We start from the raw sequence: 57,671 nt of genomic DNA on the forward strand, positions 1-57,671 counted from the left end.
TTCCTTTCTATATTAGAATAGCGACCTGGAAGCCTGCACCAACCCTAGGCCACATGATCATTTACCGCTTTACTTTAACTGATGGCTGCAAGGGTCAGACATTGAATTTGGCAGCTCTAAAAGAGGTCCAAAAGCAAGACAGTCGTCTCTTTGACCGGGTCAAAGCGCTTTAGCCTGATTGGTGTCTTTTAATTACACTTGCCAAACGATGAGACCGGATCTCCGAAGAATCCGGCAGAGATGACCGTCGGGAACTTATCTCTTACTCAAGCAATGCTTCATGGTGGCATTATAAACAGATTTTGCATGATCGTATTAATAGCAATTGCCGCAAATGATGTCAACCTTTGTGGCACCATAGTGATGCTGACATGGTCATCGTTAACGTGTTGTTTGCTATCGACCGCTGTTTGAATGATCAGTTTGCCTCTTGACCACAGCCGGTTTTTCTTTTAAAAGTTGGCATCAATTAACAAATCGATGCAGCGGCCTTTGGGCAAGTAACGATCGTCTTATAGACCAGAGGCCGCCCCATTTAAGAGGATGATGGCAGTGAATTTATTGCAGCAAAGACAGGCCGATCGACCGTCAATTTATCTGCCAATGATCCATCCATTGTATGGAAATCCACCCTGATTGAAAACGCTGTACGCAGCGGGCGATTGACCCGCCTTATCGTCCTCTCTCATGTAACAGTGAACGGTGATCGTTGAGCAGTGAGCAGATAGAGTGTTGCATTGTTGCCACCGGCCTGGGCAATGAGGATCAAGGAAGGACTTTATCGGCAGCTCGCCTAAAAATCATTGATTCGAACCGGCGCCCTTCGGAAACACTGAAATTGGATATTGAATCAACTGACTAGATCTTTCATCCGGTATTCGATAGCCGGCATCTGGAAAATCGAAGTTCTCAACTATTTCTTAACTATTCATAACGGGCCGACAGCACGTTGAACCGGACTTATTTGAACACTTGCAGGAGGAGACGATGGAAGAAGAAGAAAGAAGAGCAGTCGGTGAATTGATCGCTAGTGGAATAGAGACGTTAAGAGAACGCATTGCCGAAATGGAGGATGCGGCCCGACCGGTCTCTCCCGACAACGCTATCGGCAGGCTCAGCCGGGTGGATGCCATGAGCAGCAGACAAATCAGCAAGTCCACCTTGTTTGCATTGAAATCCAAGCTGTCCAGGCTGGAGTATTTGTCGGAAAAGATAAATGAGCCCGATTTCGGAATGTGCGCAAGGTGTGGTCGGCAGATTCCGGTCAAGCGCTTGATGGCCATACCGGAAACCACCATGTGCGTGCAGTGTGCCGCCGGTTGATAGGAAGAGAAAAGAAAGGAAGGATTTTAAGTGGAAGTAGATCGATCGTTCTCAAACGAGGTGGCTCGGCGCCGCACCTTCGGGATTATCAGCCACCCTGATGCCGGCAAGACAACCCTTACTGAAAAATTGCTTCTGTTTGGCGGGGCTATCCAATTAGCGGGAACCGTCAAAGCGCGCAAAGCTACTCGTCACGCCACCAGCGATTGGATGGCCATCGAGCAGGCGCGCGGCATATCCGTCACCACGTCGGTGATGAAGTTCAACTATCGGGATTATGAAATCAATCTGCTCGACACTCCCGGCCACAAAGATTTCTCGGAAGACACTTACCGGGTTCTCACTGCCGTGGACAGCGCTCTCATGGTGATCGACAGCACCAAAGGAGTCGAGCACCAAACCGAGAAATTGATGGAAGTCTGCCGCATGCGCAACACCCCAATCATCACCTTTATCAACAAGTTGGACCGTGACGGAAAGGACCCCCTTGAGCTTCTGGATGAAATCGAGGATAAGCTTCAGATCGAGTGCACCCCTTTTTCCTGGCCGATCGGCATGGGCAAGAATTTCAGAGGAGTCTACAATCTTTATCACCTGCAGCTGCAACTGTTTGCGGCCGGAGCCGATAGGGGCAGAAGCGCGGAAACGGTGATCACCAGCCTGGATGATACCCGCCTTGATGAACTCCTGGGAGCGCAGGCCGACCTGTTGCGCGAAGACGTGGAGCTGCTTGAAGGGGCGGCGGAACCATTTGACCTCGAGCAGTATCTGAATGGGAATCAGACGCCGGTCTTTTTTGGCAGCGCCCTCAACAACTTCGGGGTGCAGGAACTGCTCGATGTCTTTGTCGAACTGGCGCCTGCACCCGGGCCCCGATCTACCGTTAGCCGACAGGTCAGTCCGCTTGAGCCGGAATTTTCCGGATTTGCCTTCAAAATTCAGGCGAACATGGACCCGGCCCATCGGGATCGGATTGCTTTTCTGCGGGTCTGCTCGGGCAAATTCACCCGCGGCATGAAGGTGGTCCATCACCGCACCGGCAAAGTGACGGCGCTCAACAATGCCATTATCTTCATGGCCCAGGACCGAACTAACGTGGAAGAAGCCTATCCGGGGGATATCATCGGCATTCACAATCACGGTACCATAAAAATCGGAGACACGTTCACCACCAAGGAGTCCCTTGAGTTCACCGGCATTCCCAGTTTTGCTCCGGAGCATTTCCGCCGGGTGCGCCTGAAGGACCCCCTGAAGGGCAAACTGCTCAAGAAAGGCTTGACCCAACTGGCCGAGGAGGGAGCCATCCAGGTTTTTCAACCTCTATCGGGCGGTAGCGCGATCCTGGGGGCGGTCGGAGAGCTCCAGTTCGATGTGACGGTGGCCCGTCTTCAGTCAGAATACGGAGTGGATGCCGACTATGAGCCTGCCGGCTACGCTGCGGCCCGCTGGGTGGCCTGCGAAGATAAGAAGAAGCTGCACGAGTTTGAGCGCAAACAATATTCCGATATGGCCTACGACGCCGAAGGCCATCTGACCTACCTGGCCCCCAACGAGTGGCGACTCGGATTTGTCATGGAAGACTGGCCACAGATCTCATTTCGCAAAGCCCGCGAACACCACTGAAGGTGTACTCAAAGTTTTGCACGAGCCATTTTAAAGGTGTCAACAGCCAAGAATCGGTGATGTGTTTCCAGGCTCATACAAGACCATCATTGCTAAAACGGACCCGCACCTGATAAATATTGATAGGCATGGGGCGTGTTTCATTAACAAGTTGCTTTTTCGGCAAAACGTGAATAGTAATAGTCCCACTATGGAATGGATATCTATTGGCATGAGCGACAGAAAGCTGATGACCGTTATAGCTCTTCTCCTGGTTCTAAGCATCGGGTTTGGCGGTACATGCACCGGCTATTCCCGGTATCTTGGCCAGGAACCGCAAAGAGAGAGCATAAGCTCGCAGACCGACGCGGGACCGGCTAATTCAGGACCTTGCAGGGCTCAAATGTGTAAGGCCGCCAACAAGACTCTGTATGTGATCACCGATTCTTACTCAGGGCGAATGGAAAGAGGCGCATCGCACTGGCTGGAAGGGGGCAGCGCCGGGCAGCTTTCGGAATCGCTCCGGGCTCTTTCTAATGGACGCCCCATATACGATCGTTGCAAAGACCCCTCCTCCTGTTTCCCACCCGTTTTCCTCATAACCTGCTCTTTTCTTTGTTAACTCCTGCCCGGTTTGGACCGGATATGCTTTCGGCCAGGTTGCGGTTTGCTTGCGGTTCCATCAGCGGCGGTTGCCCGATCATCCGACGACTTTTTCACAGACCTGTCAGTACGAGCTTTTGACCCTGCTTACAAAATTCAATTATTGGTTGAAAGGAGAAACATCTTGAATTCGATTGCTAAAAAAAGGACTCAAAACGCGATCATTCACCCTGAGGTAACGAAGGGTGAACTGCGAGTTGGCAATACTCATGCTTCGATACACAAGTCCGAACCTAGGGTGACCATGCCGCCCGTTTCTGAGACGTTGTTCGAACCTTTTCGAAACAGGCTGTTTGGTCTCTGCCTGTTTGTCCTTCTTCTCTTCTTGTGCTGCTTTGGTGCGGCGTGGGCCTCAGCTCCGCTGACCGTGGACGAGAAGTATCCGCACCTGGCTACGGGGATACTCAGATTTGCTGAGCTCGCACCTCTGGAGGATGAGACTCTGCTGGCAGCAGGCGATCTGAGCATCAGCCGCGAGGAGATAATGAAAGCGGTCAACAATGAAGATGCATCCCTGCGCCGACAGCTGGAATCAAATCTTTTTTTCGTTTTGGAGCAGGAGGCCGCCCGGCGGGTTTTGGTGAATGAGGCAAAAAAGAAGGGTATTTCGGCCGCGGGCGGGGATGATAATCGGGCAATTCAGGCATTGTTCGAGAGCGTTGCCGGAGATGTCTCGGTATCGGATGAAGAGGCCGAAAGCTTCTATCGCGCCAACAAGGAAATGGTCGGCGGAGCGCCGTTTGAACAGGTGAAAGACGGTATTCGGCAATATCTGCTGCAGGACAAAAGACAGCAGGCCGTCACTGCCTACGTTGAATCGTTGACCAAAACGCTGCACATACGTGTGAATCAAAAGTGGGTGGAGGCGCAGAACCGAATGGCCATGGACAATCCGGTGGACAAGGCGCGAAGCTCGGGAAAGGCCACCATGGTGGAATTCGGGGCCGCAGGTTGCGTCCCCTGCGATAAGATGCAACCGATACTGGATAAACTGCGCAAGGACTATCCTGAAAAATTGAATGTGGTGTTTGTCCATGTGCGGGAAGAGCAAATCTTGGCTGCCCGCTACGGCATCCGCTCCATTCCCGTGCAGGCGTTCTTTGATGCCGACGGCGAGGAAGTGTTTCGGCACGTGGGCTTTTTTCCGGAAGAAGAGGTGCTCAAGCAGCTTTCCCAAGTAGGCGTCGCAAAACAAGAATAGCAAATCGTTGCGATCAGGAGCGTTGATTAAGTAATGGCCATTGAATGGGAAGCACACCTGTAAAAACGTTTGACAAACTAAGTGTATTTTTTTATATGTGCATTCGTGCACAATATTTTACTCCGCGTTGATTCATGCCGCATCATGAAGATGTGAACGATAGAAGCTTGGAAGAGCGATCAAACTGCTTATTTTGGCCCGGGAGCTCGGCAATTTAAGTAGCTGGATTTAAGGCTGGCAGGCTGGTGAACGTTCCGGATTAAGATGAAATCACCCGCCGGCAGCTGGTTTTGGTAACATCCCCTGGCGCAATCAGTGATTTAAATAAGGCCACGAAGGTCTTTTGGGAAAAGTCCGAAAGATCTCGTGGCCTTTTTTTTGACCGCAACGGGTCAATCGGCGCTTCCCCGGATTATCCGCGGAGGCCGATTGCTCCATACCCATTATGCCACGAGTGACGCGGCAGGGTGATGACAGGGTCGGCACACTCCGCGAATGGTTGAGGAAGCATTGGGGAGTCGGGAAGAGGTGATTTGATCAGTGGCCGAAGGTTTTGATGGAGTCGCATTTCTGTATGTTGCCGTAGAGAGGTGAAGACAATGAGAAAGCAAGTATTGCTTCTTGTGTTTATGTGTTTTGCGGCGGGTGTTGCCGCGGCGGAGGAAAAACCCTTGAGTCTGGAAGAAATTGTCGTATCGTCCACACGGACGGAAACATCGACCTTTGATGCGACCCAAAGTGTGACGGTGATCACTGAAGAGGAGATCATGGCATCTCCTTTCGAAAGGGTCGAGGACATCGTGCGCAGCATGGCGGGCATGTACAACTTCAGGTATTACACGCAGCAGACGAATGGCATTCAGAGTCCGCTGATCCTTCGCGGGGCCGGCAAGAATAAGGTGCTGCTGATGGTGGACGGCGTTCCGCAAAATGACAATTTCAACAATGCCGTTGCCTGGGTGGCGTGGGGGCACATACCGAAGGAGGCCATCCAGAGGATCGAAGTCGTCCGCGGCCCGTCATCGGCGCTTTACGGGTCGGAGGGTCTCGGGGGCATCATTCACATCATTACCAAAAAGCCCGCAAAAGAACGCAAGACGCATGTGACGGGCATGACGGGGACAGGCGACACCTTCGGCGGCTCGATGTTCCATTCCCAAAGCGTCAAAGACTTCGGTCTTCTGGCTACCGGCGGCTACGAAGGAAGCAACGGCTTTTTCATGGATGATCCGCTTGAGGACTTCAATACCAGGCGCTATCGCAATGTGGGGCAGGTGCTCGCCAAGGCGACCTATGATGTCGATCCGCATTCTAACCTGGACGTTTCAGGCATATACTACGAACATGACATGGGCAAGGGACGGGAGTTTTTTTATGACGAACTGGAGCTGGACCAGTACTGGCTGACCTACACCCGGCAGTCCGGCAGCCTTGGGTTGAAAGGTCTCGTCTATCTCAACCGCTCCGATAAAACCGCCTATCAAGATACGGCCAGCGATGACTATTCGTCTCTGTCTCGGATAGAGAACTACCCATCCACCTACACTTGGGGCGCCGATCTGCAGTCGAATTTTCAGCTTGCAGAATGGTCAAGCTTGGTTGTCGGAGCAGCTTATAAGAAGGTCTCATGGGGGTACGACGAGGATTATACAACGAGCAGCCGCGATGCCGGCGCAGAAGGCCAACAGGACTTTGTATCACCCTTTGTGAGTGCCGATTTTCGGTTTTTCGACGATCGCCTGATTGCAAATATCGGAGCGCGCTACGACTGGATACAAAACTCCGATGGGAAGAATTGGGACACCAAGCCGGAGGGGGGCATCACTCCGTATGATAACAGCTATGATTCCAGTGTTTGGAACAACTTTTCGCCCAAAGCCGGCATCGCTTTTCACCCCGACCAGAAAACCACGCTGCGGGCCTCAGGTGGAACAGGGTTCCGCGCACCCAGCCTGTTCGAGCTTTACAAAGTGCATGTGCGCAGCGGCGGCACCTATTATCGATATGCAAATCCGGACCTCGATCCGGAAAAGATCATTTCCTACGACATAGGAGTGGAGCGGTTCCTGCTGAATAACCTGATGGCTAAGCTGACCTTTTATCAATCGTTTGCCAGTGATTACATCGGCGACAAACTGGTCAAATACTACGAGAAAAGCGGCAAGATCTACAATGAGTATAAAATCGAAAACATTGATAAGGTCGATATTTACGGCATTGAGCTCGAAACCGAATGGAGCCCCAGAAACGACCTGACCCTGTTCGGCAACTACACCTACAATATCTCCAAGATCAACGAAAACAAAGATGATGAAAATCTCGAAGGCAATTATCTGACCAATGACCCCAGGCACAAAGTGCACCTCGGAATCTGGTATAAGAATCCCAAAATCGTCAATGTCTACTTCCTGGCAAATTATTATGCCGACATCTTTTTTGACACTGAAAACACGCAGAAGGTCGGGAATTTTTGGACCCTTGATTTCTCGCTTTCAAGGAAGCTCTTCGAACGTTTTACTCTCGGTCTTGACGTGCAAAATCTTCTCGACAAAGAGTACCTTCTATCCACGGGGAGCAATCAGGACACCATTGCCCCGGGCAGGATCATCATCGGCAGGGTGAAGGTGGAATTCTGATCGGCTTACCGCGGGTCGGCGCCAACGTGTTGCTCCAAAGCCTTTCGCCCTTAGTTGCAGAAGGGTAGACGGCGTGAACAGCTTAAACCCAGGTAAAGGGAAAAGAAAAGATTGTGAATACACCTGGCAGATTCTCTTTGGGCGATCGCAACCGGATACCTTTTCGGATCATGCTTTATTCGCTTCTGACCGCGGCCGCCTTGGTGTTTGTGCTATTGCGGCCTGGGCTGAGCTGGTCCCAGGAGGTGCGAACTATCACCGATGCAGCGGGGAGGGTGCTGTCCATTCCGCAAAAAGTGACCCGGGTGATCTGCTCGGGGGCCGGGTGCTTGCGCCTGCTGACTTATTTACAGGTTCATGATCGCATCGTAGCGGTGGACAGCATCGAGCTGCGCGGCTCACCCATCGATGCCCGGCCTTATGCCATCGCCAACCCGCGGTTTAAAAACTATCCCTTGTTCGGCGAGTTCCGCGGGTTGGACAATCCCGAGCTGATCGCCGGCCTTGATCCGCAACCCCAAGTGATCTTTAAGACCTTTGTCGGCACGGGTCAGGACCCGGATCGGGTTCAGGTCAAAACGGGCATTCCCGTGGTCACCTTGGAATATGGCAACCTGACTTACGGCAGGCAAAAGTTGAACCAGTCGCTGCGCCTGATGGCTGCGGTCATGGGTGTGGAGCGACGTGCCGAGGAAGTGATTGCCTATTTCGACGCGTTGGAGGGGGATATCAGAAAACGGACCGGTGATGTTCCGTTGAGCAAACGACCCTCATGCTATATCGGCGGACTCGGGCAAAGCGGACCGCACGGGCTGCAGTCCACGGAGCCGTCCTTTGCCCCGTTTGTCTTCACTCACGCAACAAATGTGGCCGCCGATCTTTCTTCTCGACAAAAGCTTCTGTCCCATGCCACGGTGGCCAAAGAGCAGATTGTGGTCTGGGACCCGCAGGTGATCTTTGTAGACGTCTCCACCATGAGGCTCGATCCGAGCGCCAACGCCCTCGACCAGTTACGCAGCGATCCGGTCTACCATTCTCTGACGGCCGTTCGAGATGATCGGGTTTACGGCTTGTTTCCTTACAATTCCTACAACCAGAACTTCGAGGCAGTCTTTGCCAATGCCTATTTCGTGGGCAAAGTGCTTTACCCCGAGCGCTTTTCCGACCTTGATCCCATGGCCAAAGCCGAAGAAATCGCTGTCTTTCTCAACGGAGGGCAGGCGTTCGAACAATTAAACCGGGAGTTCGATGGTCTGGCCTTCAGCCGGATACAGATAGGGTATTAGTCATGTCGCATTTGGATCATGGCCGGCTTCCGGCTGGATATACGGCCTATGTGAACCGAAAAGTCTATTTTATTCTCGGGCTGCTGCTTTTTACCATCTTCCTCCTGGTCACAGCCATATCCGTGGGGGCGGTGCATGTACCGGTGGGCGAGGTGGTGCGGGCCTTGACGGGCATGCCGACGGAGGCTCGCGCCCAGGTCATCATTTACAATATTCGCCTGCCTCATGCGTTGGCGGCGCTGCTGGCAGGTTCGGGATTGGCGGCTGCCGGGGCGGCCATGCAGTCGATACTGCGCAACCCACTGGGCTCCCCTTTCACCCTCGGTCTGTCCCAGGCCGGGGCTTTCGGTGCTGCTTTTGCCGTCATGCTGCTGGACGCGGGCACGATGCAGTCCACCCAGGTGAGCGCGGTAACTATCGCCAATCCTTATCTCACCACCCTTTCCGCCTTTCTTGCGTGCGTGCTTACCTCGCTGATCATCGTCGCCATCGCTCGCATTCGCGGGGCCAGCCCCGAAGTCATGGTTTTGAGCGGGGTCGCTCTGGGGGCGCTTTTTTCCGCCGGCACCATGTTTTTGCAATATTTTGCCGATGACGTGCAGCTTGCGGCCATGGTTTTCTGGACCTTTGGCGATGTGGGCCGGGCGGGCTGGCGAGAAGTGGGATTTATGGCGGCGGCCGTGGCTGCCGCGGTGATTTATTTCGTGTTCAATCGCTGGAACTATAATGCCATCGATGCGGGTGATGAAACCGCCCGGAGTCTTGGAGTGCAGGTGGAAAGAGTGCGCATGGCGGGTATGATCATCGCCTCCCTGGTGACCGCTTTCATCGTCTCATTCTTGGGAGTCATCGGATTTGTGGGACTGATTTGCCCGCACATCGTGCGGCGCATCATCGGCGACGACCATCGTTTCGTGCTGCCGGCCTCCTGCCTGACCGGCGCTGTCCTGCTGCTGGCCTCCGATACGGCAGCCAGATTGATGCTCGCCCCACACGTTCTTCCCGTAGCCGTGCTCACTGCTTTTCTGGGCGCCCCTGCTTTCCTCTATCTGCTCATTCAAAGACGGAGCCGATGATGCTGGCGGTTAAGGATATCCGGATTGGGTATAAAGGTGGCGGTCTGGTCCTCGATGATTTGGAGTTTAATCTCGGTCGCGGCCAATTATTGGCAGTTCTGGGACCTAATGGTGTGGGCAAGACCACTCTGCTGCGCTGCATCAACGCCATGATCAAACCCTGGGCCGGCAGCGTGCTGGTGGAAGATGCCAGTGTTTTTCACATGACGGCGGCAGAAATTGCCAAATACCTGGGCTATGTGGCTCAGCGCAACGAAGCCGGACGCATGACGGCCTTCGATGCAGTACTCCTGGGGCGCAAGCCGCATCTTCGCTGGAGAGTGAGCCGGGAAGATCTGACAAAAGTGAGCGCGGTGCTGCACCATCTTGGACTGGAACATCTGGCGCTGCGGCACATCGATGAGATGAGCGGCGGCGAGTTGCAGAAAGTGTGCATTGCCCGCGCATTGGTGCAGGAGCCACAGGTGCTCCTTTTGGATGAACCCACCAGCAGCCTGGATTTGAAGAACCAGCTGGATATCCTCGGCACCATCCGCCGGGTGGCCAAACAGCACGGGATCGCCGCCGTGATGACCATGCACGATTTGAACCTGGCCTTGCGTTTTGCGGACCGTTTCCTTTTCCTGAAACACGGCAGAGTGTTCGCCTGCGGCCGACCGGACCAGGTCACGGCGGAAATGGTGCAAGCGGTATACGATGTGCAGGTAGACGTTCTGCATCATGATGGGCAGGTGGTCGTAGTGCCTGCCGCCAACGCATCGACTTCAGCTAAAAGATATTCTGACCGGCCCTGATTCAAATGCCGGTACCTTTAGGTGCTGCCGTCGCCGTCACAGCACCGGTTGGGTGAGGAGACTCTTGCGTATTTGTTTTGTGTCCCAAACAGCTTGTCTACTCGGCCGAAGGGTCAGCCAGCTTAACTACGATCTCTTCGATTACTTCTGTGATTTTCTTGTTATTGAGGCCCCGAAGTCCAAGCGTGACGAGAACTTGCCGAAGGTTCTTTCTATCCTCCCATTCCATGGATTCGAGCAACACACCAAAGGGGAGAGCTTGATAGAGCGCCTCTCGATCACCGGGTGAGTGCAACAGATGACCTGCAAGAGGGCTCCCAAGCCGAGCTTGCCGATAAAGGCATTGAACCAGTTCGGGAATGGGTGCAAAGTTGATGGCGCGCAAAGCCCTTTGCAGGTATTTTGCAGATTCCCCTCGAATCAGAAACCTCCTGCCGGCTTATGAATTGCCAGTTAGGTTAATCGCCCCTGAGCCGATATTCTATTTTTTTCAAGGGCACTCAGCAAGGCAGCCTTATGCACTTCCCCTGCAAAATGAACGGGGCTTTTACCGTAAAGCGGATCCCAGCCCGCCGGGTCGGCCGAACAGAAGTACTGAGTTTCCAGCCCGATGCGGGTGGCGGCTTCCTCCAACGGCCAGCCGACAATTCTCGCCGCAGCTTCTCTGGTTGCGCCGCAGGGAGCCCCCCGCAATACCTCCACACGATCAATTCCGCCATTGGAGACTTCCGCTGCAAGCTCCGGGGCGCCAAATCTTTCGCCGTAGGTTCCCAGGCAGACCTGCCTGGAGAGTCCACATCAAGTTGGCGGCTTGATGGCCCACTTGACTCGATGTTTCTTGCCCGAGGCGACTATGGCGATTTTCAGAGATTCACAGAGTTTTGCCAGGTCGAGGGAAAGGTCCGGGTGCTTGAGAAAATCCAGCACCAGGTCGGCCTTCAAATGCGTGGGTAGGTACTCATCGGATTCATCCAGGATCGGAGGCAAAGGAGAATCGATGGAGATGATCTCCAGTTTTATCAGCCCGTCTTTCTGTAACCTTAGTTCGTGGATCTTTTTTTCACCACTGCCATTCTGCTGAAAAACGACTATTTTTTGAGGCATTCGGTTCAACCTATCTTCCTGAGTAGTAAGCAGTGAGCGGTGAGCTCTTTTCATTGGTCTTCGTAATCAAACGGTTCGGCCGCGCTTTAAAGATTGACGATGTGCACTTTGATTTCCTCTTTCTCTCCAGGCACGTCGGTTTCCACCCGGATAATGGTTTCGGTCCTGGTGCCGGCAGAGATATTTTCCATTCTGGGTTTGATTTCCAGCACAAACCCAGCCTGCTCATACAAAGGTTTTTGCATGACTTCAAGCAGTCGCTCATCATAGCTGATGCGGGTGATCTGAAAGGATTCGCCGCGGTTGTTTACGATCACTACCTTGCCCGATCGCACCGGTTGCTGCGGGTTCGGTTTCCCCACCGCCACCGTCGGCGGTTTTACGGCAATTGTTCCCTCGATTCTGCCATTCACCCGAACGATAAGCTCCGGCTTTTCGGGGTGATCGGTAAGGACCTTGATGAACCCTGCATAATTCCCTTCTCTGGATTCATTTGCGATGATCAGCCGGTAGCGCCTGCCGTCCTCTAAAGTTTCCATCCGGTAGGAGACGTTTCCCTGCAAATTGTCTTCGGTTTTTTGCACATGAAACGGCTCCGGGTTGGCGATCAGCTCGACCGTTGCCGGCGCCAGTCGCTCTGCCGCCCCCTGGAACTGCACATAACGATTGGGGCGAACCGCAATGAGCGGCTTGACCGTTCCCTTCATGGTTAAAACGGTGCGCTGGTTGTGAGGATCATTGCACATCACGGTGGCTGTTTTGCTCACCGGACCCTCGTAGCCTTTGAGCTTCACCCGCAAAGTGATCTTTCCCTCGCCTCCGGGAGGGACGGCCCTGTCAAAATGGGCCACAGCGCAGCCTCACCCGGGGCGCACCTGCTGGATTTGCAGTACTTGGGTGCCGGTGTTCCTGACCACAAAGTCATGGGCGACTTCGCCCGTTTCGGAGGCTTCGCCGAAGTCGAACTGCGTTTCCGGCAACTGCAGGGTCGGACCTTGCCCCGTGTTTGCCGAACCGAGCTTGGTTTCGGGCTGGGCAGCCTGCACCTGTGCATCAGCCCAGAACCCTGTCGCCAATAACAGAAGGTACAAAGCAATACAGCTTTTGAAAGTGCGAAAAATCATTCCTTCCTCCAAATCTGTGAGTGAGCAGTGATAGCGAAAAAATCCGCAGGTTTCTGACCTATCTTCTGCTCACTCATCACTGTTCACCGCTCACTGTTTTCATGCAATTCCAAAGATCGGCCGCAGGATGAAATAAATCCCCAACAGCCCGATCACGGCCCCGGCGCATTTTCTAAACCACATTCCGCCCTCATTGAAGGAGCTGCTTTCCAGCAGCTTTTTCACCGTGGCGGTGGAGCTTCCGGCAATAACAATGGGAATGCAGTGGCCGATTCCGAACAGCACGATCAACAAGATACCCGTCACGATTTTTTGCTGAATGGTGATGATGGCAAGAATCGGCGCAATGAAACCGAATGTGCAGGAGCCTGAAAGCACCCCGTAGGCCAGTCCGAGGACAAAAGCGCCGATCCGTCCCTTGATTTTGATGCGGCCCAGCAGACTGCCCGACATGGAGCACTTGGCAAGTCCCAGCATGTCAACGGCCACCCAAATGAGGACCGCCCCCACCAGGATGGTAAAGTAAGGCCCCACATCGCCCAGCATGCGGCCAAGCAGTGCGCAGATGATGCCCACCAGGGCAATGGTGATGAACAATCCAATGGTGAAAGCCGCAGCATAGTGAACGGCGTGCTTTGCCTTGAGCGCCTTATCCTGCCCTGCCACATAGCCCACGATAAGCGGAATGGAGGCGAGATGACACGGGCTGAACACCACACTTACCATCCCCCACAGAAAACACCCCACTGCGGCAAGGATCGTACCGGCCATCATCCACGAGTTAATGGTCAACAAAAGCTGATCGAACATACATGACTCCTCGTTCAGTGAGCAGTGAACAGTGATGAGTGAACAGTTCACGGATCACCTCTTCACTGCTTAACCTTGAGATATTTGATGAGGCCCACGGTCATCTTTCTGACCCTCTCAATACTCGTTTCCAGGGCAATCAAAGCTTCAGTGAATTGGAGCTCTTTTGCCAGAATGTACTGAGTATCGAGCTCAGCTATGGAGCCCGAAGTGATGTGCAAGAAATGGATAAACTCCTTGTCCGTGGCCCTTGCCGCACCTTCTGCTATGTTGCTCGCGATCGATACCGCCGACCGCCTCATCTGGGAAGTCAGCCCGTACAGTTCAAATGGGGGGAAGGTTGCTGTCAACTCATAGACGAATTTGGCCGGCTCAATCGCCTGCTTCCAAACTTCCAGCTCTTTATGAGTCGGCATTTCCCACACCCTCACCTGACTGGCATTACTTATTCACCATCACTGCTCACCGTTCACTGCTCACTCCACTCCCAATTTTCGCAGCTCTGCAACAATGCTTTCTTTATCCATAAAGCCTTCATGGCGATAGACTTCTTTCCCCTCCTTATCATAGAAAATTTGCGTCGGGATTGCCCGGATGCCATATTTCGGACCCTGCTCCCGATGCTTCCAGACATCGATAAAGACAATGGCCGCCTTGCCGTGGTACTCTTTTTCCAGCTCTTCCATGATGGGCGCCATCATCTTGCAGGGGATGCACTCGGTGGCGCCGATATCCAGCATCGTGACCATGCCTTTGACCGGTACGTCCGGAATACCACCGGAAGAAACCGCCGCCGACGGGGCGCTTCGTGGTTCTTCGTTGCTGCAGGAGATGAGCGCACCGCCAAGCAGTGCGATCAGGAAAACAAGAACAAGTAAGGCATGAAAATCAAATTGCTTTCTCACCAATACCTCCGTCAAAGGGTTTTTGATTTCGACTTAGGCCGAGCCGCTTCTTGAAAAAGCCACATACAGGCACGGCATAAAAAACAAGGCAACCAGCAGCCCCATGCTCAGACCGCCGATGGCGGCAACCGCCATGGGCTGGAGCATATCGCCGCCTTCGCCGAGGTTCAAAGCCAGCGGGATGAACCCGACCACGGTGGTCAAGGTCACCATAAGGCGCGGGCGCAGGCGCACTTTTGCCGCCTCCAGAACCGCTTCAACCGAAGCGCTGCCCCGTTCGCGCAATTCTTCGGCAAGGACCATCAGCAGCACGCCGCCGTTGATGGCGGCGGCCACCACCACCAAGACTCCGATGATAACCGTGGCCCCGATCGGAAGGCCCGCAAAATATAAGGCATAAATCATACCCGCCAGGCAAAACGGGGCGCTCACAAGGATCAATGCGGGCAGTTTCAAGCTGTTGAACTGCACCGCCAGTACTACAAAGGCGAAAAACACGGCAAAGCCGAAAATCATCAGAATAGTTCGGGTCATCTCGGTCATCATCTGGGCCTGACCGCCGTAGGTTACTTCATAACCTACCGGAAACTCAATGGCTTGCATAGCGTTCTTGAGCTCGGAAAGTGCCTGTCCGACGCTCACCCCGGCGGCGTCGGTCCTTACGATCACTTCTTTCACCTGATTTTCCCGAATGATCTCCACCGGGCCCACGGCGGCACGAACCTCGGCCACATCGCTCAGCCGCAGGTAGCCGTCCTGAGCGCAGTTGAGGATTAACTGCTCGAGGTCATGCTGCGAGTTGATTTTTTCTTCGGGAATCATCACCCGCACGTTGTAGAATTCGTCGCCATCGCGATATCGCGTTGCCACAGCCCCAGATACCAGGGACTTGAGCGTCCCGGCCACATCGGCCATGGAGACCCCGAGCTCGGCGGCCCGCACCCGATCCGGGATCACTTTGAGCTCCGGCTTTGTCATGTCCAGGGACACATATACGTTGGCGAAGTGGTTTGAGTTTTTGATCGCATCCGCGGTCTGACGGGCCAGTTGAAACAGTTCATCCGTCCTTTGTCCCTTGATTTTGACTTCGATATCCGCTTCGCCCATCTTCCGCAACCCCTTGATTTTGGCCTGCATGACCATCACTTTGCCGCCGGCGGGGGCCGCGCCCGCCAGTGCTTTGCGCAAACGCTTGATGTAGCTCTGGGTGCTCAAATTGCGGGCGGCGCGCGGCGCCAGCTGGATGTCGATCTGGCCCTCATTGGCGATTTCATAGGTGTAAAGGCCCCACACTTTGCCGCCGGCCAGAGTAAAATAGCTTTCAATCAGCGGGTCGTGAGCGAGCTTTTGCTCTATCTGCGTCAGCACGCTTTCCGTTTGCCCAACCGAAGTGCCGGTGGGCAACTTCACCTTCACCATCACCCGGCCGTCGTCCACCTGCGGCAAGAATTCACTGCCGACTCTGGGCGCCAACAAGACGGCCCCGCCTAAGACGCACAAAAATAAGGGAATAACGAACCAGCGAGCTCGCAAGGTCAAACTCAAAAGAGCTCCGTACGCATTGGTGACCGCATCATAAAAGCGCTCAAAAAGATTCTTGCGATCAGTTGTCTGTTGCAGACCACCCGTCAAAAAGTCGGTCAACATGGGCGTCACGGACACGGCCACCACAAGGCTCACTACAACGATTCCGGCGATCACCAGGATCAACTCCCGGAAAAGCAGGCTGGTTAAGCCCGGAACCAGCAGAAACGGCACGAAGAGGGCCAGGAAAGCAATGGTCGCGGCAAGGATGGCCGATCCGACCTCTGCAGTCCCCGCGATGGCCGCTTTGGCAGATGTGTCCTGTGGGTTCAGCTGCTTCAAACGGGTGATATTTTCCAGCACCACAATGGAGTTGTCGAGAACCACACCGATTGCGACCACCAACCCCCCCAGTGAGAAAATATTGAGGGAGAAGCCGCCGAGCTTCATGAGAGCAAAATTGAGCACCACCGTGACCGGCAGTGCCAGGAGCATCACCAGCGCATGGCGCCAGCTCCCCAGGAATAGGTAAACCACCAGAATGACCAAGACAACGGCTTGGGCCGCTGCGCTGCGCACCCCGTTCAAAGCCGCCGTCACGTAGTCGGCCTGGTTTTCCACCGTGCCGAGCTCGATTCCTGCCGGCAGAACCGGCTTGAGGTCACGAATTCTTTGGTCCACCGCCTGTGCCACCTCTACGGTGTTGGCATCCGCCTGCTTGAGGACGCTCAGCTTGACGCACGGCTGCCCACCCAAACGAGTGATCACCCGCACCTCCTCATGGCCGTCTTTGATTTCGGCGATGTCGCGCAGATGAATCTTTGCCTCCCCGTTTCGGGCCAGCACAATCGAGCCGATGGATTCGACCGACTGGTATTCACCCATGGTGCGCGCAATGTATTCGTGCGGGCCGGATGTAACGCGGCCGCCGAATTGCTCGATGTTTTCTTCCTGCAGCCGTTTGAGCACGGCGGGCAGCGAGAGGGAATATTTTTCCAGGGCGTCCGGGTCCAGATGAACGCGAATTTCTCTTTTAAGCCCGCCGACGATCTCGGTCCCGGCTACTCCGGCAACAGACAGGAGCTGATCCTGCAGCCACTGGTCGGCCCAGGTGCGCAGTTGCACCAGGTCCCATTGATCGGACTTTACCGTCAGCTGCACCACCGGAAGCTGGCTTGGGTCGGCTTTGATGACAATGGGCGGATCGATATCCTTGGGTAATTGCCGGGCCACCCGAGCCATAGCCGCCAGGGCGTCCTGGTAAGCCACATCGATGTCGATGCCGTATTTGAAGTTGGCAACCAAAGTATACATCCCCTCGATGGAAGAGGATTCCAGGTAGTCGATCCCATCGACGGTGGCCATTTGCCGTTCGATGGGCTCGGCCAGGTTGGTTTCGATTTCGTCCGGAGTGGCCCCGCGCCACCAGATATGCACTTTGATCATGGGATAGGTCATGTCCGGCAAAAAGTTGACCGGAAGCTGCAAAAACCCATAAATGCCAAGCACAATCAGAGCGACGGTGATGACGCTGGTGGCGGTGCGGCGATTAACCGCGGCCGGCGTGACTTTCATTTGCTGCCTCCTTTATCAACGCGAACGGCTGAGCCGTCTTTAAGTTTTTCATGCCCCGCCACGATGACCTGCTCCCCAGGATCGATGCCTTTCAGGATCTGCACTCTGCCGCCGGCCTCAATGCCGGTTTCGATTTTGCGCAAAACAGCCTTGCCGTCCTGAACCACGAACGCGATGCGGCTCTCATTGGGAGAAATCCTTACCGCTTCAACGGGAACCACCAACGCTTGCCGGACTTCCTCGAGCACCACTTGCGTTCGGGCGAACATGCCCGGAATCAAATCGATGGGATCCTGGATAGAAACCTCCACAGTACGGGTGCGCATACGGGTATCCAGCTCCGGGTAAACCCTGCTGATCTCCCCTCTGAAACGCTTTTTCGGATAGGCGTCCAGCTCCACCCGTACCGGCATTTTTTCCCGCACCACCGTCGATTGCCCCTCCGGCACCGCCAGCTGCACAGCCAGGCTGCGCGGATCGTAGATTTCAATCAGAGTGGCCCGCGGCGTCACGTAATCCCCATCGGCGACTAAGACTTTGGAGACCACGCCGGCCCAGGGAGAGGTGATGGAATAGTCTTCGGCGCTCTCTTTGGCCTTGGCGAACTGGGCCCGGGCGTTTTCGTATTTTGATCTGGCGGTATCCAGTTGAGCCCCGGGGATCGCCCCGTTGTCCACCAGCTGTTTGACCCGCGACAGCTCTTGCGACTGCTCACTCAACGCCTGCTGCGCCGCCGCCAGCAGGGCCTCTGCGCCCCGGCTGCGGCCGATCACCACAACCTGCTGGCCGGGCTCCACCCGGTCTCCTTCCCGTACTCGACAGTTTTGCACGGGTCCTTCTACCGGGGCGGCAAGACGCGCGATCTTGGTGGCCGTAACCGAGCCGGTGAGCTCCAGAGTGCGAGATATGGCTTCCGGCTGCGCCGGCTGCGCCACGACCCGCGGAAGGTCTTTGGGCGGCTGTCCGGCAGTGTTGTCTGGTGCCGCGGCCATGGACCCATTAGCCGGTTTTTCCGACTGGTCCGCCGCAGTGGCAGGGTTGTAGAAATATATCCCAATGCATCCAATCGCTATTAAAAGAACCAGCAACATTATGGGGAGAAGCCATTTTTTCACGAGAGTTTTCCTCCTGTAGCCAGCTTAAGTCGGGCAATGGCGCTGCGGAAATCCGCCAGTGCCCGATAGTAGCTGGTTTCCGACTGCAGCAGAGCCGACTGTGCATCCAATACGTCGACGATCGCCCCCATGCCGAGATCGTATTTCATCCGTTCGATCCGCAGGCTCTCTTTAGCCTGTTCGATGGCCTTTTCCACCGCCTTCACGCGTTCGCGGTTGGATCGCACGTCCAACAGCGCCGTCTCGACTTCCTGGCGAATCTGCAGCTCAAGCCTGCGCAGCCGCTCCTGGGCGGCCGCAAGCGCGGCCTTTTCTTCGTTGACTTTGGCCACAACGCGGCCGCCTTCAAACAACGGGATGCTCATTCCCAGCCCTACGGCGCCCGCGTCTTCTGCGTCACCCTTGAAATCGGCGCGCAAACCGTATGCTCCCAGCACCGATACGGTCGGCCAATGACCTGCCCTGGCGATGTCGACCCGTCGGGCCTGCGCCTCCAGCCTGGATTTAGCCGCCTGATAATCGGGCCGGTCCTGCAGGGCGGCGGCAAGCAACCGGTCGGCGTCATAATCCACCGGCTCGAACTGGAGCTTACCCTCGAAGGAAAGTCTCTCCGAGCGATAATCCAGCCCCAGCAGATTGGCCAACACCCGTTTCTGGATGGCCAGGACGTTCTCTTCCCGCACCAAGCTCTGTTTGAGGTCGGCTTGCCGCACCTCGGTGCGGAGCAAATCGACCTTGGCGGCCTTTTGCACAGCTAAAAGCTCGGCCACCTGTTTGTGATTTTCTTCCATGGCCTGCATGGAAAATTCGATGGAGCGCAGCACCTTGCGCTGCCCTAGGATGGCGTAAAAGGTGCTGGAAACATTGAAGATCAGCTCGTCTCGGGTGCGCGTCAGGTTGCCTTCCTGCGCCTGGCGCAGTAGCTCCGCGGCGCGAATCTCGTTGGTGATGCGCCCGCCGGTAAAGATTGGCAGTCTCAACACCAAATCCTGGCGCACAATCTGATCGTCGAAATCACCCGGCTCGCCGTTGTACCGAGTCGGAATCAACCTCTGATTGTCGAGATATTGCGCTACATTTGCCTCCACACCCAGGCTGGGCCAGCGAGAAGCTTGCGCCTGCTTGACGCGGGCGACCGAGGCGGCCACATCCCAGTCGCTTGCGGCCAGTTCGGGATTGTTCTGCAATGCCGTTTCTATACAGCGATCCAGGGTCATTTCCCCGCTCAGCTCCAGCGGTTGAGTATGCTTGGGGGAAGGAACCGGAATTTCTTCCTGGAGAAACCGAAGATCCTCAACCGGCACGCCGGAATTGGTTGGGTGAACCAGCGCGCAGCCGCCGGTGTAAAGAAGTGTAAACAGGGTCAACATGATCAGCTTCATCGGTTAGGTCCTCAAGTTCTCTTTCAGCTGTCGAAGTGGGATTCGGCAACGCAGATGGTGAGCACCCTGCCGGTATGCAGGGTTTCTTCAGGTTTCAGTGTATTGTGAGTCAATATCTTGTTCAGACTGGTTTCAAAGCGCCTGGCGATGGACCAGAGTGTGTCTCCGGCGCGCACTTTGTAGGATGCGAGTCGGCAACGGTCCGCTGAAGCAGGGTTTGATACTGACCTCTGCTTGCGGGCAGAAGCAGCTACTGCTCTTTTGCTCAGCAAATTAGCAAAAGACTTGCGGCTCGCCACGTTCTGAGAGCCGCTCAGGGGGATGCGGATGGTTTTTCCTGCGACGAGAGGGTCCGCCAAACGCATGCGATTGAAGGCGGCCAAAAGCGAAGCTCTGCTGCCGAACTGCTTTGCCAAACCATATAATGTATCGCCGCGTTTGACCTTGTATGGAACGGCTGCGAAGGCTCCGGGCGTAAGCGACAGGTTGGAAAGCCTGGCCGCCGCCAGCTTTCGTTTTGCAGCCGGCACACACAGCGCGTAGCGTTTTTGGCCGGGCGGCGTCGCCCCGTTGCAGATCTCAGGGTTGTGAGTCTCAAGCTCTGCCACCTCGATGTCCACCTGTTCGCTCAGCCAGGCGAGGCTGATGCCACCCGGCACGTTAATGGTTGCGCAGGCTGCGGTGCACTCCTCGGGGTCAAACCGAAACCCGAAACGTTCAGGCTGGTTGATAATCCGAATGGCGGCAAGGACTTTGGGCACATAGTCGCGGGTTTCCTTCGGCAGGGAGCCGTTTTCGGCAAGCTCCCAAAAGGTTTCGAAGCCGGTTGCCTCCAGAGCGTCCTGTACCCTTTTTTCACCGGCATTATAAGCAGCGAGAGCCAGAGGCCACGATTGGAAGGTGTCGTAGAGAAATGACAGGTATTCCGCCGCGGCCCGTGCCGCCTTAAAGGGATGCCGCCTCTCGTCGATCCACCTGTTCTGGCGTAAGCCAAAGCGCTTGCCCGTTGCCGAGATGAACTGCCACATCCCCACCGCATTGGCGGGGGATTTGGCCGTTGGCGAAAAACCGCTTTCCACCAACGCAACATAAACCAGATCCGGGGGCAGCCCCTGCTGCTGAAAAATTTCGCGCGCCTGTTTGACATAAGGTCGTGCTCGGTCGAGACAGGCTTGAAAAGACTTCGGAGTTTCCTCCACATGGTGGGCAACCCACTCATCGATTGCTGCATGATTGGGAATGATGAGCTGGGATTTGGTGGCGGAAGTCTCTTGCTGGGAAGCATCGAGGTGCATTTTGGGAACTCCGGTTGTGGGGGCTTCAAAGGGGTGCAGGGACGCTGCAGGCTGGCTCACGGTTGCCGCTTGCTGGAGGGGAAGGGTGCTGCAGCCAACCAGCAGCGTGACCGTGCACCCCCAAAACGGCAGTTTGAGAAAGCTGGGAGGTATCTTGGCTTGTAGTTTCCCGATGCGGTTCAATCTCGACCATAGTAACTCCACAAGAAAAATTACGTCCGCCATGAATCGACTTTTTCCCCTCCCGAGTTAGTTTTTTGCTCCCGCCTCATCCGATTTCAGCCGGGATTTTTTTGTAAAAGACCCTCATATCGTGGTTTGATATGATGTCGGCGTTTCCAGGCTGTGTTGATTTCCTTCTTGAGCCATTCGAGAATCCTGTCAGCTTGGAATTCATCGTCGAGGTTGCTGATAAAAATGGTGCGTGACTGGATCTCAATTACCTTGCCGGCTGTCTTTAGTCGCAAAGAGGGAGGATCCCTGGTGTACTCCAGGCCGCCCAAAATCGCGTTGACATACGGCAGCGCCTCGCCGACGTCCTCATTGAGGCTCACAATACATGTAAGAATTCTCTCCTGAGGCTCACCGCGGCTCTCAACGATTTCTTTTCCATAACTTGTGAGAAGCATGAGAAGTCGCCTCTCGCCGTTGTGGCACAGTGTGCAGACCGTGCCACAACATGCAAAGGGAAGCGCGGACTTTCGCCGAGGCGTACTAGCGTCGCCGCCATCCGCTCCAGACGGGAAAGCCGCTGTCGTCCCGCAGTTTGAGCACCTTGTCGCCTTTCACAACCTCGGCGGCAATGATGGCCGGTTCTCCTTCAAACGTGATTCTGGAGCCCTTCACCGCGATTTTGTCGTCGGGGGCGATCGGGATATCCTGGTTTTCGATGAACCAGCCCGGACCGAGATGGACCGAGATGGTTTCCTTCTCTGTTTTCAGCAGCAGATGCACGCCGTAGGACGACATGCCGCGCATGGATGACGTCTCATCCACACTCACCACCTCACCACTGATGGTCTCGACGGTCTTCGGATCGTACATCCGGTTGTACTGGCTGCCGGAACCCCAGCCGCCGCTGCCTCTCCATTTCATGCCGCGCTGGGCAAAAGAATCCGCGGCCCAGAACAGGCTCAGGAGAGATATGAAGGTCACAACAACTCTCGCTTGTTTCATGGAATTTTCCTTTCCTTACTAAAGCGACATGAGGAAACGAGGCGCCATTTATCGCGCAAGCAGTGTGCTGCATCTGAACCCTGTGGCTCCTGCCGCCCCATGTCGCTTGTTCCCGATTGAGGTGAGCCCTGCCGGCAAGCGCGCAGGGAGGGAGGAGAGAGGTGCTCCCTGCGCGCTCCGATTTTACCAGTTGTGCATCTTCCGGCCGGGTCCACCCCATCCGCCGTGATGAGCCACAGTGGTTCCAAGTTTCTCCTGCTGTTCAGGAGTCAGCAGCTCACGGCATTCCAACTGGTATTGAGTGGTCTTTTCCTGAATCTGGTTTTGGATGGCCTGAATTTCCTTTTGCTTTGCGCTGATAAGGCTCTGCTCCGGACTGGCCTTTGCCCATAATTCTCTAAGCTCCATACGCTTGCTGAACAATTCGTCCCGCAGGGGATTGATCTCATCCTGGAAAACTTCCTGCCTGGCCTGGATCTGAGCCTTCTGCTCCTCGCTCAAATTCAGGCTGGATGCGATGTCGGAGCTCATGCCAAAGCCCGGCCCCATCCCGCACCCGCCGCGATAGGCCCACGCGTTTGAAGCGGCCAGGATCATAAATACTATGAGTATGCTCGATTTCTTCATGGTTGTGCCTCCTGTTTCAATGAGATATTGTTGATTTGCGCGTCGTCCCGTGTTTATGGCAACTGTCATGCCAGATGCCAAAAACCGTGGTTCAAAGAGAGCAAGCCGTTGAAAATACTATCTTTTGATAACTTCCTTGGTTTTGCCCGGGTGCGTTCGCTCCTCACGGGGCGGCAATAAATGTCGCGTTGCTGACGCCCACTATTTGGATAAAATGTCATAGATTCAGTGTCTTATAAATTCGACAAAGGAGAGAGCGGCATTGTCCGAGCTCGACATTTGTGTCGAAGGGCAACGCCGGCGTCTCCCCTTGTCGATGCCTAAGCCTGTGGATTTTCTACTTGCATGATTGGATGGTGCGCAGGTTGATCTGGTATAAACATTGCTTTAAGATTCCATTGCGACCAGATGAGGTGGAATCGATGAAGAGAGTAAGCATTATTGTGAGCATAACGCTTGGCTTACTGTTTTTGCCATGGGCGGCCGGCGCGCAGCCAAGGCATCAATGGCTGGGAATGTCTTCCTACATGCTTTCCGGCGGTGTTTCTCTGGAAAGGCTTGACCTCAGCAGTGAACAGCTGGCACTTGCCCATAAATTTGGGCAAGCCTATGATGAGCAAATAGCCATCCTCCAGGGCAAGCTGATGAGTAAACGGCTCGAGCTGCAATCGGTGTTTAGAAATCCTCAGGCAGACGCGGGTGTCATCCGCGCCAAAGCCCGAGAAGTCTTCGATCTCGAAAAGCAGTGCCTGAACCTCGCTATCGATTATCAGATTCAAATCAGGGGGATTCTCACCGCTGAGCAGCTGCGCAACTGGTGTACTCCAAACGAATGGTGCCTGCCACATAAGTGGAGAAAGCAGGAATGAATATTAAACCGATGGATTTCATGCGGGGCTTCAGTGTTCGAGCCAATCGCCGCTTTCTTCAACCCGTAGCTGTCGCCCTGGTCTTTCTGGTTTTTGGGGTGCTTTTTTTCACCATGGCTCAGCTAGACCTCAGGCGCCTGGAGCGCCTTCTCATGGATGCTCTCAAGAAAAAGGCACTCTACGTCGCGGAAGTCGTTGAAAAATCATCGAAAGAAAAATATCGGCGGCTCATGCGGCAGGGAGACGAGTATCGAGGTCTCTATGCCGGGCTGACCATTGACGAGGAAGGTTTTTATCTGCAGGAAGCAATGGCCAGGGCGCTGATCGATCTGGCCCGATTCGTCGACTCGCAGGACCTGGCGGGGACTGCCGTGCAACAGAGGCTGCAGGAGCTTGCCGCAGAGGAGAATTTCCAAGCCATTGTCCTGTTTGATCAAAGGGGGCTGCCGGCTCACCAGAGCAACCCGCTCCCCGCCGATCTTACAGCCCATGCTCGATCGCTCACCGAAGGGGGAAACGAGGTAGTTATTCACCTCTTCCACGGATTGAACAGAAGAGAATCCATTGGCTACGTCGGCGTTCGTAAGCATGACGGCAGGGGCGCAGTCTTTCTGGCATTGGATTCCAAAGGCCTTAAATACTGGGCGTGGAGGGTGGCGATCCAGTCGGCCATAGAAGAGCTTCAGTGGGGCAGAGGTGTGGTTTATCTCGCTGTAGAAGATGCAGGAGGCCGCATTCTTGCGCGTTCGGGGAGCATTCCCGAAGAAAAGGTGGAAGAGTGCCTGCTGGTGGCCGGGGCGGCGAGAGACCCGGCTAGTCCGGTAGGCCAATGCGTCCGGGTGGGCGATATGAAGTTTCTCGAGTTATCTTACCCTTTCCAGCTTGAAGGAAACGCCGCGGGTACCACCCGAGTCGGCATTGAAACCCAGGAAACCGACCGGCTGCTGGCGGAGAACCGTCGACACATCTGGCTATGGACCGGATTGATGGTGATGATCGGCCTGCTTGCCATGGGACTCCTCTATCAGAGCCAGAACCGCCACGTAGCAAAGTTCCAGGCCATGCAGGAGCGATTGCATCAGGCCGAAAGGCTTTCTTCCCTTGGCATGCTCGGGGCCGGAGTGGCCCATGAAATCCGCAACCCACTTAACTCCATCAGCATGGCGGCCCAGAGAATCCAGAGCGACTATGCTCCCAACGAGCCGGGCAAAAAAGAAGCCTTTAATCGCATCACCCACATCGTACGTTATGAAATCAAACGGCTCAATGGTATCATTGAAGACTTTCTCGGCCTTTCTCGAAGCAGCCGCATGGATTTGCGGCCGCAGTCGCTGATCGATCTTCTTGAGAGAATCGTTTTTCTTGCTCGGGAGGAAGCACAGCCAAAAAATATTCAAATACAAAAGCAGTGGTCCAACCATGTGCCCTTGATTTTCATGGATGCCCGCAAAATGGAGCAGGCAATCCTGAACATTGTGAAAAACGCGATGGAATCCATCGCGGATGAAGGTTGCGTCTGCGTGGGCGTATCTTGCAAGAAACGAGTGAAGAATTGGGTAATTGTCGAAATAAGAGACACCGGTATGGGTATTCCTGAAGACAGCGAGCAGCGAATTTTTGATCCTTTTTATACAACCAAAGACAATGGCGTCGGGCTCGGCCTGGCCATTGCCCGCGAGATCATACTGGCTCACGAGGGAGAGATTCGAGTAAAGAGCGAGCAGGGCCGAGGAACGGCCGTGCAGGTTCTGCTGCCGGCGGGACGCGAGAAGCGAGAAGCTGGAAGCTGGAAACGAGAAGAGGAGTAAGTTGAACACCCTAGATATCCTGATAGTCGAAGATGAACCCTTTCAGCGGGAGATGCTGAGCGATTTCCTGAACAGGGAAGGCCATCGCATCACGGAAGCCGGAAACGGTGAAGAAGCGTTGCGTGTGCTCACCTCGAGTTCGTTTGACTTGGTACTGCTTGATTTCAGAATGCCAGGGATGAACGGCCTGGAGGTGCTGCAGGAAGTAAAGCGGGTGAACCCGGAAATCGACGTCATGATCATCACCGCTTTCGGCACCATCGAAACGGCTGTTTCCGCCATGAAGGCAGGGGCCAGGGATTACATCACCAAGCCGGTCGATCTGGATGAGCTTTCTATAGTGATCAACCGAACGGCAGATCATCGTAGGCTCATAAAAGAAAATCAGATCCTCCGGCAGGAAATGAAGGCAAGAGGAGTAACAGCCGATGCGATTCGCTACAAGAGCCGGAAAATGGCCGAGCTGATCAATCTTGCCGGGCGTATCGCATCCAGCCAGGCAACCGTTCTCATCCAGGGGGAAACCGGCACGGGTAAAGAGCTTTTTGCCCGTCTGATCCATAGTCTGAGTCCGCGGGCCGAACACCCCCTCATTACGGTTAACTGTGCAGCCATTCCTGAGACGCTCATCGAAAGCGAGCTGTTCGGGCACGAAAAGGGAGCCTTCACAGGAGCTATGCAGCGCAGGATCGGCCGCTGCGAGCAGGCTGACGGAGGGACCCTTTTTCTCGATGAGATCGGCGAACTGAGCCTGCCTGTGCAGGTTAAGCTGCTGCGCTTTCTGCAGGAGCGCGAGCTTCAAAGGGTCGGCGGCGAGAGGACGTTCAAGGCGGATGTGCGCATCATCAGCGCCACCCACCAGGACCTTGCTGCCAGGGTCAAGGAAGGCACCTTCCGCGAAGATTTGTTCTACCGCATCAACGTTGTTACCATTAAAATCCCCCCGCTTCGGGAGCGCCGCGAAGACATTCCCCTGCTCATCGACCATTTCGTCGGGCGCTTCGCCCGGGAAAACAGCAGGAAGATCGACGGAGTAAGCCGGGAAGCGCGGGACCTGCTTATAAGGTACGATTACCCCGGAAATGTACGAGAGCTCGAAAATATTATCGAGCGCGCCGTAGTGATCTCCCGGGGCTCGCTGCTGGGCCTGGAGGATTTGCCTTTTCAGGAAGCCCTATGCACGGACGACGCGATCACGATCGGCCAACAGGCGCGGGAAGCGTCGCTGCAGCAGGCCATCGAGTCCCTCGAGCGGCAGCTGATTGGCGAGGCACTGGAAAGGGCCGCTTTCAACCAGACGCAGGCGGCCAAGCTGCTGGGGCTCAGCGAGCGAATGCTTCGCTATAAGCTGAAAAAGTATGGCCTAAAGTGATTACTTTTATCTGCGATGTCGCACGGGAATTGATATGAGCAGCCAGATAACAAGGAACCGGGAAACAGGCTGCGGGCTGCAGGCTGCGGATCTGACATTCCCGCTCCCTGTTCCTGCGGTCTGACGGCTGTAACCCGAAAACGCTTCTTCTTACCAAAGGGATCAACAATTTATGAAACAAGGCAGGACCTGTTCACTACCATTCGTTCTCATGGGCGTTCTCTCATTGTTCTTCATCTTGAGGAGTCAGGCCCTTGCACAAGGATGGCTTTGTCCTTTCTGGGGACCAGGTGTGGGCGGAATGGGAAGTTTCTTTGGCTGGTTTGGAAGCATCTTTACCATGGTCTTCTGGATCCTGATTCTTGTTGGGCTTTTGCGCCTGATTCAATGGCTTGGGAATCAGGGCAAAATGTCCGGACGGCAGACACTGGCATCGGCCTCCGAGACTCCCATCGACATTCTTAAGAAGCGCTATGCCAGAGGTGATCTCGCTAAAGAACAATACGAAGCTATGAAGCGTGATCTGGAATGAACCGCGCCCTACGAGAATAGATCGAAAAGTCCTGTTTAACGGTCAATTTCATTGTGCTTCGCGGCTTTCAGCAATGGCCCGGCGAACGAGTGCTGCCGGCGGAACCTTGGAAAGCTGACCAGCTTCTCCCGGGTAGGTGCGTCAACCCAAGCCGTAGTTCAAGGATTTGTCCGCCTCGGGTTCTATGTCCCGACCATTGATTCGAACCGTGGGCGAGCCCGGAAACTTCAGCGCTATCGCCTTTACCGCCGTATCGACGACAATCACTCGAGGGCGAACTTCGGGTGCAAGTTCATCGAGAATTTTCTGCAACAACTCCTCCGTGTCCTGCCTGGCAGGGCAACCGGGGGCAACCAAAAGCTCCACCAGCATTGTTTCTCCTTCCCTATTTTCTCGGCATCTTGGTTAGACTCGCGGCCAGTACATGATCACTGCTACGCCAACCAAGGCAATACAGCCGCCGATGATATCGAAACGGTCGGGATCGATACCGTCCACTTTCCAGCCCCACAGGATGGAAAGCACAACGAAAACCCCTCCGTAGGCGGCATACACCCGGCCGAAATGCGCCGGCTGTAAAGTCGGAATGATACCGTAGAGCACCAGCACAAGCGCCCCTGCGAGGCCGTGAGCGAGAGGCTTTCCTTCCCGCAGCCACAGCCACACCAGATAGCCGCCGCCGATCTCGCAGAGCCCGGCCAACAAAAAATAGCCAATGGACTTCAGTGTCTCCATTAATTCCACTGCATAACCCCCACTGCGTCAAAGATTAATTTATCTTATTACTTATGACTTGCAGGGGTAACCTTGTCAACGGTGTGAGTGTGATTCGCTGCCGAGCTGTTGTGCACGGAAAAATTGGGTTGACAAAGCGGGAGTGCAATATTATAGTTCGCCACATAACGAAATAACTCGACCGGAACCTAAATGCGGAAAGGTGGTGCAACCAATGAAAACATCGGCGGCTCACTTGCAGTCAACACAGTTGACGTTAAGAAACCTGTTGCAGATCACCAAGGCGCTCTCGGACGAGCAACGGGTGCGCACCCTGATGCTTCTCGAAGAGGGCGAGCTGTGCGTCTGCCAGCTGATTGAATTGCTTGGACTGGCGCCCTCGACGGTTTCCAAACATCTGTCGATTCTGCGTACCGCAGGTCTGATTGACTGCCGGAAGGACGGTCGGTGGGCCTATTATCGGTTGGCCGATGGGAACGAGGCGGAGGGTTGCAAACCCGCAGTGGAATGGCTGAGGCAGTCCCTGGCAGAAGACAGGGTAATTCAAAATGACCGGGCAAAACGGGCCGAGGTGCTCGATTCCGATCTGGAAGAGCTCTGCCAGCGGCAGCGGAAGGCTTGTTGATGGAGCGGTGAGCTGTGAACAGTGAGCTGTGAGCGGAAAAAGAGCGACTTTTATGGTTTCTTGCGACCTGCCTCGTCCTTGGGGCTATTTGATGTTCTCTTGATGCATTTTAGTCGATTGAAGGGAGGAGAAATGAATGAAAGCTAAACAGGACGCTGAAGCAAAACAACTGAATGTGTTCGAGAAGTATCTGACTTTGTGGGTGGCGCTTTGCATCATCGGCGGCATTGTATTGGGCAAGCTGGCTCCGGGCTTGGCCAGGCGCCTGGATGCCATGGCCATCTATGTGGGTGATGCACCGGTGGTCTCCATCCCCATTGCTATCGCCCTCTTTTTCATGATGTATCCCATCATGGTGAAGATCGATTTCGCCGAAGTGATCCGCGCCGGCCGAACCCCGAAACCGGTGCTGCTAACCCTGATTGTCAACTGGGGGATCAAGCCGTTCACTATGTTCGGCTTCGCCATGCTGTTTGTCGGCTACCTGTTTCGGGACCTGCTGCCCGGCGTGGACATTTTAAAGGACGGGAGCCAAGTGCCGCTGTATCGCTCCTACATTTCGGGGATGATCCTTTTGGGCATCGCCCCGTGCACCGCCATGGTGCTCATGTGGGGCTACCTGGCTCGAGGCAACCAGGGCCTGACGCTCGTCATGGTGGCCATCAACTCCCTCACCATGCTGGTTCTCTACGGCGTGTTGGGCAAGCTTTTGCTGGGGCTCAACGAAATGCCGGTGCCCTGGGAGGCGCTGTTGCTTTCCATATCCATCTACGTGGCGCTGCCGTTGATTGCGGGCTATTATTCGCGCAAATGGGTCATCAAGGCGAAAGGAGAGGTGTGGTTTGCCACCAAATTCCTTCATGTGTTGACGCCGGTCTCCGTCATCGCACTGCTGGCCACCCTGGTGCTCCTGTTCAGTTTCAAGGGCGAAACCATCATTGAAAATCCCCTAACCATCCTCTGGATCGCAATACCTCTGACTATCCAGACTTTCACCATTTTTTTCATCACCTATTTTGCCGCCAAGGCCCTCAAATTGACCTATGAGGATGCAGCTCCATCGGCCATGATCGGCGCTTCCAACCATTTTGAAGTGGCCATCGCAACTGCCACTATGCTGTTTGGGCTTTCGTCAGGAGCTGCCCTTGCCACTGTGGTGGGGGTACTCATCGAAGTTCCGGTGATGCTTTTTCTGGTGAAAATTTGCCTGAAGACCCAGCACTGGTTTGAGGACCGCCTCAAGGGCATGAGCCTGAGGGAGGCAGTCGTGTATTTGATGGATGAGGTGGCTTCTCTTCGCGGGGAAGTGAAACGTCTCGAGCAAGGCTCACCGGCGCCGCCGCAAGGAGCGCAGGAGCAAACTGTCAGGCGACTTGGAAAAGGAGTGTAAACCATGCTGAAACGAATGCTGATTGCTACGGATTTGTCGGAGGCTTCCGCCAAGGTGCTTGGCTGCGTGGACTTTCTCTATGGTCTGGGCATGAGAGAAGCGGTGCTGCTCTATTGTGTGAACGTGCGGGATGTGGGCTTTATAACCGATGATTTGCGCGAAAGTCTGCACGAGCCGCTTGAAGAGCAAATGAAGGTATTGGAGGCACGGGGCCTGCAAACGACCAGCGAAATCGTTTTGGGACTGCCCCACCGAGAAATCCTCCGAATTGCCGATGAAAAGGACTGCGACCTGATTGTGGTGGGCTCCCACGGGCGCAGCTTGATGGGCTCCGTGCTGCTCGGCAGTGTGGCCTCCAGTGTGGTGCAAAGCGCGCGCAAGCCGGTTATGGTGGTGCGCTTGAAAATCGTTGAGCAGGAAGGCTGCAAAGGCTGTGAAATGGCGTGCGAAAATCTTGCCCATCATGTTTTGTATCCTACCGATTTTTCCGACAACGCCGAGCGCGCCTTCGATTATGTCACAAAAATGGTCGAAAGCGGCTGCAAACGGGTCACTCTGCTGCACGTGCAGGACAAGGCTAATATTGAAAGACACCTGCGGGACCGGCTCGACGAGTTCAACCGGATCGACCGGGCTCGCCTGGAGCGACTTGAGGAAATTGTTAAAGGAAAAGGCGCCACCGAAGTCTCCATCCTGATACCGTACGGATCTCCCATCAAGGAGGTGTTGAAATGCGCCCGCCAAAACGACGTCTCCTTGGTGGTGATGGGGAGTCAAGGGCGTGGCTTTATGGAAGAAGTGTTTGTGGGCAGTGTGGCCAATAACGTCACCCGCTTGGCCCCTGTGCCGGTCATGTTGATTCCGGCCCTGCGCTAATGAGAAATTGAGAAATATGCACCGGAGTGCGCGCCTAAGTAATCGGCACCGCTCCGTTTTGGCGGGGTGTAAACGGGGGAATGAAACTATTGAAGTTTCAGAGAGAGGGAAGGGCCTATTCCCGGGGTGCTTCCCTCTGCTTTTACTGTTCCGTCTGCAGCCAGAGGTTGGAAAGATCCAGCTCAGTCTGTTGGAACGGTTCCGCCCTCACCTTCTCCTTTTCGGAAAAGACGCTCAGCAGCAGCCAGTGGCCGGATTGAAGCTTGAAAACTTCCAATGTCATCTGCAACGGATCAATCAACCACATGTGCGGTAGGTCATGACGGGCAAAGAGCCGCATCTCCTTGACGCGGTCAGTGCGCGCTGTGCCGGGGGAAAGAATCTCACAAACCCAGTCGGGGGGCTGCCGAGATCCAGTTGTGGTCCTCCGCTTCTCCGCTTGAGGAAGCCAAATAGTTTTCTACCATGCCCAATGATCTTTGGAAAAACCGCTTGACGCAAACAGGACGAATGTCTATACTTCGCTAAGTGGCGAATTATAGGAGATGACGATGCGCGACATTATGGCCATAACCAAAGCCCTGGCGGACCAAAACCGAGTGAGCATTTTGCTTGCCTTGCAAAGCTGCGAGCTGTGCGTCTGTCAGATTATCGCGTTGCTGAATCTGGCGCCTTCCACGGTTTCCAAGCATCTGTCCATCCTCAGGCAGGCGCGCCTTGTGGAGGATCGCAAGGAGGGGCGCTGGGTCCACTACCGGCTGGCCGGGGAAGCTGCTCCTCCGGAGGTGCGCGCAGCTCTGGCATGGGTTTGCACTTCCCTTGCCGACTCCGACACGGTGCAGGAGCACAGACGGCGGTTGGAAAAGATTGTTGCTGTCGACCCGAGCAAACTCTGTAGCGAGTAACGCTGCCGCTGAGTTGAAGAAGGCATTTTGCCGGCGCATGCACCTGCCAACTTCCAGTGTAACTTCTCAATAAGTGTGGGCAGACACCCAGACTGAAAGCTCATGATTCCAGTGTCGTATGAAAGTCTTTTAGTCATACCCGCGCATACCTTCGCCGTGCCGAAGCGAGCATCAGAGCTGTAGTTCTAAAGGCTTCGGCCACGCAGGCGGGCGCCCGCACGGCGGGTTCCCGGCAGCAGCATGCGGGAATGACGGACCGGCAACTTGAACTTACATATATCCACGAGGCCTGAAGATCGAGTACGAAACTTCAGTATAAGGATACGTTCAAATTATATGATTAGTTAATTAACTAAATATAAGACTGTGTGAGCATGGCCCGTCCCTACGCGGCCGGTGGCCTTTTACACCCGGAAGAAATACAATAAAAAAACGCTTGACGGGGCGGGAGAATGTGGTTAATCTCATTTCGTTATTTAGCTAAATATACAATTGTGAGGGTGCCAATGGAAAAGACACTCACCATCACCAAATCCCTGGCCGATGGCAACCGGATGCGGGTGATCGCCGCTTTGATGGAAAAAGAGGAGCTTTGCGTGTGTCAAATTGTCGAAATGCTTCGCCTGGCGACTGCGACCGTATCCCGCCACATGAGCATCCTGCAAAATGCTCGCCTTGTGCAGAGTCGCAAAGACGGAAAGTGGGTTTACTATCGCCTTGCCGAACCGTTCCCTGAGACGCTGCGCATTTGGCTGTTCGAATCGTTATCCGGTTCGCCGGAAATTCAGGCGGATCGGGTTCTTCTGGAATCGATTCTTGAGTGTATTCCCGCGGATCTGTGTCGGCGGCAGAAAAAAAGGAAAGGATGTGCTTGCTGAAATGAAAGAGAAGAGAATGAACGAACCCGTAAAGGAATTGGTGGCTATCGGCGCTTCTGTCGGCGCTCACTGCCAGCCGTGTCTTGAATACCACATTCAGGCTGCGATTGAGCTGGGCGTGACGGCAGATGACATCCGCCAGGCTGTGGAAGTCGGCCACATGGTGGAAAAGGGAGCCATGGCCGCCATGAAGAAATTCAGTGCTGCGGCTGTGGAGGAAATTCTGTCTGCTGCGCGGTTTTCGAAAAAACAGCCCGAGGCTGTTGCCGAAGAAAGCTCGGGCGAAAAAGTCCTGAAAATATATGATCCCGCCATGTGCTGTTCTTCGGGCGTCTGCGGACCGAATGTTGACCCGGCTCTCGCCCAGTTTGCCGGAACGTTGAAGTTTATTAGCGCTCAACCTGGCGTCCGCGTCGAACGATACAATCTCGGACAGCAACCCCAGGCCTTCGTTGCAAACGAGGAAGTCAAATCGATGCTCGGCAATGGCGGAGAAAAGAAGCTCCCCTTTATCTTCGTCAATGATCAATTGTGGCTTGAGGGTCGTTATCCGTCCAGGGATGAATTGCTTCAGGCGTTGAAAATCAATAGCGTACCGGTTCTGTTCCGAATCGCAACAACCCTTGAGAACGCGCCATGCTGCGGTGACGGAGGATGCTGCTGATGAAATCTTTTCTGAACAAAGCGTCACGATATTTATTCTTCACAGGTAAAGGCGGCGTGGGCAAAACTTCCATGGCCTGCGCCACTGCTCTGGGCCTTGCACAGCGAGGCAAACGGGTTCTGCTGATCAGCACGGACCCCGCCTCGAACCTGGATGAAGTCCTGGAGACATTGTTGTCTTCCAGCCCCACTGCCGTGCAAAACGTTCCAGGTCTGTTCGCCCTGAACATCGACCCCATTGATGCGGCCGCCGAATACCGCGAGCGCATGGTTGGGCCGTATCGCGGTGTATTGCCCGACGCGGCTGTCACCCAGATGGAAGAGCAGCTTTCCGGGGCATGCACGGTTGAGATCGCCGGGTTCAACGAGTTTTCCAAGCTGCTTGGCGATGACTCCGCCATGCGGGACTATGATCAGATCGTATTGGACACCGCCCCTACCGGGCATACCCTGCGCCTGTTGAATCTGCCTTCGGCCTGGAATGATTTTATCGCCTCCAACCAGACCGGCAGCTCTTGCCTTGGGCCGATTGCCGGGTTGAAGGAACAGAAACTTATGTTCGAGCAGGTGGTCGCTGCCTTGAAAGATCCGTCCAGGACCTTGCTGGTTCTGGTTTCCCGAGCTGAAGCCATGTCATTTTATGAGGCGCATCGTGCCAGCAATGAACTGGGCGAGCTGGGCCTGATGAATCAACACCTGATTATCAATGGGGTGTTCACCCCTGTCTCCGACGACCCGATTGCTGCAGCCTTTGCCGAAAAGTCAGCCATGGCCATAGCCTCCATGCCCGAAGAACTGAAGCATCTGCCGACAACCCGGGTGCCATTTCGTCCTGCGGGGGTCATGGGTGTGGCGGCATTGCAAAGCGTGTACCAGGCTCAACCCGATGATCCGGCCCCGGAAAGAGTTGCTCATCTGCAGTCCGAGGCGGACGCCGTGTTGCGCAGAATCTCGGGCTGGCCGGACTTTCTGGGGGACTTGGAAGAACAAGGCACAGGGGTCATTATGACCATGGGCAAAGGGGGTGTCGGCAAAACCACCATGGCCGCCGCGATCGCCGCCGAACTGGCGCAACGGGGTCATGCGGTTGTGTTGTCAACCACCGACCCGGCGGCCCATGTCGCGCAAGCCATCGGAAAAGATCTGCCGAATCTTACCGTTGAGCGGATCGATCCGAAAGTGGAAACCGACCGTTATGTGGCAACCGTGCTGGAAAAGAATCGGAGCAAGCTTTCCGCCGATGACATGGCCCTCCTGGAAGAGGAGATGCGTTCGCCCTGCATTGAAGAGATTGCCGTATTTCAGGCTTTTGCCCACACGGTTGCCAAAGGCGAGAAGGGTTTTGTGGTCCTCGACACCGCCCCCACTGGACATACCCTCCTGCTGCTGGATGCGACCCAATCTTATCACCGGGAGGTGGCCAAATCGGTCGATGAGCTGCCTGAAGCAGTCAAAACCCTTTTACCGCGAGTCCGAGACCCGAAATTCACCAAGGTCCTGATTGTGGCTTTGCCCGAAGCCACGCCGACGCACGAGGCGTCAGCCTTGCAGGAGGATTTGCGCCGGGCCGGAATCGAACCCTACGGCTGGATCGTTAACCGCTGTTTTGCCTTCTCCGGCACCGGGGATCCGGCGCTTTGCGCCAAGGGCGTGGATGAGCTTTACTACCTGAACGAAATCCTCGATCGCCATGCTCAAAGAGTGGTCGTTTCTCCGTGGGTTCCCCAAGAACTGAACGGGGCGGAGAATCTGAGGCATTTGCACACTACGGTGGAGGAGGGAGAAGCGGCATGATACGACCAAAGATAGAGAAAACGGACAATTCGGATTCTCAAGCGATCCCCACCTCTGTGCCGCAAAGTAATGATAATTTTCCTCTCCTTTGCGGTCCCGGGTGTGCTTGTGGCAAGGCGACCAAAACCAGCAAATTGAAAATCGTGATCATGCTGGTCGTCCTGGCGGCGGTTGCGATCGCTTTGATTTACAGAAGAACAATATGACTGCAATTGAAGATTTTTCCCTCTCCTTCTTTGCAAGAGGGAGGGGGAAAATTTACCGAAAACACTGACGAATCAAAGGCGGCAGTGACCATTTTCCGAAGCAAGGAGATTAGATACAATGAAACGAAGCAAGACGCAAGGAATCAGCTTCTTTGACATTGCTGACGCACGACTTACAAGCGCAAGTTCCGAGCGTTGGTTTGCGGGGAAATCCAAGCCTGTCTGAGCAGAGTGCGGGTGCTGGCCGTGAAAAAAATCAAGATTCGCACGCGGCCAGGACCTTAGATTTCCGACTTTGTCTTCAAGTGGACATAGTTTGTCCCTCTTTCTCCCTGAGCGAGAGGGTTTCAGCCTTGATCTGCGCTACATTAACCGAAGCTGTAACGGTGCGGCGAGGCGCTCCTTGATCCACGCATGGTCAAGCCAGGGGCCGGCTAGGGTTTGGCGAACGAAGGAGATCAGTCCTCTAATTCCTGTGTCTTTGATGATTTTCCTGAGCTTTTCCGAGTATTGGGCCATGATGTTGAACATATGACCCAGCTGCATCAAGTAATGATACCCCTTCATGGCATTCCAGTCGTAGGCAAAACAGTGTTCGTACTGGTAGCCGTGATGTTTTTCCACCAGAAAACCTGTCTCTATGGTCCATCGGGAGCGTGCGCCCAAATTGCAGCGTTCATGCAGGTTCCACCGGTCCAGAGGCTCGCTGGATATCCAAAGATGCCGACTGCTTCTTGAGACCTCCCGCGTGCCCCCTTTTTCGATTTCCCGCCAGGTCTCCAGGCATTCGACCACGTGGACGGTCTCGGTCTTCTTTTCGTTCGGACCAAAGCAGTGCTCTATATGGTTGGCCCATCTGAAATTCTGCCTTCTGTTACCCCATGTGCGCGTATACCGATTGTTGGGCTCGAGCGCGCTTATGGCTTCAAACTCTCCCTGCACGGTCGGTAAGCTCTTATCCTGCAAAACGATCATGTATCCCCATTTGTATTTACGGCACAGCTCCATCACAGGACCCTTGGCGTACAGGCCATCCAGAAACACCATGATCCGCAGAGCAGGAAATGCCTCCTTGAGGCGCGCAGCCAACCGATAAAACGCTTTGAGCTCACAATCCTGTTTGCTCTTGCTGGAGTCACCTGCCGTATAACTCAGAAACTCGCTCATCAAAGGAATGCTCATCCCGTTACGGAATGCCAGGCTGGCCTGCAAAACGTAAACATAATACTGCGTGTGCGGGGTCTCGCCCTTATCAAAAGTTCGCTGCAAACACTCTTCTTCCCAGAGCCAATCGCGACTCAATTTCTGGGTACCATCCACTGCAATAGGATAACTGTTCTCTATCAAGTACCGGCGAAACTTCTTCTTTCTGATCCATTGCCGGATCAAATCTATATGCGTGCTCTCGATCTGTTCTATGTCAATGTGCCATAAGAGCCGTTTCAGGGTGTCATGATGGGGCACATCCTCAAGTTCCGGAAAAACCCTTTTCAAATTCTCCCAAAACATCGGGCGGCTCATTTCCCTGGTGGCCTCCCGAGAGGAGCTCATCTGCAGTACAAATACCAATATCCCGTAGATTAGAAGCACTGTATGCTTGTGCTTGGTCTTTTTGGCATTTCTCGGGTCCGGAATTTTCGACAATCGCCTCAGCAGCACCGGTAACTTCGCTCGAAACACCTTCAATTGCTCCCAGATCGCCTCGTTGCGAACAACACGCTCCTCTTCCACGTCCTTGTATGCGCACTTGCGATTGGAGATCGTTGCATGCGATGAGCCGTTCAATCCTTTTCTTTGCAGCTCCTCGCGTAACGCCTTCTGAGCCTTCTTTCTCTCCTTCCTTTGCGCTTTGATTTGTTCCCGATCAGGACGTCGGCTGGCCTTGCTCATGCCGCTGTCCTGTCCGGCAATGAACAAAGCACTCCACGGAAGTCCTCGCAAAGCGGCAATACGAAAATCTTTTTGGGCCTCGTCGTGTAGCACTTGCCCTTGCGAACCAGCCCATCTCCCGTCGTCATCCCCAGATAGCGCCAGTTGGCCGCCCGGTAACAGGTCCCCTCATAGAAGCGAGGATCAACGAAAGTCTCCAGCAATACCGGCCGGTAATTCCACTGCTCCTGCCAATCTTTCTCAATACGCCTTGCCGCTTGCCCCAGTACATGGCTGGCCAGGTTTTTCACCCGCACCCAGGGAAAGATCACAAAACGAGTATTGTTCACTACCCAGCCCAAACGGTGCAATCGCTCGGTTGTACTCCAACCAATCCACCGATCCCGCTCCCGCAATGCCTTCGCTGCTCCCGAGAATAACAAACAGCCCAACTTCCCTGCTTCACTCTCCACAAAATAGCGCAGGTAACAACCAAAGGACTTCTTGTAACCCAAATAGTGATAGCGACTTACAAATTCATTCCACAGACCTGCAGCCTGCCGATCCCTCACCAACTCCAATCGGACCCCGCCGATCCGCCCGACTTCACCTTTTATGGGCGGCTGTGGATTGCTCCTCCGACTCCGCCTTGGCTCTTCCAATTGCCCGGGCACGGACGTTCGCTTGGCGGGCAGCTCTAAATCTCCCCGTGCCTCCAACTTCTGCAGTAACTTAAGGCACGCATCCAACTTGGGACTTCCCGAGGCACTATACCATTCCAAGTGCTCACAGATCGTAAGCGCCAGCTCCTTGCGGCTCAGTTGCCCGCATGCCTCTACCGTATCGCAGATCCCCTCCATTTCCTCACGGCTGATTCGCCGACCGCACTGGATCACCGCTTCTCCTCCTTTACAGTGTAGTTTCGGGATTCTTCGTCAGCTCACACTGACTCTCCACTACACTATCAAAGAAGCCGAAGGCTGTCTACTCCTATTTTGCGACAAAATTTATTTGCCTCTCCCAGTGGGACCTTGTTGCACGCAGATTTGTTCGCTTATGCGTCAGCACTGCTTCTTTGAGCGGAACCTGACGCTGTGGGTCATTCTGTGCATGGTCGCGGGGGTTTTGATCGGAAAATTTCTCCCCGCCATCCCGGTGGAGTTGGCCAAATTTGAATACGCGAAAGTTTCCATCCCCATTGCGGTTTTGATCTGGCTCATGATCTATCCCATGATGATGAAGGTTGATTTTGCCAGCATTAAGAATGTCCGTAAAAACCCGACAGGACTTTATGTCACCTGGGTCGTTAACTGGCTGATTAAACCCTTTACCATGTTCGGTATCGCCTCGTTTTTTTTCTATGTGGTATTTAAATCACTGATTCCGCCTGAATTGGCGAAAGATTATCTTGCCGGCGCCGTTCTTTTGGGGGCCGCGCCATGCACCGCCATGGTCTTTGTCTGGAGTCATTTAACCAGGGGAAATCCTGCCTACACGGTGGTGCAGGTGGCAACCAATGACCTGATTATCCTCATTGCCTTTACGCCGATAGTGGCGTTGTTGCTGGGTGTGGGCGGTGTCAGCATTCCCTGGAACACATTGCTTTTATCGGTTTTCCTTTTTGTGGTTATTCCGCTGGCCGGCGGCATATTGACCCGGAACCTGGTGATTAAAAATAGAGGGGAGGAATATTTCAACAAATCCTTTATCCCCAAATTCAATAACATCACCATCGGCGGATTGTTATTGACGCTCGTCCTTATTTTTTCATTCCAGGGTGATATTATTCTCGGGAACCCCTTGCATATCGTTCTGATTGCAGTCCCCCTGGTTATTCAAACATTTCTTATTTTCTTTATTGCCTATCTGACCTCTAAAAAACTTAAATTATCGCATGACGTTGCTGCGCCTGCGGGGATGATCGGCGCTTCCAATTTTTTCGAACTGTCGGTTGCCGTTGCCATCACTTTGTTCGGAGCCTCTTCGCCTGCGGTCTTGGCAACCATTGTCGGGGTTTTGGTCGAAGTTCCGGTCATGCTCGCTCTGGTGAAAATCGCCAACCGCACGACCTCATGGTTTCCTGATCAAGAAAGCGTCAAGAGGCAAAGGGAAGTCAGGCAAGTTGCTGAATGCGAGCCGGTGGCCCGGAGCGGCTTCGGCGATCATGTTCTGTTCGCCACCGATTTCTCGGAGATGGCCGATAACGCATTCACCTGTATCGAACAACTGGCGGCCCACGGCGCGCGGAAGGTCACCCTGGTTCACGTCCAGGATAAAACCAAGCTGGAGCAACACCTCATGGGACGGCTGGAAGAATTCAACGATCAGGATCGGAACCGTCTCGAAAACCTGAGAGAGGCCCTTCTCAAGAAAGGCGCCTCTCAGGTCAAGACCGAAGTCTGCTACGGCGTGCCCTTCCAGGAGATCACCCGCCTGATCCGGGAGCGCAACGTGCAGCTTGTGGTCATGGGGATGCAGGGTCGGGGCTTCGCCGGAGAGTTTTTTTTGGGCAGTGTCGCTCAGAATGTAGCGCGCCATTCGATAGCGCCGGTATTGCTGGTTCCGGGCAGTCGATAAAGGGGCAGCGGGGAACCCCAGGAGCTTTAAGGTGATTTCCAGCAAAGAATACCCCGCAGAGCTGGACGACTCTCACAAACTTGAGGCTTTACTCCTGGCTGATGGGTATCATCCCTGCGGGCCTTGGCGTCGCGGATTTCGCAACCAGAATCGAATGTAAACCCGGACGGATTCAATACCATGCTTGTTCTGGTCAAAACCGCCAACCGAACAACGTCCGGCTTTGTTGATCAACAAAATATAAAAACGAAAGGAAAACAATATGTTTGATCGTTTTATTGTAGCAACAGATCTTTCCCCTGCGTCCTTTGCCGTAGTGGGTTGCCTTGGTGGATTGAAAGCCTACGGTGCGGCCCAATGCCTGCTTCTCCAATGCTTGAGTTTTAGTGATGCGGCTTCGACGGCCTTGTCTTACAACACCGAGCCGCTCAAGGAGATGCTTGAGCAACAAGAAGATATTTTGGCAAAATATGGACTTACGGTTGAAACCAGAACTGTTGTGGGAATTCCCAAGCAGGAGATTATCCGGATCGCGGCCGAGGAAAATTACTCCCTGATTGTAGTCGGAGCGCAAGGTCGCTCCCTGGTCAAGGAGAAGCTTTTGGGCGGAGTCGCCTATGGTGTCATTACCAAATCGGTGAAGCCGGTGCTGGTGGTGCCGGTCGAAAAGAAACAGGGGGAAGACAATGCATGCGCGCCGGTATCCCGTTGCAGCTTCAGTGACCACGTTCTGTTTGCCACTGATTTCTCGCTGATGGCCGATAATGCTTTCACCTATGTCGAGAAGTTGGTGGCTTACGGCGCGCGGAAGGTCACACTGGTTCATGTCCAGGACAAGACCAAGCTGGAAAAACACCTTAAGGCGCGGCTGGAGGAATTCAATCAACAGGACCTGGGCCGCCTCGAGAACCTGAAGCAGTCCCTCCTGAAGAAAGGCGCCCCTCAGATCGATATCGAACTCTGCTATGGCGTGCCCTTCCAGGAGATTGCCCGCCTGATCCTGGAGCGTAATGCGCAACTGGTGGTCATGGGAACCCAGGGACGCGGCTTCATCGGGGAGTTCTTTTTGGGCAGCGTCAGTCACAATGTAGCACGCCATTCGGTCGCCCCGGTATTGTTGATTCCGGGCCTTCGATAGAGATAACGGGAGAATCCCCAGGAGTTTCAATGGTGTGCCTCATTGCCCGGCAGTTTAGACATTCAGCGTGCATTTCAAAGCAGGATTCTTGGTGAGATGCGAAGCGCTGCAACATGATATTTGTGACGGAACATTGTTTTGGAGCAACGCTTGACCATGATGCGGGAAAAGTATGTCCCATCTGGGATAGTGTTGCCATGTTTTTTCCCTTCAATTTTTGGAAAGGTAACCCGATCATGAACACGAAAGCAATCAAGCGGCTAGCCAAGCAACACGGTATTGATACACTTCGGAAAGCAAATCCTGAACTGATTCAAGCAATCCAGCGAGCAGAGGGTAATTTTGACTGTTTCGGGTCTGCTCATGGGTATTGCGATCAATTGGAATGCCTATTCAGGAACATGTGTTTGAGCAAATCTGGTAAGTAGTCATTCCGCGAGAATAAACGGAGAGAAAATGTATCTTGCCGCCATGACCCATCGCGACGAGCTCTTCGACCTGGCCCTGCGCTGGCTGAACGATGACCTTGCCCCGACCGACGGCCGAGCGATCACCCGGATATTTCTATACGAAAGCGCCGTCTCGGCGGTCGTTGTCAATCGGGTGATCGCTTTTCTGAGCCGGCTGTTCAAAGGGCCGTTGCGGCTGGAAAGAATCCGGCAAAAACAGGCGTTGCGCCGGCGGTTGATTCAGTATCTGCCCCGACCTGGGGAGCGGAGCCGGCAACTGATTCACCAGTTTGAAAAGGACCCGGAGTATTTTTTCCCCCGCCTGCCCATCGACGCTTTGCTGGTCACTTCAGTGGATTCGCAACTGGCGGCCATCGGCCGAATCAAGCGGCTTTCCCGTATGGCCGAAAAGGTATCCTTCCGGCTGGTGGAAACCCTTTTCCGCGAAATCCAGGCTGAGGCCCGGCGCATTGCCGACAGAAGGGCCGCTGCCACCGGGTTGCTGCTGACCGATTTGGTCAGTTCCGAAAAAGAGATGCAAGACGATTTTACCGCGGCCGAAGCGGTGGTGGTCGGCCGTTTTCGCAGCCAGAACGTGCTAATTTCCCGCGCAGCATTGACCATCAATGATCTGCTCGGCTTCAAAATTATCGGCGCACCGGAGTTGCTCGAACAGGTACCGGCGTTGTTGGATCAAGCGGCCGGGATCACCGTTTTGGAAAGCGAGAAACACACCGGCGCTTACAATGCCGTAAACATGCTGGTGGAAATCGAACTGCCGGCTCCGGGTGAACTGGCCGCGCACCTGGAGCAATTTGATTGGTCCATCGCCCGGCAGCGCGGGCTGGATCCAGCAGCGGCAAAACAGGGATTCATGGATTATCTGGCCCAGGGCGCCGACGCGGTGCGCATGGAAATCATTCTAAGCACCTATAATGAGCTCATGGAATCCGAATTCGGTCGTTCGCTGCACGAGCTTCGAATTCTGCGGCTGCGGCACCGGCAGACGTATTGCGGGCCTCTCAAACAAAACGCCGGGTATCTGATTGAATATCTGCTCGCATTGGCATCCTCACCGACGGTCTCTATTTCGGAAATACCCATCAAAATGTATGGACGGTATCTCCCCGAAGCCATCGCAACCTTGAAATGCGCACTGCACGGCAATGATATCGATGGCGGCCTACTCAGCACATTCTGCCTGCAACAAGACTGTCTGGGGCAATTCTGTTCGCCTGGAAGCGTGTTGCGCTGACCGGCACAAAAGATCTTTGGGAGGAAGAGGTATGAGATATCCAAGACAATCCGGGAGAAACTTGAACAGGCCGATGTCGCGCCGGATGTCGTCGTGGTCGAAGATGAGGTGGAAAAACTCATGTGGAACGCCCTGGTTGATTTGCATATGCGCAATGGGGGCCGGGTGAACAGCTCCACGGCGATTTTGCAGGCGACCTACGCGGGTGCCACCGTGACACCCTTCCTGGAAAAAAGGCTGAATCTCGGTTACGGCTGCTACGGCTGCCGTGATGCGGCGGACATCCGTTCATCGGAGACGGTTCTCGGGTTTCCCGCTTCGGCTTTGTCCGGCATTGTGGCCCATCGGGAATATCTGGGAGAAAAGGCAATTGCCAATTCCCGGTCTAAAAAAGCTGATGCCATGCTGAATAAAAGCCAAGACGGCGAGCGTGAGCAAGCGAAGGCGGATTGTTCCGCAATTGAGGGCGAGGGAGTTGTAAAATCGGATAATTGAGAATCAGAAATAGAAAACAGGAGGAGACATGTTAACAGTCACAAAAAAAGCAAGTGAAATGATTAAAGATGCCCTGAAAAATCAAACGGAGCCGCTGGTTATCAGGATTTTCATGCAGAATGGGTGCTGTGGTTCTTCGCTACGCATGGCGATGGGCGAACTGAAAAAAAGTGACGTCACATTCACGGATCAAGGAATTCAGTACGTCATTGAGAAGGATTTGTTCGAAGAAATAAAACCCGTCAAGGTTGACTTCGTAGACGCTCCCGGCGGATCAGGTTTCCGGCTGACATCGAACCTGCATAACAGGACGGGTGCCGGAGGAGGTTGCTGTGGCTGAAAGCTTAGCAATGAAAAAGAGGTTATAGGATGACTCGCTTTCGATTTGAAACCTGTCAGGCGGGACCGGACTCGCGGCGCATCGGCTGGGTATGTTCCTACACGCCGGAGGAGCTGATCATGGCGGCGGGCTTCGTGCCTCATCGAATCGAGAGCGGCGAAGCGAATGCGGAGGGCGCCGATGCGTTTCTTCCCGCCAATCTATGCCCCTATGTCCGCGGGTTGCTCGGGGCCGCATTGAGCGGCCGCTGTGATGGACTCCACGGTGTGGTCCTTGTCGCCTCATGCGACGCAATGCGCCGCCTCGCCGATATATGGACGATCTACGTCGGTGCCCGCTTCATCCATCGGCTTGACGTGCCGCGGCGGAGCGACAATCTCGCCGAGGTCTTTTTCGCCGAGCAGTTGCGTGTGTTGCGGTCCGCACTCGAACGGGAGGCAGGCCGCGCCATTGAAAACGATGACATCGCGCGGACCATTGAAACGACCAACGAGACGCGGAGACTGATATCGCGCATTTCCCTGTTGCGGGCTGATGCCTTCTCTCCGCTTTCCGGAAGCGAGTTTGCCGTTATCGCACGCTGTGCCGCGGAATCGGACAAGGAGCGCTTCAATGCCGAAGCGAAACGGTTCCTGAGCGCTTTCGGCGAGAGGGCGGAAAAACAGTCCGAGCGGCCGAGGATTCTGCTCTGCGGTTCTATCGTCAACGGATGTGCCTTGCAGAAGCTTATCGAAGACGCCGGCGGTGCCGTTGTTGCGGATGATCTGTGCACCGGGCTTCGTCACTACGACGGGTTGGTGGATGCCTCGCCGGACCCGCTGAGGGGGATCGCCAGGCGGTATCTGAGGCGAGCGGGATGCGCCAGGATGAAGGGCGCCGAAGCGCGCATCCGTCGCCTGCTGGGACTGGCAAAGGAACACGGAGCAGCAGGCGTTGTCTATCACACGCTGAAATTCTGCGACCTGGTGCAGGCTGACCTTCCGCGACTGCGCGAGGCATTGCGGCAGGAGGGAATTCCTCTTCTGCACGTTGATCGGGATGGAGCGTCCGCCGCCGGCGGGCAGTTGACGACGCGCGTCGAAGCTTTTGTTGAACTCCTCGATAAGGGAGGCAGGCAGGATTAACGGAATGAAACCAATCGTGATGCGCACCCTTACAAGACTGCTTATACACGGATACCTCTGGCGCAAGCGCTGGGCGGCGCGAAAAGATATGCCGGTTGCCGCCCGGATCGACTGCCGGACGGCCCGGATGCTCCTTGACATTTACCGGCCGAGCAAACTGACGGTGCTTTCGGGATTTCTCGTTCCCGCGGAACTGTTGCATTTGTATGGAGCGGTGCCCATGTTCATCGAGCATCTGGCGGCGATGATGGCGGCTGCCGGTTATGCGGGAAGAGCGCTGGGACATGCCGAATCCGCCGGCTTCAGCCGGGACGGGTGCTCATTCCACCGGGCAACGCTCGGCGCTTGGCTGGGTGGATATCTCCCAAGTTTCAAACTTGTGGCGGCCACGTCGCACCTTTGTGATCTGCAGAACCAAACCCTGGAAGAACTAGCCGTGCGTATGGGCGTTCCCTACGTCCTGCTGGATGTGCCTCAGGAGCACTCTCCGACCGCGGTCGAGTACTTGGCCGGGCAGCTCGCGGAGATCGAGGAGACCCTGGTGGCTCTAAGCGGGAAACGGGCGGAACCGGGGGATTGGGACCACATTTTCTCCCTGAGCAACGAGACCAGGGAGCTGATGATCCGGGTCAACGAATTGCGCCGCAGGCTCCCGAGCCCGCTTTACGGTCGGGAAGCCTTCACGCTGGCTCTCGAAGCGCTGCTGCTGATGGGCACGCCCTTCCTTCGAGACTGCTACCGCGACTTGGTCACAGAGATCCGAAAGAGTTGCGGAAAAGAGGGTGACAACGGCGAGCGATCCGAGCGCTATCGGATCATTTGGCTGCTCGCCTATCCCTATTTCGAGGGGAACTTTATCGACCGTCTTGAGAATGAGCTCGGGGTGCATGCCGTCGCCGAGGAGCTGGGGCACGTCTACTGGTCCCCTTTGGATGCCAGCAGGCCCCACCACAGCCTGGCGGTAAAGATGCTGCAGAATCCGAATCTCGGGCCGGTGACTAACCGGATTGCTCTCATCGAGGGCATGGTGCGGGAATACGAGGCGGATGGCGTGCTGCAGTTCTCGCAATGGGGCTGCCGGCAGGGGTGCGGAGGCGTAAGACCGATTGCCGACGCTCTGCAGCGGCTCGACGTGCCCTTTCTGGACCTTGACGGCGACTGCGTCGACAGTCGAAATTATTCCGAAGGCCAAACCCGCACACGGCTCGATGGCTTCGTCGAAGTAATGGAGAAGCGCAGAGGGAAAAGCGGCAGAGTGATATCCAAGGATGGTTTGTTTTTGGGTATTGACATCGGGTCCCTGTCGGGCAAGGCGGTGGTCATCGATTCGGCCGGGCGAATCCTGTTTCGAAAGGTGATCCTGACCGGGGCCAGTAGCCGCCGCGCCGCCGCAAAGTTGAAGGAGATGGTTTTCGATGGGAACGGTTTCGAACGGAGGATCCAAACCTGTGTTGCAACCGGATATGGACGCAAAGCGGTAGATTTTGCCGATGAGCAGGTCACGGAAATCACCTGCCATGCTCGGGGGATGGCCCACCTGGTGCGTGGAGTGGGCACGATCATCGATATCGGGGGGCAGGACACCAAGGCCATCGCTCTTGACGGAGAGGGAGCGGTGCAGCGCTTCGCCATGAATGATAAGTGCGCCGCCGGGACGGGCCGCTTTCTGGAAATGATGACGCGCGCGCTCGAAATCGATATCGAGGATATGGGCCGGCGGGCGCTTCAGGCTAAACGGTCGGCAAGCATATCCTCGCTGTGCACGGTCTTTGCCGAGAGCGAAGTGATATCGCTCATTGCCGAAGGGCGGCCCGTAGAAGAGATATGTCGCGGCATCTGCGAGAGCATTGCGGTTCGCACGGTGTCCATGTTGGGGCGGGTCGGCAGGCATGGGAAAATCGCCATGAGCGGCGGGGTGGCCAAAAACGTCGGGGTTGTCAAAGCCCTTGAGCGGGCGCTGGGAGCGCGGCTGGAAATCCCGCCCGAGCCGCAGGTCGTCGGCGCCATCGGGGCCGCACTGATTGCACGTGAACGCCTATAACAAGCAGCCTGTAAAACAAATTAAAAGCACAAATAAAACGATTTTGCGGAGGGAGTCCTGATGCCAAGACATAATCCTGTAATTAAAAAGAGATATTTAGAGATTCCCGCACCTTCTTTAAGCGATACACTTGGTGACTATCAGAGGCTTTTGAGGGAGATTGAGAGGGAAACACGGTACAAAGAGGTTGAGGTTGATCTATCATTACTTGAAGGTATGGGGAGGATACTGAGAGATAGTGATTGGAAGGTAACCGTGACATTTTCTGAAATAGACAGTCAGGTGCGATTGGTCAACTTAGAAAAGGGCAACACAGAGAAGGCATTGTACGCACTATCCTGTGATATAGGAACAACCACGCTGGTGATGAATTTGATAGACCTTAACAGCGGTAAAACAATAGAGTCAAGGACGAGCAACAACCCGCAGCGGGTCCATGGTGCAGATGTAACCTCCAGGATGATTTATTGTAAAAAAGAGAATGGATTAAGGGTGCTTAACGAACTCCTTATAGGCGAGTTAAATTTAATGATTGAACAATCATGTAAATTGCATGAAATCAGACAAAATGAAATTAGCGGGTTAATATGTGCGGGAAATACAATAATGGCCCATATATTTTTGCGACTTGACCCGACAACGATCCGCATAGAGCCCTATGTGCCTCTAACCACTCTCTATCCATCGACTTTAGCAGCAAGCTTAGGGATTAAAATAAATCCACATGGTGTTATCAAATTTCTTCCTTGCGTGAGTGGGTATATAGGCAGTGATATTACCGCTGGAATATTATCTACAGGGCTGAATGAATCCGACAATCCAATACTGCTTATCGACATAGGAACAAATGGAGAGACCGTATTGGGAAATAGGGACTGGATGGTTGCCTGTTCTGGCTCAGCAGGCTCAGCATTTGAAGGATGCGGCCTGGAGTTCGGGATGAATGCCGCATCCGGCGCCATAGAAGGAGTAACCTTAAGGGAAGATGGAGAGTTGAGATATAAAACCATACATAATGAGTCTCCAATGGGTATCTGTGGTTCAGGATTAATTGATCTTCTGGCACAAATGCTTAAACGAAACATGATTGATAGACGAGGAAGGATAAACGCCGGTTTCAAAAGTCCCAGAATCAAAGAAACAGATGCTGGTTTAGAGTTTATCATTGCTTTTAGTGATGAGACGCAAATAAGTAAAGATATTACTTTAACACAGGCTGACATAGACAATCTTATAAGGGATAAGGCCGCCCTCTATGCCGGCTCTACAATACTACTGAAAAGTATGCAAATGGAATTGGGTGCGGCTCTTTTGGAACGGTGCCGCACTTACTGAGGCCACAGTCACCCGCATGCAGCGAGGCTGGTGTCCGAACCATAATTGCGTGCTTTCTCCCGGGCCTTGTGGAAGGCCCAATACTCTTCAAAGTCACCGCTTGATCGCAACGAACGGAGCCTCAGCACTGCTTCGGCACTTTTCAATCTCCAACGAGCTCCGGTCAGATCCATCCGATCCTTGATCAAATGCCTGCAGGCCCCTTCAATGACACCCGTGGCAATCGGAAGCCCCTCCAAGAGATACTCTTCATAGTGCAGGATCGGAGTATATTTGCTCAGGTAAGCGGCACATTTATCGATTGGCTTTCGTTGCTTTTGGCTGAGTTGTTCACGGGTAGCTTTGCGACGCATCGCGACCGCAACTTTGCGGGCTTCTCCCTTGAGAATCTTCAGGGCCTGCTGCGCCACCCAATCTAAAGCCTCCTGGCTACCCGGGCTAAAGAAAGCATGCGCTGCCTTCCAAACGTATTCCAGTACATGGATAAAGTCCAGGATCAGCGTCGCATCGGGGCGGTGGCACTCGATAAAATTGAGGATCTTGTCTAATTGTTCTTCCGCCCCGTCGACCAGTATAGCCCAAGGACGACTGCGATCGGGATCTCGCCGCAAGGCCTCTTCAAACATTGCTCCGATCACTTCCTCTTGGCCCCGCTCAACGCTGGCCCAAACACGCTTGTCTGTGGCTTTCGGCTGACGTGGCTTTTCGGCATCCGGACAAAGACCCATGATTTGCTCTGCAGTGCGCAGATGCGGCTTAACGCTGTAAACAGTGGCTACTGTTGCCATGCGCTTGCGGTTACGTTTCTCACCGGGCTGAAGGCGGGCGCCGGTTTCCTGTTTTGCCTGCTCGGCAGCCTTGCGTGTCGCCGCCCGCAGGTCTTCCTTTCTCATCACGATTCCCTTGCCGTCTGTACTCATCACCAGGATATCCGATGTTTGTTCAGCTCCCTCAGTTTTTCGGCCCGAGTAAAATGTCTCGAAATCCCGAGCTGCGGCAACTGCGATCTCCTGCATCTGGCGCTTCGGAATTTTACCGCCCGTGGTTTTCTTAACGTCGGCTACTGCTTCATCAAAGGAATGCCGAGCGATCTGTTCAACTGCTCGATACCTTAGCCCATGTGAGTATTTGTCCGGGGCAAGGTTAAGCTCTGCATCCAGTGGAAATTTGCTCTCAATCCCGGGGGCACCGTAACCTTTGCGTCTAACCTTTACGTCGCCGAAGATTGTCGCCAGGGTGCGTTCACAATTTTCACGACAATCAGCCAAATGGGTGCCGTCTGGCGCAGTCAACTGCTTTCTACGCGGCTCCCGCAAAGCACGTAGATCCAGATGAGCCTGTATCAAGCGCCGCAGTAATTCGTTTCCCATTCGGCAAATCAGGTCTTCTATCCGGCCATGCTCCATAGCTGCCGTGCTTTCATCGCAAAGCGCACTGATCAGTGATTCAAACTGCTGACAAGGCAAATCGAATACTCCGAATAAGTCATCAAGATGACCGGTTTGAATCATATGAGGTCTCCTTTGGGTTATGGGTTGGCGGGATACCATCCCATAATGGAGACAAAATGTCCAGTCCCTTGATATCAATCCAAATTATGATCAGCTACTGCCTTTCAAGCTGTCGTTCTAAAAGAGCCGCACCCAATGGAATTCTATGATGTGGAAAGATTATTGATTGCCGGAAACTTCGGAAGACACCTGGATATTGAGAGGGCAATAAAGATCGGGCTATTACCGGATATAGAAAGGGGTAAGATAGCGTTTATCGGCAACAGCTCAATTGATGGCGCCACAAAAGCACTTTTATCTATAGAAGATATGGAGAATATCCGACAAATAGCAGGATCTGTTACTACCTTTGAGCTGACAATGGAACCAAGTTATTATGATATTTATACCTCAGCACTGTTTTTGCCCCATACAGATATGAGATTATTCCCCTCCGCACAATTCTGAGGGTAAAATATGGAGATGGATGATATAGCAGATTCCACTGCTGTCCGGTTAACTATTAAGCAAAATCAGCCACTTACTAAGGTGGCGTAGCTCTATAGTGTAACTTCAGTATTAGAATTTAAATACCTGCTTGATATACATTATATCTTGAGGGTTCGGAAGAAAATTACTTAAACACCAAACAAAGTCAACTGCTTATAGGTTTCTTCCTGTTTTTGCTTAAAAGTTCTAGCATTCGGTCTAAAGATTGAAATAAGCGGTTTTTGCTCGAATAGGTTAACCTCCAAAAAGTGTAATAATTGGGAGAGACTTTGCTCCAGGTGGTAGCGTTCTTTCAAGATGGCGAGTAAGAGGTATACGGTCATGGCGATCCAGATCTGAGTCTTTACGGCATTTGGGGAAGTGCCATAAAACGCCTTCACCCGTAGGTTTTGCTTGATCCATTTGAAGAACAGTTCGATTTCCCATCTGGCCTTGTACAAGGCGGCAATGGTCTCAGCCGGCAGAGAAAAATTATTTGTCAAAAAGACCAGAGTTCGCTCTTGTGTTTGATCGCGGAAGCTGATCCGCCTCAGCCGGATCGGGTAGAGTCCCTGTAAGCGTTTACTGGCCAACAAAATTTCTTGGTCACAACGCAAACCAAGGGACTTATCGACAGGACGTGAAATGACGCGGGTCCACTTTATTGTTCTTTTCAATCTGGTGACGAAGAAGGCATCCGTTCGATGAATAGACCACAGCCAGGCGAAGTCAACGTATCCTCGATCGACTACGTAAATGCCGTCAGGTTCAATGGGGATCAGCGGTGCTGCTTTGACATCGTGGACTTTTCCATCTGTGATCGTCAAAAATGCTGGAATATTGCCCCGCAAGTCGAGCATGGCGTCCAGCTTGATCGCTCCCTTGGTTTTGCGGAACTTTGCCCAAGGAAACAAGGATAGCGTTAAATCAATGACGGAGGCGTCCAACGCATAAACGGCATTATCAACGTCGATTGCCAATTCGGTGTTGGGTGCAGATCTTTTGAAACGACATTTAGGGTAACTCTCTGAGTTCAGCAAGCGGTCGCATAACGACGGGCGTAATTACGTTGAAGTTCTTGTTCCCGATGAAATTTCCAGTAGGCATCAAAATCGCCACTGGAGCGAAGAGATCGAATTCGTATTATGGCTTCGGCACTCTTCATGCGCCAGCGAGCCCCGGTGCGATCCAGCCGATCTTTTATCAGATGACGGCAGGCGCCCTCAATCACTCCCGATGCAATGGGGAGTCCATCGGAGAGGAAGGAGTCGTATTCAAGCATGGGACTATACTTATCCAAATAGTCTGCGCACTTGTTCACGGGCCGTCGTTTGTTTTGGCTCAGTTGTCTACGCGTGGCACTACGTCGCAGGTCAACAGCCACACTCTGGGCGGCTCCATGCAAAACCTGCAAAGCTTTCTCTTTTACCCATTCTTCAGCCTGGTTACTGCCAACGGGGTGGAAGCAATGGGCCGCTTTCCACAGGTATTCCAAAACATGGATGAGATCCAAAACCAGAGTGATCTTGACCTGGTAGGTTTCGGCTATGTCAAGTATGTCAAGGAGTTGCTGCTCGCCTCCATCCACCACGACCACCCAGTGACGGCTCTGCATAGGATCTCTTTTCAATGCCTCTTCAAAGACAGCTCTTATCACACCCCGGCTATCGTGTTCGATACTGGCCCATACCCGCTTGCTTCGGGCTCTCACGGGAGCAAGCTTATTCTCTTTCGGTCCCATGATCTGTTCGGGTGTGCGTTTTTGAGCTTGCAGGCTGTAGACGGCTGCCACAGTGGCCATGCGCTTGCGGTTGAGCTTTTCACCCGGCGCCAGACGCGCTCCATGGGAACCCTTTTGCTGCTCAGCGGCCTTGCGTGTAGCGGGCCGAAGGTCTTCTTGACGCATCACGATCCCCTTACCATCCACGGTGATGACCAGCAGATCCGATGTTTTCTCCGGCTCCCCTGGAAGCTTGTAGAAGGCATCGAAATCTTGCGACATCTTGACCGTCTGTTGGATGGTCTGGCGCTTGGGAACTTTCCCACCCGTCGTCCTCCGGATGCTCTCTACACCTTCATCAAAGGAAGAGTCCGCCACCTGTTGAGCCACCAGGCGGCACAGCTCCGAAGAGTACTTGTCTTGCGGAAGGTTGAGCTCCGCATCCAGGGGAAACAAGGTTTTGGTTCCCTTGGTCCTACGTCCCACAATATTTGATTTGAACAGTCCCAAGTAATCTGATCCCGCCTATCCCGCTATACCTCGCCATGCTTTTGCACTTTACCCTGCCTACCCCGCGCGCCGGGCGCTAACCGGTCCCAAGACCACGCCGGATAACGGCTGGGCATCAGCGGGGGCGCCGAAGCACCTCCGGAATGTCAACATTACTGGTTGTCGCAGCGCCACGAGCCTCGCCGACCACCTGCAGGCCATGGCTCGGCTGCAAGATCTATTCTGCTGATGACGATGCAGACTCCAGTTCAGAGGCTTTCTTCAGAGCCCATTCAATGGCTTCGTTGTCAAATCCTGGCCTTGAGCGCATAAAAGCGGCCGCCTTTCGGTAGTACTCAGCGGCCATCCTATTCTGCCCCTTGGCTTCATAGACCGTTGCCAGTCTGTCGAGCCCGTCAACATCGTCCGGATATTGCTCCAATAGCTTGTGACACTGAGCTTCCGCTTCGTCCAGTTTCCCGGCTTGGATGAGATCAATGACACTATTCGATAGGTTGTCCAACTCCTCCATTTGGGCATGGATCTGTTTGAAGACATCTGAAGGAGCCTGCGGCGGCCGTGTCGCTGAGACCTGTTCGCGCAACAAACAGCATTTTTTGTACTTCTTTCCACTTCCACAAGGGCAGGGCGCATTGCGGGATATCTTACTCATGGGTAACGCAACTCCTTTGTTGAAAAACCGTTGCCAAACATAGCATCTGGCGCGTCGGGCGCCGGCGGTTTTGCGCTTGCGGGCGGCGCCAGGTTGGAGTAAACGAACGGCTTTTTCGGAAACCTCTTCGATCATGACTATTCGCTCAAGTGGGAGACGCCATGTTTGCTCCATTTACCCGCTCAGATATTAGAAAATACAGCTTGAATGTGCTGCGAAACAAGATCCGCTGCGGTTTGCCCTCCTGCCCCGTCTGCAATACTCAACCGTATTTGTTCAGGCGGCATCAGGCACGCCCCCGCAAATTCCGCATTCTATGCGACGCATTGGTCCAGGTGGTAAAATGCCTTGTCATTCGGTGGAAATGCCCCGGCTGCCATAAGACCTTCACCGAACAGCCTCCTTTCGCGCTTCCCTTCAAGCGTTACACCAGCGACGCGATACTTCATCGCTCGGCAAGCTATCTGGAAGATGAGACGTCGACCTATCGGAAGACAGTCCTGGAAGAAGGCTCGGAGATCTTCCATGCCTCGACGGACGAAGGAAATACGCCGGTCGATAAAGTCCTCTCCCACACAACCCCTTACCGCTGGATCGACACTCTTGGCCGCTTCAAAGAAATCCCGCGCCGCGCTCTGGACCTCATCTTACAGAAGGATCCGGCGACAAAAGTCTACCGGGATCTCGCCGCGCTAACGATCTCCCCCAATAAGTTCGTGAAAACCGCTCGGGAAGAAACCCTCAAACGCTCTCGCCGGCTCGTCCACCTGGAGGCGGTATTCCGAGTTGTTTTTGGTGCTTCAATTTTCCCCTTCTTTGCAACAGGCTGCGCCTGGCAATGATTTATGCTCGCCTCCAACCATAAAACAAAGGAGGCGTTATGAAGCAAAAAGATGAAAAATGGGCCCTGTTCTGGTGCGATCTCCTTCGCCCCGTTCTCTTCGACGAGGTGGAGCCGGAATCGATCCAGGATTTTCTCAAAGAGATCTCTCAAAAGGAGATGGTCTTTCCCGGCGGACGTACCGGCAAGCCCTCCCTTTCCACCCTCAGGCGAAAGCTGAAGCGCTATCGAACCGGAGGATTCGATGCTCTCGCAAGAAAAGACCGCCATGACCGCGGCCATGCCAGGGCCGCACCCGCAGAAATCATTGCAACCGCCATCGAGCTTAAATGCGAGCAGCCCAAGCGCTCCCCTGCCACCATCAACCGATTCCTAAAGGACCTCTATGGCGTTACGCTCTCCCGCTCTACTTTGTATCGCCATCTTAAAGGTGCGGGCGCAACCCGCCTCAAGCTCGGCGTTGTCAAAAACAAGGTGAGAAAACGTTGGACCAGAGACCATACCCATGATCTCTGGGTTGGGGACTTCGAGGAAGGCCCCTATGTTGTTTTCGGCCGGGAGGTCCTGCCCACCTATCTTTCCGCTTTCATCGACTGCCACAGCAGGTATATCGTCGAGGCCCGCTACTACCTGCGCCAAAGCCTCGATATCCTCATCGACTCGCTGCTGCGCGCCCTGGCCAAGCATGGCGCCCCCGGCGAACTCTACCTCGATAACGCCAAGGTCTATCACGCAATCGGCCTCAAGGCTGCCTGCTACCGGCTCCACATCCGGCTTCGCCACCGGCCGGCCGGGGACCCTTCCCCGGGAGGACTCATTGAGCGCTTCTTTGAGACCGCCCAAGACCGGTTTGAATCCGAGGTGCGGGCACAAGATGCCATAAGCCTCGATGATCTCAACCGAGCTCTCAGCGCATGGATCTCGGTGGATTATCATAGCTCCATTCATTCCGAGACCGGCGAGACTCCCAAGGACCGCTATCATACCGGACTTTCCGTCATCCGCCACGTGGAAATGGACCAGGTGCTCGCTTCCTTCCTTAGAAAGGTCACTCGGGTCGTCCACAAGGATTTTTCCGACATTAGCCTCGATAAGCGGCTCTACCGGGTCGATCCAGCTTTAAGGGGAGACAAGGTCTGGGTCCACTACGATCCCTTCTCGTCTTCAGATAGCGTGAAGATCTTTTCCCTGAAAGGCGAATACCAGGGATCGGGCGTGCTCCATCACCGCGAGGCCGAGCAACCGCCCCTTCCCGCACAAGCTCGGGGAAAACCCAAGCATAACCTCATCGATCTCCTCGTTCGCGAGCACCGGGAGCAGCTCGCCGCAAACACTCGCGGCATCGATTACCGCAAGGTCGTCTCCGTGCGGCCGTGGCCGTTTCATGCCTTTGTCAAAGCCTTTGCCCGGCTGCTCGGAAAAGAAGTGGGCATCTCCGCCTTCACGGCACAGGAGCTCGAAACGCTCAAAAAACTCTACAATCAAAACGTTCAGCTCACAGAATCCGTGCTCACGCAGGCCTTTGCCCGAGTGCCTAACAAGTCGTTCCCCCACCTCGTCGGTGAGCTCAAACAAATCCTACAGCAAAAGGAGTAACCACCATGTTCCTCGATCATTTCAAAATGAACAGCCATCCCTTCCAGGAACGCCCTCCCGTGGAATGGATCCTCAACGACCACCGCATCTCCCAGTCCCTGGCCAGACTCGACTACTTTGCCCGGCAAGGGACCCTGGCCCTCCTCATCGGACCAACCGGTGCCGGAAAATCCACACTCTTAAGGCTCTTCATCCATAACCTCTCTAAAAACCGCTACCGCCCCGTTTATCTCCACTTCACCGGAATCCCGTCATCCAGCCTGCTTCGCCTAATCGTGACTCAGTTGGGAGAAGCCCCCCGGCGAGGCAAGGATCATCTCTTTTTACAAATTCTCGATCGCACCGCAAAAGAAGATCTCTCAACGGTGCTTATCATCGACGAAGCCCACCTTATAGATCCGCAAGCTTTGACCGATCTGCGCCTCCTGGTTAGCTCAGCCCTCGATACCGATACTCCCGTAAAGATCGTCCTCAGCGGTCAGGAGCCCCTCGCCAAGCTCCTTGCCCGTGCCTCTCTTAGCGATCTTGTCAACCGAATCACCGTCCGATGTCACCTCGGCGCCTTAACCTCGGACCAGACCACCTCCTATATCGACTCCAGGATGCGTTTCGCGGGGAGCAACGAGAAGGTCTTCGAGCCCGAAGCCAAATCCCTCATCCATGACTATGCCAGCGGCATCCCAAGGCAGATTAATAACATCGCTACCGCCTGCCTCCTCAATGCCGCCGCCCAAAATCTCAACAAGATCAACGAAGCCCTGGTCACCGACACCATGGCCGAATTCCGCCTTCCCTAGGAGAAGACATCATGACAAAGCTCTATTCCAAGCAAAAACTCCGGATACTGCGTAATCAGATCCCCATCTCCCGGCTCATCTCTGATTTTCTGCGCATCCCCTGCAAAGTATCAGACGGGTATTTTCGCTTTCTATGCCCCCTGTGCTCTGAGTTTCAAACCGCCACCAACCCCAAAACCAACCTGGCCCGGTGCTTCCGGTGCCAGAAAAACTTCAATCCCATCGACATGGTCATGGCCGTCAAATGCTGCAACTTCCGTGAGGCTGTTGAAATGATCGACGGCTTACAAGACTGCTAAAATACTCACGTCTTCCCTCACAAGCTCCCACCAACTTGTGGGGGAGGACATCTTCATCTAAACTGGGACTCTCAGAGTCAAATATTGTGAGACTTAGCACCTTGGCGCTGTAGCCTTTTCTTCTAACCACCACCTGTCCAAACTCAGTCATAAGGTTTCTCTCACAGTTCTCACGACACCTAGTGCGCACAGTCCCATCGGCCCCCTGAAACGATTCCATCCGTTGCTCGCCATTGCACCGTTCGTTCAAATGGCCTTGAAGCAGGAGTCGCATCACTTCCGTTCCCTGTTTCTTAATCAGAATCTCCACCTGATCATGTTCCATTTGAGCCGTCGCATCGCTGCGCAGTTGATCGATCATAGCCTGAAACTGGTGGCAGACCGAACGAAATCCTTCATTCAGATTCTTTATATCACGCACTTGGTTCATCAGGGCGTCTCCTTAGGTTGTAGGTTGGCAACCTACAATGCCCTAAGGCAGAGCAAATGTCCAGTGCTTTGACATTGTTGAGAAAAATAATGTGCGACAACTCCTTTGCGGTTTCGTTTCAAAAGATCTGCACCCGAAGTGTTTGCATATTCTCGGCGGGCACGCTGCATCATAGATTTGGCAAATTCCTCGTAAATCCGATAGTCACGCCGTTCATTGGCATCTGCCAGAGTAGACTTTGGACATTGCTGGAGGCCGATGTGGTAGAGCTTGCTGGAATGTGCGTTGAGCGCAACATCGATATCGCGCAGGCTGCTTTCCTGCCGGATATGAGCGAAGATCATGCAGGCCAA

General features: G+C 54.2%; 54 protein-coding genes and 2 pseudogenes (1 of these 56 running past the window's edge). 33 read left to right on the forward strand and 23 right to left on the reverse strand.

Going from position 1 to position 57,671, the window contains the following annotated elements:
* Nucleotides 1-987 precede the first annotated feature (987 nt).
* The 7 genes from K1V27_RS18295 (at nt 988) to K1V27_RS18325 (ending at nt 10,581) form a co-directional block, all read left to right on the forward strand.
* Entirely contained in the window at nt 988-1,323 is a 336-nt protein-coding gene (locus tag K1V27_RS18295) for a TraR/DksA family transcriptional regulator (RefSeq protein ID WP_258931505.1), read from the forward strand.
* Nucleotides 1,324-1,353: 30 nt separating this feature from the next.
* Nucleotides 1,354-2,946, forward strand: coding sequence for a peptide chain release factor 3 (locus tag K1V27_RS18300; RefSeq protein ID WP_258931506.1), 1,593 nt, complete (start codon nt 1,354-1,356; stop codon nt 2,944-2,946).
* Nucleotides 2,947-3,712: 766 nt separating this feature from the next.
* A complete protein-coding gene (locus K1V27_RS18305) occupies nt 3,713-4,789 on the forward strand; it encodes a thioredoxin fold domain-containing protein (protein ID WP_258931507.1) in 1,077 nt (358 codons plus the stop codon).
* Nucleotides 4,790-5,388: 599 nt separating this feature from the next.
* Complete coding sequence (locus tag K1V27_RS18310) at nt 5,389-7,425, forward strand: TonB-dependent receptor plug domain-containing protein (RefSeq protein ID WP_258931508.1); 2,037 nt, start codon at nt 5,389-5,391, stop codon at nt 7,423-7,425.
* Nucleotides 7,426-7,595: 170 nt separating this feature from the next.
* Nucleotides 7,596-8,711, forward strand: coding sequence for an iron ABC transporter substrate-binding protein (locus tag K1V27_RS18315; RefSeq protein ID WP_258931509.1), 1,116 nt, complete (start codon nt 7,596-7,598; stop codon nt 8,709-8,711).
* Nucleotides 8,712-8,713: 2 nt separating this feature from the next.
* The gene (locus K1V27_RS18320) at nt 8,714-9,787 is read left to right on the forward strand and encodes a FecCD family ABC transporter permease (RefSeq protein ID WP_258931510.1); all 1,074 of its coding nucleotides are present in this window, start codon (nt 8,714-8,716) and stop codon (nt 9,785-9,787) included.
* A complete protein-coding gene (locus tag K1V27_RS18325) occupies nt 9,784-10,581 on the forward strand; it encodes an ABC transporter ATP-binding protein (protein ID WP_258931511.1) in 798 nt (265 codons plus the stop codon). The genes K1V27_RS18320 and K1V27_RS18325 overlap by 4 nt, the downstream gene beginning before the upstream one ends.
* Nucleotides 10,582-10,678: 97 nt before the next feature.
* Here K1V27_RS18325 and K1V27_RS18330 read toward each other — a convergent pair whose 3' ends face one another.
* From K1V27_RS18330 to K1V27_RS18395, 13 genes are all read right to left on the reverse strand, one after another.
* Complete coding sequence (locus K1V27_RS18330) at nt 10,679-10,966, reverse strand: hypothetical protein (RefSeq protein ID WP_258931512.1); 288 nt, start codon at nt 10,964-10,966, stop codon at nt 10,679-10,681.
* Nucleotides 10,967-11,034: 68 nt separating this feature from the next.
* Nucleotides 11,035-11,739 (reverse strand): DUF166 family (seleno)protein DfsP, encoded by a 705-nt coding sequence (gene dfsP / locus K1V27_RS18335; protein WP_309574028.1) that lies wholly within the window; start codon nt 11,737-11,739, stop codon nt 11,035-11,037.
* Between the two features lie 32 nt (nt 11,740-11,771).
* Entirely contained in the window at nt 11,772-12,809 is a 1,038-nt protein-coding gene (locus K1V27_RS18340) for a DUF1573 domain-containing protein (RefSeq protein ID WP_268815316.1), read from the reverse strand.
* Between the two features lie 99 nt (nt 12,810-12,908).
* A complete protein-coding gene (locus K1V27_RS18350; protein ID WP_258931515.1) occupies nt 12,909-13,619 on the reverse strand; it encodes a cytochrome c biogenesis CcdA family protein in 711 nt (236 codons plus the stop codon).
* Between the two features lie 62 nt (nt 13,620-13,681).
* Complete coding sequence (locus K1V27_RS18355; protein WP_258931516.1) at nt 13,682-14,035, reverse strand: four helix bundle protein; 354 nt, start codon at nt 14,033-14,035, stop codon at nt 13,682-13,684.
* A 60-nt stretch (nt 14,036-14,095) separates the two neighbouring features.
* The gene (locus K1V27_RS18360; protein WP_353740621.1) at nt 14,096-14,452 is read right to left on the reverse strand and encodes a thioredoxin family protein; all 357 of its coding nucleotides are present in this window, start codon (nt 14,450-14,452) and stop codon (nt 14,096-14,098) included.
* 105 nt (nt 14,453-14,557) lie between these two features.
* A complete protein-coding gene (locus K1V27_RS18365) occupies nt 14,558-17,623 on the reverse strand; it encodes an efflux RND transporter permease subunit (RefSeq protein WP_258931518.1) in 3,066 nt (1,021 codons plus the stop codon).
* Nucleotides 17,620-18,738: an efflux RND transporter periplasmic adaptor subunit gene (locus K1V27_RS18370; protein WP_258931519.1), complete on the reverse strand. Its 1,119-nt coding sequence runs from the start codon at nt 18,736-18,738 to the stop codon at nt 17,620-17,622. The genes K1V27_RS18365 and K1V27_RS18370 overlap by 4 nt, the downstream gene beginning before the upstream one ends.
* Nucleotides 18,735-20,120 carry a TolC family protein gene (locus tag K1V27_RS18375; RefSeq protein ID WP_258931520.1) on the reverse strand — a complete coding sequence of 462 codons (1,386 nt, stop codon included), beginning with the start codon at nt 20,118-20,120 and terminating at the stop codon, nt 18,735-18,737. Before K1V27_RS18375 ends, K1V27_RS18370 begins: the two co-directional genes overlap by 4 nt.
* Before the next feature lie 23 nt (nt 20,121-20,143).
* Entirely contained in the window at nt 20,144-21,640 is a 1,497-nt protein-coding gene (locus tag K1V27_RS18380; protein WP_258931521.1) for a lytic transglycosylase domain-containing protein, read from the reverse strand.
* 53 nt (nt 21,641-21,693) lie between these two features.
* Nucleotides 21,694-22,044, reverse strand: a complete 351-nt coding sequence (locus K1V27_RS18385; protein WP_258931522.1) for a hypothetical protein — start codon at nt 22,042-22,044, stop codon at nt 21,694-21,696.
* An 85-nt stretch (nt 22,045-22,129) separates the two neighbouring features.
* Nucleotides 22,130-22,591, reverse strand: a complete 462-nt coding sequence (locus tag K1V27_RS18390; RefSeq protein WP_258931523.1) for a MamS/MamX family magnetosome protein — start codon at nt 22,589-22,591, stop codon at nt 22,130-22,132.
* A gap of 183 nt (nt 22,592-22,774) precedes the next feature.
* Nucleotides 22,775-23,218 (reverse strand): Spy/CpxP family protein refolding chaperone, encoded by a 444-nt coding sequence (locus K1V27_RS18395; RefSeq protein WP_258931524.1) that lies wholly within the window; start codon nt 23,216-23,218, stop codon nt 22,775-22,777.
* Between the two features lie 422 nt (nt 23,219-23,640).
* Between K1V27_RS18395 and K1V27_RS18400 the strand changes: the two genes are divergently transcribed.
* From K1V27_RS18400 to K1V27_RS18415, 4 genes are all read left to right on the forward strand, one after another.
* Nucleotides 23,641-24,087, forward strand: a complete 447-nt coding sequence (locus tag K1V27_RS18400; protein WP_258931525.1) for a Spy/CpxP family protein refolding chaperone — start codon at nt 23,641-23,643, stop codon at nt 24,085-24,087.
* The gene (locus tag K1V27_RS18405; protein ID WP_258931526.1) at nt 24,084-25,895 is read left to right on the forward strand and encodes a sensor histidine kinase; all 1,812 of its coding nucleotides are present in this window, start codon (nt 24,084-24,086) and stop codon (nt 25,893-25,895) included. Before K1V27_RS18400 ends, K1V27_RS18405 begins: the two co-directional genes overlap by 4 nt.
* 1 nt (nt 25,896) lies before the next feature.
* On the forward strand, nt 25,897-27,267 hold the full coding sequence (locus K1V27_RS18410) for a sigma-54-dependent transcriptional regulator (protein ID WP_258931527.1): 1,371 nt from the start codon (nt 25,897-25,899) through the stop codon (nt 27,265-27,267).
* A gap of 301 nt (nt 27,268-27,568) precedes the next feature.
* Nucleotides 27,569-27,799, forward strand: coding sequence for an SHOCT domain-containing protein (locus tag K1V27_RS18415; RefSeq protein ID WP_258931528.1), 231 nt, complete (start codon nt 27,569-27,571; stop codon nt 27,797-27,799).
* 141 nt (nt 27,800-27,940) lie between these two features.
* Here K1V27_RS18415 and K1V27_RS18420 read toward each other — a convergent pair whose 3' ends face one another.
* A complete protein-coding gene (locus K1V27_RS18420) occupies nt 27,941-28,171 on the reverse strand; it encodes a DUF2703 domain-containing protein (RefSeq protein WP_258931529.1) in 231 nt (76 codons plus the stop codon).
* A gap of 33 nt (nt 28,172-28,204) precedes the next feature.
* Complete coding sequence (locus K1V27_RS18425) at nt 28,205-28,534, reverse strand: YnfA family protein (RefSeq protein ID WP_258931530.1); 330 nt, start codon at nt 28,532-28,534, stop codon at nt 28,205-28,207.
* Nucleotides 28,535-28,748: 214 nt separating this feature from the next.
* Here K1V27_RS18425 and K1V27_RS18430 point away from each other — a divergent pair, with 214 nt between their 5' ends.
* The 3 genes from K1V27_RS18430 (at nt 28,749) to K1V27_RS18440 (ending at nt 31,425) form a co-directional block, all read left to right on the forward strand.
* Nucleotides 28,749-29,159 (forward strand): ArsR/SmtB family transcription factor, encoded by a 411-nt coding sequence (locus K1V27_RS18430; protein WP_258931531.1) that lies wholly within the window; start codon nt 28,749-28,751, stop codon nt 29,157-29,159.
* A gap of 136 nt (nt 29,160-29,295) precedes the next feature.
* Nucleotides 29,296-30,549, forward strand: a complete 1,254-nt coding sequence (gene arsB, locus K1V27_RS18435) for an ACR3 family arsenite efflux transporter (RefSeq protein ID WP_309574029.1) — start codon at nt 29,296-29,298, stop codon at nt 30,547-30,549.
* Nucleotides 30,550-30,552: 3 nt separating this feature from the next.
* Complete coding sequence (locus K1V27_RS18440) at nt 30,553-31,425, forward strand: universal stress protein (RefSeq protein WP_258931532.1); 873 nt, start codon at nt 30,553-30,555, stop codon at nt 31,423-31,425.
* A 142-nt stretch (nt 31,426-31,567) separates the two neighbouring features.
* On the opposite strand, the gene K1V27_RS18445 is transcribed toward K1V27_RS18440, so the two are convergent.
* Complete coding sequence (locus tag K1V27_RS18445) at nt 31,568-31,879, reverse strand: Uma2 family endonuclease (protein ID WP_258931643.1); 312 nt, start codon at nt 31,877-31,879, stop codon at nt 31,568-31,570.
* A gap of 97 nt (nt 31,880-31,976) precedes the next feature.
* Here K1V27_RS18445 and K1V27_RS18450 point away from each other — a divergent pair, with 97 nt between their 5' ends.
* From K1V27_RS18450 to K1V27_RS18470, 5 genes are all read left to right on the forward strand, one after another.
* Nucleotides 31,977-32,330: an ArsR/SmtB family transcription factor gene (locus tag K1V27_RS18450; protein WP_258931533.1), complete on the forward strand. Its 354-nt coding sequence runs from the start codon at nt 31,977-31,979 to the stop codon at nt 32,328-32,330.
* 506 nt (nt 32,331-32,836) lie between these two features.
* A complete protein-coding gene (locus tag K1V27_RS18455; RefSeq protein WP_258931534.1) occupies nt 32,837-33,208 on the forward strand; it encodes an ArsR/SmtB family transcription factor in 372 nt (123 codons plus the stop codon).
* A gap of 1 nt (nt 33,209) precedes the next feature.
* Entirely contained in the window at nt 33,210-33,872 is a 663-nt protein-coding gene (arsD, locus tag K1V27_RS18460) for an arsenite efflux transporter metallochaperone ArsD (RefSeq protein WP_258931535.1), read from the forward strand.
* Entirely contained in the window at nt 33,872-35,665 is a 1,794-nt protein-coding gene (arsA, locus tag K1V27_RS18465) for an arsenical pump-driving ATPase (protein WP_258931536.1), read from the forward strand. The genes arsD and arsA overlap by 1 nt, the downstream gene beginning before the upstream one ends.
* Nucleotides 35,662-35,871 (forward strand): hypothetical protein, encoded by a 210-nt coding sequence (locus K1V27_RS18470; protein ID WP_258931537.1) that lies wholly within the window; start codon nt 35,662-35,664, stop codon nt 35,869-35,871. The genes arsA and K1V27_RS18470 overlap by 4 nt, the downstream gene beginning before the upstream one ends.
* 363 nt (nt 35,872-36,234) lie before the next feature.
* Here K1V27_RS18470 and K1V27_RS18475 read toward each other — a convergent pair whose 3' ends face one another.
* Both K1V27_RS18475 and K1V27_RS18480 read right to left on the reverse strand, forming a co-directional pair.
* Nucleotides 36,235-37,761: a transposase family protein gene (locus K1V27_RS18475; RefSeq protein ID WP_258931538.1), complete on the reverse strand. Its 1,527-nt coding sequence runs from the start codon at nt 37,759-37,761 to the stop codon at nt 36,235-36,237.
* Nucleotides 37,758-38,636 (reverse strand): DUF4338 domain-containing protein, encoded by an 879-nt coding sequence (locus tag K1V27_RS18480; protein ID WP_258931539.1) that lies wholly within the window; start codon nt 38,634-38,636, stop codon nt 37,758-37,760. The genes K1V27_RS18475 and K1V27_RS18480 overlap by 4 nt, the downstream gene beginning before the upstream one ends.
* Before the next feature lie 160 nt (nt 38,637-38,796).
* Between K1V27_RS18480 and arsB (K1V27_RS18485) the strand changes: the two are divergent.
* From arsB (K1V27_RS18485) to K1V27_RS18525, 9 genes and pseudogenes are all read left to right on the forward strand, one after another.
* Nucleotides 38,797-39,828, forward strand: a pseudogene (gene arsB, locus K1V27_RS18485) (ACR3 family arsenite efflux transporter); the annotation flags it as partial.
* A 51-nt stretch (nt 39,829-39,879) separates the two neighbouring features.
* Nucleotides 39,880-40,317, forward strand: a complete 438-nt coding sequence (locus tag K1V27_RS22955) for a universal stress protein (RefSeq protein ID WP_353740622.1) — start codon at nt 39,880-39,882, stop codon at nt 40,315-40,317.
* A gap of 262 nt (nt 40,318-40,579) precedes the next feature.
* The gene (locus K1V27_RS18495) at nt 40,580-41,455 is read left to right on the forward strand and encodes a universal stress protein (protein ID WP_258931540.1); all 876 of its coding nucleotides are present in this window, start codon (nt 40,580-40,582) and stop codon (nt 41,453-41,455) included.
* Nucleotides 41,456-41,911: 456 nt separating this feature from the next.
* On the forward strand, nt 41,912-43,159 hold the full coding sequence (locus K1V27_RS18500) for a hypothetical protein (protein WP_258931541.1): 1,248 nt from the start codon (nt 41,912-41,914) through the stop codon (nt 43,157-43,159).
* A 36-nt stretch (nt 43,160-43,195) separates the two neighbouring features.
* Nucleotides 43,196-43,654, forward strand: coding sequence for a DUF169 domain-containing protein (locus K1V27_RS18505; protein WP_337833351.1), 459 nt, complete (start codon nt 43,196-43,198; stop codon nt 43,652-43,654).
* Between the two features lie 28 nt (nt 43,655-43,682).
* Nucleotides 43,683-43,994 (forward strand): IscA/HesB family protein, encoded by a 312-nt coding sequence (locus K1V27_RS18510; protein ID WP_258931542.1) that lies wholly within the window; start codon nt 43,683-43,685, stop codon nt 43,992-43,994.
* Nucleotides 43,995-44,023: 29 nt separating this feature from the next.
* The gene (locus tag K1V27_RS18515; RefSeq protein WP_258931543.1) at nt 44,024-45,118 is read left to right on the forward strand and encodes a 2-hydroxyacyl-CoA dehydratase subunit D; all 1,095 of its coding nucleotides are present in this window, start codon (nt 44,024-44,026) and stop codon (nt 45,116-45,118) included.
* A gap of 4 nt (nt 45,119-45,122) precedes the next feature.
* On the forward strand, nt 45,123-47,159 hold the full coding sequence (locus K1V27_RS18520; RefSeq protein ID WP_258931544.1) for an acyl-CoA dehydratase activase: 2,037 nt from the start codon (nt 45,123-45,125) through the stop codon (nt 47,157-47,159).
* Between the two features lie 60 nt (nt 47,160-47,219).
* The gene (locus K1V27_RS18525; protein WP_258931545.1) at nt 47,220-48,494 is read left to right on the forward strand and encodes an ASKHA domain-containing protein; all 1,275 of its coding nucleotides are present in this window, start codon (nt 47,220-47,222) and stop codon (nt 48,492-48,494) included.
* A gap of 8 nt (nt 48,495-48,502) precedes the next feature.
* Here K1V27_RS18525 and K1V27_RS18530 read toward each other — a convergent pair whose 3' ends face one another.
* Nucleotides 48,503-50,005 carry an ISKra4 family transposase gene (locus K1V27_RS18530; protein WP_258931546.1) on the reverse strand — a complete coding sequence of 501 codons (1,503 nt, stop codon included), beginning with the start codon at nt 50,003-50,005 and terminating at the stop codon, nt 48,503-48,505.
* Between the two features lie 126 nt (nt 50,006-50,131).
* Between K1V27_RS18530 and K1V27_RS18535 the strand changes: the two are divergent.
* Nucleotides 50,132-50,452: pseudogene (locus tag K1V27_RS18535) on the forward strand (ASKHA domain-containing protein); the annotation flags it as partial.
* A gap of 170 nt (nt 50,453-50,622) precedes the next feature.
* On the opposite strand, the gene K1V27_RS18540 reads toward K1V27_RS18535, so the two are convergent.
* From K1V27_RS18540 to K1V27_RS18550, 3 genes are all read right to left on the reverse strand, one after another.
* Nucleotides 50,623-51,453: an IS4 family transposase gene (locus K1V27_RS18540; protein ID WP_258931547.1), complete on the reverse strand. Its 831-nt coding sequence runs from the start codon at nt 51,451-51,453 to the stop codon at nt 50,623-50,625.
* A 53-nt stretch (nt 51,454-51,506) separates the two neighbouring features.
* A complete protein-coding gene (locus tag K1V27_RS18545) occupies nt 51,507-52,703 on the reverse strand; it encodes an ISKra4 family transposase (protein ID WP_258931548.1) in 1,197 nt (398 codons plus the stop codon).
* Nucleotides 52,704-52,920: 217 nt separating this feature from the next.
* The gene (locus tag K1V27_RS18550) at nt 52,921-53,490 is read right to left on the reverse strand and encodes a tetratricopeptide repeat protein (RefSeq protein WP_258927476.1); all 570 of its coding nucleotides are present in this window, start codon (nt 53,488-53,490) and stop codon (nt 52,921-52,923) included.
* Between the two features lie 26 nt (nt 53,491-53,516).
* Between K1V27_RS18550 and K1V27_RS18555 the strand changes: the two genes are divergently transcribed.
* From K1V27_RS18555 to K1V27_RS18570, 4 genes are read left to right on the forward strand one after another with little or no spacing between them, the layout of a single operon-like run.
* On the forward strand, nt 53,517-54,197 hold the full coding sequence (locus tag K1V27_RS18555; protein WP_258927475.1) for a DUF6431 domain-containing protein: 681 nt from the start codon (nt 53,517-53,519) through the stop codon (nt 54,195-54,197).
* A gap of 38 nt (nt 54,198-54,235) precedes the next feature.
* Nucleotides 54,236-55,792, forward strand: coding sequence for a helix-turn-helix domain-containing protein (locus K1V27_RS18560; RefSeq protein ID WP_258927474.1), 1,557 nt, complete (start codon nt 54,236-54,238; stop codon nt 55,790-55,792).
* A gap of 5 nt (nt 55,793-55,797) precedes the next feature.
* Complete coding sequence (locus K1V27_RS18565) at nt 55,798-56,589, forward strand: ExeA family protein (protein ID WP_258927473.1); 792 nt, start codon at nt 55,798-55,800, stop codon at nt 56,587-56,589.
* A gap of 11 nt (nt 56,590-56,600) precedes the next feature.
* The gene (locus K1V27_RS18570) at nt 56,601-56,888 is read left to right on the forward strand and encodes a CHC2 zinc finger domain-containing protein (RefSeq protein WP_258927472.1); all 288 of its coding nucleotides are present in this window, start codon (nt 56,601-56,603) and stop codon (nt 56,886-56,888) included.
* 462 nt (nt 56,889-57,350) lie between these two features.
* Here the strand turns inward: K1V27_RS18570 and K1V27_RS22960 are convergent, their stop codons facing one another.
* A protein-coding gene (locus K1V27_RS22960) for a DUF4372 domain-containing protein (RefSeq protein WP_353740619.1) crosses the window boundary here: on the reverse strand, nt 57,351-57,671 show its 3' portion. 123 nt of this gene lie beyond the right edge of the window; the window shows 321 of its 444 coding nt (coding positions 124-444); its start codon lies beyond the right edge, outside the window — the gene reads right to left on this strand; the stop codon is at nt 57,351-57,353.

This window comes from Desulfoferrobacter suflitae (assembly GCF_022603395.1).
GTDB classification, from domain to species: Bacteria; Desulfobacterota; Syntrophobacteria; order Syntrophobacterales; family Syntrophobacteraceae; genus Desulfoferrobacter; species Desulfoferrobacter suflitae.

Excerpts from the sequence above, each read along its gene's own strand:
- K1V27_RS18295 (WP_258931505.1), top strand. The coding sequence starts at position 988 with ATGGAAGAAGAAGAAAGAAGAGCAGTCGGTGAATTGATCGCTAGTGGA.
- K1V27_RS18310 (WP_258931508.1), top strand. The coding sequence starts at position 5,389 with ATGAGAAAGCAAGTATTGCTTCTTGTGTTTATGTGTTTTGCGGCGGGT.
- K1V27_RS18315 (WP_258931509.1), top strand. The coding sequence starts at position 7,596 with ATGCTTTATTCGCTTCTGACCGCGGCCGCCTTGGTGTTTGTGCTATTG.
- K1V27_RS18320 (WP_258931510.1), top strand. The coding sequence starts at position 8,714 with ATGTCGCATTTGGATCATGGCCGGCTTCCGGCTGGATATACGGCCTAT.
- K1V27_RS18325 (WP_258931511.1), top strand. The coding sequence starts at position 9,784 with ATGATGCTGGCGGTTAAGGATATCCGGATTGGGTATAAAGGTGGCGGT.
- K1V27_RS18350 (WP_258931515.1), bottom strand. The coding sequence starts at position 13,619 with ATGTTCGATCAGCTTTTGTTGACCATTAACTCGTGGATGATGGCCGGT.
- K1V27_RS18355 (WP_258931516.1), bottom strand. The coding sequence starts at position 14,035 with ATGCCGACTCATAAAGAGCTGGAAGTTTGGAAGCAGGCGATTGAGCCG.
- K1V27_RS18365 (WP_258931518.1), bottom strand. The coding sequence starts at position 17,623 with ATGAAAGTCACGCCGGCCGCGGTTAATCGCCGCACCGCCACCAGCGTC.
- K1V27_RS18375 (WP_258931520.1), bottom strand. The coding sequence starts at position 20,120 with ATGAAGCTGATCATGTTGACCCTGTTTACACTTCTTTACACCGGCGGC.
- K1V27_RS18380 (WP_258931521.1), bottom strand. The coding sequence starts at position 21,640 with ATGGCGGACGTAATTTTTCTTGTGGAGTTACTATGGTCGAGATTGAAC.
- K1V27_RS18385 (WP_258931522.1), bottom strand. The coding sequence starts at position 22,044 with ATGCTTCTCACAAGTTATGGAAAAGAAATCGTTGAGAGCCGCGGTGAG.
- K1V27_RS18390 (WP_258931523.1), bottom strand. The coding sequence starts at position 22,591 with ATGAAACAAGCGAGAGTTGTTGTGACCTTCATATCTCTCCTGAGCCTG.
- K1V27_RS18395 (WP_258931524.1), bottom strand. The coding sequence starts at position 23,218 with ATGAAGAAATCGAGCATACTCATAGTATTTATGATCCTGGCCGCTTCA.
- K1V27_RS18400 (WP_258931525.1), top strand. The coding sequence starts at position 23,641 with ATGAAGAGAGTAAGCATTATTGTGAGCATAACGCTTGGCTTACTGTTT.
- K1V27_RS18405 (WP_258931526.1), top strand. The coding sequence starts at position 24,084 with ATGAATATTAAACCGATGGATTTCATGCGGGGCTTCAGTGTTCGAGCC.
- K1V27_RS18415 (WP_258931528.1), top strand. The coding sequence starts at position 27,569 with ATGGGAAGTTTCTTTGGCTGGTTTGGAAGCATCTTTACCATGGTCTTC.
- K1V27_RS18420 (WP_258931529.1), bottom strand. The coding sequence starts at position 28,171 with ATGCTGGTGGAGCTTTTGGTTGCCCCCGGTTGCCCTGCCAGGCAGGAC.
- K1V27_RS18425 (WP_258931530.1), bottom strand. The coding sequence starts at position 28,534 with ATGGAGACACTGAAGTCCATTGGCTATTTTTTGTTGGCCGGGCTCTGC.
- K1V27_RS18430 (WP_258931531.1), top strand. The coding sequence starts at position 28,749 with ATGAAAACATCGGCGGCTCACTTGCAGTCAACACAGTTGACGTTAAGA.
- arsB (WP_309574029.1), top strand. The coding sequence starts at position 29,296 with ATGAAAGCTAAACAGGACGCTGAAGCAAAACAACTGAATGTGTTCGAG.
- K1V27_RS18440 (WP_258931532.1), top strand. The coding sequence starts at position 30,553 with ATGCTGAAACGAATGCTGATTGCTACGGATTTGTCGGAGGCTTCCGCC.
- K1V27_RS18450 (WP_258931533.1), top strand. The coding sequence starts at position 31,977 with ATGCGCGACATTATGGCCATAACCAAAGCCCTGGCGGACCAAAACCGA.
- K1V27_RS18455 (WP_258931534.1), top strand. The coding sequence starts at position 32,837 with ATGGAAAAGACACTCACCATCACCAAATCCCTGGCCGATGGCAACCGG.
- arsD (WP_258931535.1), top strand. The coding sequence starts at position 33,210 with ATGAAAGAGAAGAGAATGAACGAACCCGTAAAGGAATTGGTGGCTATC.
- arsA (WP_258931536.1), top strand. The coding sequence starts at position 33,872 with ATGAAATCTTTTCTGAACAAAGCGTCACGATATTTATTCTTCACAGGT.
- K1V27_RS18470 (WP_258931537.1), top strand. The coding sequence starts at position 35,662 with ATGATACGACCAAAGATAGAGAAAACGGACAATTCGGATTCTCAAGCG.
- K1V27_RS18475 (WP_258931538.1), bottom strand. The coding sequence starts at position 37,761 with ATGAGCAAGGCCAGCCGACGTCCTGATCGGGAACAAATCAAAGCGCAA.
- K1V27_RS18495 (WP_258931540.1), top strand. The coding sequence starts at position 40,580 with ATGTTTGATCGTTTTATTGTAGCAACAGATCTTTCCCCTGCGTCCTTT.
- K1V27_RS18500 (WP_258931541.1), top strand. The coding sequence starts at position 41,912 with ATGTATCTTGCCGCCATGACCCATCGCGACGAGCTCTTCGACCTGGCC.
- K1V27_RS18510 (WP_258931542.1), top strand. The coding sequence starts at position 43,683 with ATGTTAACAGTCACAAAAAAAGCAAGTGAAATGATTAAAGATGCCCTG.
- K1V27_RS18515 (WP_258931543.1), top strand. The coding sequence starts at position 44,024 with ATGACTCGCTTTCGATTTGAAACCTGTCAGGCGGGACCGGACTCGCGG.
- K1V27_RS18520 (WP_258931544.1), top strand. The coding sequence starts at position 45,123 with ATGAAACCAATCGTGATGCGCACCCTTACAAGACTGCTTATACACGGA.
- K1V27_RS18525 (WP_258931545.1), top strand. The coding sequence starts at position 47,220 with ATGCCAAGACATAATCCTGTAATTAAAAAGAGATATTTAGAGATTCCC.
- K1V27_RS18530 (WP_258931546.1), bottom strand. The coding sequence starts at position 50,005 with ATGATTCAAACCGGTCATCTTGATGACTTATTCGGAGTATTCGATTTG.
- K1V27_RS18550 (WP_258927476.1), bottom strand. The coding sequence starts at position 53,490 with ATGATCGAAGAGGTTTCCGAAAAAGCCGTTCGTTTACTCCAACCTGGC.
- K1V27_RS18555 (WP_258927475.1), top strand. The coding sequence starts at position 53,517 with ATGTTTGCTCCATTTACCCGCTCAGATATTAGAAAATACAGCTTGAAT.
- K1V27_RS18560 (WP_258927474.1), top strand. The coding sequence starts at position 54,236 with ATGAAGCAAAAAGATGAAAAATGGGCCCTGTTCTGGTGCGATCTCCTT.
- K1V27_RS18565 (WP_258927473.1), top strand. The coding sequence starts at position 55,798 with ATGTTCCTCGATCATTTCAAAATGAACAGCCATCCCTTCCAGGAACGC.
- K1V27_RS18570 (WP_258927472.1), top strand. The coding sequence starts at position 56,601 with ATGACAAAGCTCTATTCCAAGCAAAAACTCCGGATACTGCGTAATCAG.